The organism is Sporosarcina sp. Y1004 (assembly GCF_057669665.1).
The window spans coordinates 115343-173013 of record NZ_JBYHFQ010000003.1; the positions used below are offsets into that span (position 1 = coordinate 115343).

At 42.3% G+C, this 57671-nt stretch carries 61 protein-coding genes (2 of these 61 running past the window's edge); 2 read left to right on the forward strand and 59 right to left on the reverse strand.

All coding sequences use genetic code 11. The features are described 5' to 3' along the window. The 20 genes from fliL to trmFO all read right to left on the reverse strand — a co-directional run. On the reverse strand, window positions 1-289 hold the 5' portion of the coding sequence (fliL, locus tag AC25Y6_RS03410; RefSeq protein WP_488142065.1) for a flagellar basal body-associated protein FliL. It extends 137 nt beyond the left edge of the window; 289 of the gene's 426 nt are visible here — the first part of the coding sequence; it begins with the start codon at window positions 287-289; its stop codon lies off the left edge, out of view. Continuing rightward, entirely contained in the window at window positions 279-500 is a 222-nt protein-coding gene (locus tag AC25Y6_RS03415) for a flagellar FlbD family protein (RefSeq protein ID WP_488142066.1), read from the reverse strand. The genes fliL and AC25Y6_RS03415 overlap by 11 nt, the downstream gene beginning before the upstream one ends. Window positions 501-583: 83 nt before the next feature. Further along, window positions 584-1459 carry a flagellar basal body rod protein FlgG gene (flgG, locus tag AC25Y6_RS03420; RefSeq protein WP_482100443.1) on the reverse strand — a complete coding sequence of 292 codons (876 nt, stop codon included), beginning with the start codon at window positions 1457-1459 and terminating at the stop codon, window positions 584-586. Between the two features lie 86 nt (window positions 1460-1545). Further along, entirely contained in the window at window positions 1546-1926 is a 381-nt protein-coding gene (locus AC25Y6_RS03425) for a TIGR02530 family flagellar biosynthesis protein (protein ID WP_488139364.1), read from the reverse strand. Window positions 1927-1953: 27 nt separating this feature from the next. Further along, window positions 1954-2601: a flagellar hook assembly protein FlgD gene (gene flgD / locus AC25Y6_RS03430; RefSeq protein WP_488142067.1), complete on the reverse strand. Its 648-nt coding sequence runs from the start codon at window positions 2599-2601 to the stop codon at window positions 1954-1956. A 3-nt stretch (window positions 2602-2604) separates the two neighbouring features. Continuing rightward, on the reverse strand, window positions 2605-3795 hold the full coding sequence (locus AC25Y6_RS03435) for a flagellar hook-length control protein FliK (protein ID WP_488142068.1): 1191 nt from the start codon (window positions 3793-3795) through the stop codon (window positions 2605-2607). Between the two features lie 39 nt (window positions 3796-3834). Continuing rightward, a complete protein-coding gene (locus tag AC25Y6_RS03440; RefSeq protein WP_488142069.1) occupies window positions 3835-4440 on the reverse strand; it encodes a MotE family protein in 606 nt (201 codons plus the stop codon). Window positions 4441-4444: 4 nt separating this feature from the next. Further along, window positions 4445-4894, reverse strand: coding sequence for a flagellar export protein FliJ (gene fliJ / locus AC25Y6_RS03445; RefSeq protein WP_482100438.1), 450 nt, complete (start codon window positions 4892-4894; stop codon window positions 4445-4447). Beyond that, a complete protein-coding gene (gene fliI, locus AC25Y6_RS03450) occupies window positions 4891-6222 on the reverse strand; it encodes a flagellar protein export ATPase FliI (protein WP_488142070.1) in 1332 nt (443 codons plus the stop codon). Before fliI ends, fliJ begins: the two co-directional genes overlap by 4 nt. Before the next feature lie 2 nt (window positions 6223-6224). Next, window positions 6225-7004: a flagellar assembly protein FliH gene (gene fliH, locus AC25Y6_RS03455; RefSeq protein WP_488142071.1), complete on the reverse strand. Its 780-nt coding sequence runs from the start codon at window positions 7002-7004 to the stop codon at window positions 6225-6227. After that, window positions 6988-8001, reverse strand: a complete 1014-nt coding sequence (gene fliG / locus AC25Y6_RS03460) for a flagellar motor switch protein FliG (protein ID WP_482100436.1) — start codon at window positions 7999-8001, stop codon at window positions 6988-6990. The genes fliH and fliG overlap by 17 nt, the downstream gene beginning before the upstream one ends. A gap of 14 nt (window positions 8002-8015) precedes the next feature. Further along, entirely contained in the window at window positions 8016-9608 is a 1593-nt protein-coding gene (fliF, locus tag AC25Y6_RS03465) for a flagellar basal-body MS-ring/collar protein FliF (RefSeq protein ID WP_488142072.1), read from the reverse strand. A gap of 62 nt (window positions 9609-9670) precedes the next feature. Next, window positions 9671-9928, reverse strand: a complete 258-nt coding sequence (fliE, locus tag AC25Y6_RS03470) for a flagellar hook-basal body complex protein FliE (RefSeq protein WP_482100612.1) — start codon at window positions 9926-9928, stop codon at window positions 9671-9673. A 75-nt stretch (window positions 9929-10003) separates the two neighbouring features. After that, window positions 10004-10465 (reverse strand): flagellar basal body rod protein FlgC, encoded by a 462-nt coding sequence (gene flgC, locus AC25Y6_RS03475; RefSeq protein WP_488139372.1) that lies wholly within the window; start codon window positions 10463-10465, stop codon window positions 10004-10006. A 2-nt stretch (window positions 10466-10467) separates the two neighbouring features. Next, a complete protein-coding gene (gene flgB, locus AC25Y6_RS03480) occupies window positions 10468-10860 on the reverse strand; it encodes a flagellar basal body rod protein FlgB (RefSeq protein WP_488142073.1) in 393 nt (130 codons plus the stop codon). Between the two features lie 326 nt (window positions 10861-11186). Then, the gene (gene codY / locus AC25Y6_RS03485; RefSeq protein ID WP_482100432.1) at window positions 11187-11963 is read right to left on the reverse strand and encodes a GTP-sensing pleiotropic transcriptional regulator CodY; all 777 of its coding nucleotides are present in this window, start codon (window positions 11961-11963) and stop codon (window positions 11187-11189) included. 85 nt (window positions 11964-12048) lie between these two features. Beyond that, entirely contained in the window at window positions 12049-13446 is a 1398-nt protein-coding gene (hslU, locus tag AC25Y6_RS03490) for an ATP-dependent protease ATPase subunit HslU (RefSeq protein ID WP_482100611.1), read from the reverse strand. Beyond that, a complete protein-coding gene (gene hslV / locus AC25Y6_RS03495) occupies window positions 13446-13991 on the reverse strand; it encodes an ATP-dependent protease subunit HslV (protein WP_482100610.1) in 546 nt (181 codons plus the stop codon). The genes hslU and hslV overlap by 1 nt, the downstream gene beginning before the upstream one ends. A gap of 9 nt (window positions 13992-14000) precedes the next feature. After that, window positions 14001-14900 carry a tyrosine recombinase XerC gene (gene xerC, locus AC25Y6_RS03500; protein ID WP_482100431.1) on the reverse strand — a complete coding sequence of 300 codons (900 nt, stop codon included), beginning with the start codon at window positions 14898-14900 and terminating at the stop codon, window positions 14001-14003. Window positions 14901-15206: 306 nt separating this feature from the next. Continuing rightward, window positions 15207-16517, reverse strand: coding sequence for an FADH(2)-oxidizing methylenetetrahydrofolate--tRNA-(uracil(54)-C(5))-methyltransferase TrmFO (trmFO, locus tag AC25Y6_RS03505; RefSeq protein ID WP_488139374.1), 1311 nt, complete (start codon window positions 16515-16517; stop codon window positions 15207-15209). A gap of 136 nt (window positions 16518-16653) precedes the next feature. Here trmFO and AC25Y6_RS03510 point away from each other — a divergent pair, with 136 nt between their 5' ends. Continuing rightward, on the forward strand, window positions 16654-16890 hold the full coding sequence (locus AC25Y6_RS03510) for a hypothetical protein (RefSeq protein ID WP_488142074.1): 237 nt from the start codon (window positions 16654-16656) through the stop codon (window positions 16888-16890). A 114-nt stretch (window positions 16891-17004) separates the two neighbouring features. Here AC25Y6_RS03510 and topA read toward each other — a convergent pair whose 3' ends face one another. The 29 genes from topA to AC25Y6_RS03655 form a co-directional block, all read right to left on the reverse strand. Continuing rightward, window positions 17005-19077, reverse strand: coding sequence for a type I DNA topoisomerase (gene topA, locus AC25Y6_RS03515; RefSeq protein WP_488142075.1), 2073 nt, complete (start codon window positions 19075-19077; stop codon window positions 17005-17007). A 114-nt stretch (window positions 19078-19191) separates the two neighbouring features. Beyond that, window positions 19192-20079, reverse strand: coding sequence for a DNA-processing protein DprA (gene dprA, locus AC25Y6_RS03520; RefSeq protein WP_488142076.1), 888 nt, complete (start codon window positions 20077-20079; stop codon window positions 19192-19194). Between the two features lie 68 nt (window positions 20080-20147). Beyond that, window positions 20148-21050, reverse strand: coding sequence for a succinate--CoA ligase subunit alpha (gene sucD, locus AC25Y6_RS03525; protein WP_482100426.1), 903 nt, complete (start codon window positions 21048-21050; stop codon window positions 20148-20150). Between the two features lie 18 nt (window positions 21051-21068). Beyond that, window positions 21069-22229: an ADP-forming succinate--CoA ligase subunit beta gene (gene sucC / locus AC25Y6_RS03530; protein WP_482103940.1), complete on the reverse strand. Its 1161-nt coding sequence runs from the start codon at window positions 22227-22229 to the stop codon at window positions 21069-21071. Window positions 22230-22351: 122 nt separating this feature from the next. Next, the gene (locus AC25Y6_RS03535) at window positions 22352-22636 is read right to left on the reverse strand and encodes an EscU/YscU/HrcU family type III secretion system export apparatus switch protein (RefSeq protein WP_488142077.1); all 285 of its coding nucleotides are present in this window, start codon (window positions 22634-22636) and stop codon (window positions 22352-22354) included. Then, window positions 22633-24600: a hypothetical protein gene (locus AC25Y6_RS03540; protein ID WP_488142078.1), complete on the reverse strand. Its 1968-nt coding sequence runs from the start codon at window positions 24598-24600 to the stop codon at window positions 22633-22635. The genes AC25Y6_RS03535 and AC25Y6_RS03540 overlap by 4 nt, the downstream gene beginning before the upstream one ends. Further along, window positions 24597-25388 carry a ribonuclease HII gene (rnhB, locus tag AC25Y6_RS03545; RefSeq protein WP_488142079.1) on the reverse strand — a complete coding sequence of 264 codons (792 nt, stop codon included), beginning with the start codon at window positions 25386-25388 and terminating at the stop codon, window positions 24597-24599. The genes AC25Y6_RS03540 and rnhB overlap by 4 nt, the downstream gene beginning before the upstream one ends. Window positions 25389-25533: 145 nt before the next feature. After that, the gene (ylqF, locus tag AC25Y6_RS03550) at window positions 25534-26397 is read right to left on the reverse strand and encodes a ribosome biogenesis GTPase YlqF (protein ID WP_482100421.1); all 864 of its coding nucleotides are present in this window, start codon (window positions 26395-26397) and stop codon (window positions 25534-25536) included. A 17-nt stretch (window positions 26398-26414) separates the two neighbouring features. Continuing rightward, window positions 26415-26975, reverse strand: coding sequence for a signal peptidase I (gene lepB, locus AC25Y6_RS03555; RefSeq protein ID WP_482103937.1), 561 nt, complete (start codon window positions 26973-26975; stop codon window positions 26415-26417). A 103-nt stretch (window positions 26976-27078) separates the two neighbouring features. After that, window positions 27079-27423, reverse strand: a complete 345-nt coding sequence (gene rplS / locus AC25Y6_RS03560) for a 50S ribosomal protein L19 (protein ID WP_482103936.1) — start codon at window positions 27421-27423, stop codon at window positions 27079-27081. Window positions 27424-27548: 125 nt separating this feature from the next. Further along, window positions 27549-28292 (reverse strand): tRNA (guanosine(37)-N1)-methyltransferase TrmD, encoded by a 744-nt coding sequence (trmD, locus tag AC25Y6_RS03565; RefSeq protein ID WP_488142113.1) that lies wholly within the window; start codon window positions 28290-28292, stop codon window positions 27549-27551. Then, on the reverse strand, window positions 28292-28807 hold the full coding sequence (gene rimM, locus AC25Y6_RS03570; protein ID WP_482100418.1) for a ribosome maturation factor RimM: 516 nt from the start codon (window positions 28805-28807) through the stop codon (window positions 28292-28294). The genes trmD and rimM overlap by 1 nt, the downstream gene beginning before the upstream one ends. A 261-nt stretch (window positions 28808-29068) precedes the next feature. Continuing rightward, complete coding sequence (locus AC25Y6_RS03575; RefSeq protein ID WP_179391376.1) at window positions 29069-29302, reverse strand: KH domain-containing protein; 234 nt, start codon at window positions 29300-29302, stop codon at window positions 29069-29071. A gap of 15 nt (window positions 29303-29317) precedes the next feature. Further along, on the reverse strand, window positions 29318-29590 hold the full coding sequence (rpsP, locus tag AC25Y6_RS03580) for a 30S ribosomal protein S16 (RefSeq protein WP_482100417.1): 273 nt from the start codon (window positions 29588-29590) through the stop codon (window positions 29318-29320). A gap of 92 nt (window positions 29591-29682) precedes the next feature. Next, a complete protein-coding gene (gene ffh, locus AC25Y6_RS03585; RefSeq protein WP_488139383.1) occupies window positions 29683-31038 on the reverse strand; it encodes a signal recognition particle protein in 1356 nt (451 codons plus the stop codon). A gap of 12 nt (window positions 31039-31050) precedes the next feature. Further along, window positions 31051-31389 carry a putative DNA-binding protein gene (locus AC25Y6_RS03590; protein WP_482100415.1) on the reverse strand — a complete coding sequence of 113 codons (339 nt, stop codon included), beginning with the start codon at window positions 31387-31389 and terminating at the stop codon, window positions 31051-31053. A gap of 67 nt (window positions 31390-31456) precedes the next feature. After that, window positions 31457-32458, reverse strand: a complete 1002-nt coding sequence (gene ftsY, locus AC25Y6_RS03595; protein WP_482100414.1) for a signal recognition particle-docking protein FtsY — start codon at window positions 32456-32458, stop codon at window positions 31457-31459. 14 nt (window positions 32459-32472) lie between these two features. Next, on the reverse strand, window positions 32473-36030 hold the full coding sequence (gene smc, locus AC25Y6_RS03600) for a chromosome segregation protein SMC (protein WP_488142080.1): 3558 nt from the start codon (window positions 36028-36030) through the stop codon (window positions 32473-32475). A gap of 2 nt (window positions 36031-36032) precedes the next feature. Further along, entirely contained in the window at window positions 36033-36800 is a 768-nt protein-coding gene (rnc, locus tag AC25Y6_RS03605) for a ribonuclease III (protein ID WP_488142081.1), read from the reverse strand. Window positions 36801-36944: 144 nt separating this feature from the next. Beyond that, window positions 36945-37181: an acyl carrier protein gene (locus AC25Y6_RS03610; RefSeq protein ID WP_482100411.1), complete on the reverse strand. Its 237-nt coding sequence runs from the start codon at window positions 37179-37181 to the stop codon at window positions 36945-36947. Between the two features lie 358 nt (window positions 37182-37539). Then, complete coding sequence (gene fabG / locus AC25Y6_RS03615) at window positions 37540-38286, reverse strand: 3-oxoacyl-[acyl-carrier-protein] reductase (protein ID WP_482100410.1); 747 nt, start codon at window positions 38284-38286, stop codon at window positions 37540-37542. Beyond that, on the reverse strand, window positions 38286-39230 hold the full coding sequence (gene fabD / locus AC25Y6_RS03620) for an ACP S-malonyltransferase (protein ID WP_488142082.1): 945 nt from the start codon (window positions 39228-39230) through the stop codon (window positions 38286-38288). Before fabD ends, fabG begins: the two co-directional genes overlap by 1 nt. Next, window positions 39227-40219 (reverse strand): phosphate acyltransferase PlsX, encoded by a 993-nt coding sequence (gene plsX / locus AC25Y6_RS03625; protein WP_488142083.1) that lies wholly within the window; start codon window positions 40217-40219, stop codon window positions 39227-39229. The genes fabD and plsX overlap by 4 nt, the downstream gene beginning before the upstream one ends. Then, window positions 40216-40800, reverse strand: a complete 585-nt coding sequence (fapR, locus tag AC25Y6_RS03630) for a transcription factor FapR (RefSeq protein WP_482100407.1) — start codon at window positions 40798-40800, stop codon at window positions 40216-40218. Before fapR ends, plsX begins: the two co-directional genes overlap by 4 nt. 422 nt (window positions 40801-41222) lie before the next feature. Then, window positions 41223-43286: an ATP-dependent DNA helicase RecG gene (gene recG, locus AC25Y6_RS03635; protein ID WP_488142084.1), complete on the reverse strand. Its 2064-nt coding sequence runs from the start codon at window positions 43284-43286 to the stop codon at window positions 41223-41225. Next, a complete protein-coding gene (sdaAA, locus tag AC25Y6_RS03640; protein WP_482103930.1) occupies window positions 43252-44160 on the reverse strand; it encodes an L-serine ammonia-lyase, iron-sulfur-dependent, subunit alpha in 909 nt (302 codons plus the stop codon). The genes recG and sdaAA overlap by 35 nt, the downstream gene beginning before the upstream one ends. A gap of 27 nt (window positions 44161-44187) precedes the next feature. Then, window positions 44188-44850, reverse strand: a complete 663-nt coding sequence (gene sdaAB, locus AC25Y6_RS03645) for an L-serine ammonia-lyase, iron-sulfur-dependent subunit beta (RefSeq protein WP_482100405.1) — start codon at window positions 44848-44850, stop codon at window positions 44188-44190. A 138-nt stretch (window positions 44851-44988) separates the two neighbouring features. Beyond that, a complete protein-coding gene (locus tag AC25Y6_RS03650; RefSeq protein WP_488142085.1) occupies window positions 44989-46656 on the reverse strand; it encodes a DAK2 domain-containing protein in 1668 nt (555 codons plus the stop codon). A gap of 22 nt (window positions 46657-46678) precedes the next feature. Further along, window positions 46679-47041, reverse strand: coding sequence for an Asp23/Gls24 family envelope stress response protein (locus AC25Y6_RS03655; protein WP_482100403.1), 363 nt, complete (start codon window positions 47039-47041; stop codon window positions 46679-46681). A gap of 217 nt (window positions 47042-47258) precedes the next feature. Here AC25Y6_RS03655 and rpmB point away from each other — a divergent pair, with 217 nt between their 5' ends. Beyond that, window positions 47259-47447 (forward strand): 50S ribosomal protein L28, encoded by a 189-nt coding sequence (gene rpmB, locus AC25Y6_RS03660; protein ID WP_482100402.1) that lies wholly within the window; start codon window positions 47259-47261, stop codon window positions 47445-47447. A gap of 82 nt (window positions 47448-47529) precedes the next feature. On the opposite strand, the gene spoVM is transcribed toward rpmB, so the two are convergent. From spoVM to priA, 10 genes are all read right to left on the reverse strand, one after another. Further along, window positions 47530-47676 carry a stage V sporulation protein SpoVM gene (gene spoVM, locus AC25Y6_RS03665; protein WP_482103928.1) on the reverse strand — a complete coding sequence of 49 codons (147 nt, stop codon included), beginning with the start codon at window positions 47674-47676 and terminating at the stop codon, window positions 47530-47532. Window positions 47677-47689: 13 nt separating this feature from the next. After that, window positions 47690-48343, reverse strand: coding sequence for a thiamine diphosphokinase (locus tag AC25Y6_RS03670; RefSeq protein WP_488142086.1), 654 nt, complete (start codon window positions 48341-48343; stop codon window positions 47690-47692). Then, window positions 48340-49008 carry a ribulose-phosphate 3-epimerase gene (rpe, locus tag AC25Y6_RS03675; RefSeq protein ID WP_488142114.1) on the reverse strand — a complete coding sequence of 223 codons (669 nt, stop codon included), beginning with the start codon at window positions 49006-49008 and terminating at the stop codon, window positions 48340-48342. Before rpe ends, AC25Y6_RS03670 begins: the two co-directional genes overlap by 4 nt. Then, complete coding sequence (rsgA, locus tag AC25Y6_RS03680) at window positions 49001-49894, reverse strand: ribosome small subunit-dependent GTPase A (RefSeq protein ID WP_488142087.1); 894 nt, start codon at window positions 49892-49894, stop codon at window positions 49001-49003. The genes rpe and rsgA overlap by 8 nt, the downstream gene beginning before the upstream one ends. 13 nt (window positions 49895-49907) lie before the next feature. After that, window positions 49908-51935 carry a Stk1 family PASTA domain-containing Ser/Thr kinase gene (pknB, locus tag AC25Y6_RS03685; RefSeq protein ID WP_488142088.1) on the reverse strand — a complete coding sequence of 676 codons (2028 nt, stop codon included), beginning with the start codon at window positions 51933-51935 and terminating at the stop codon, window positions 49908-49910. Continuing rightward, the gene (locus tag AC25Y6_RS03690) at window positions 51932-52690 is read right to left on the reverse strand and encodes a Stp1/IreP family PP2C-type Ser/Thr phosphatase (RefSeq protein ID WP_488142089.1); all 759 of its coding nucleotides are present in this window, start codon (window positions 52688-52690) and stop codon (window positions 51932-51934) included. The genes pknB and AC25Y6_RS03690 overlap by 4 nt, the downstream gene beginning before the upstream one ends. 35 nt (window positions 52691-52725) lie before the next feature. Next, the gene (gene rsmB / locus AC25Y6_RS03695; RefSeq protein WP_488142090.1) at window positions 52726-54084 is read right to left on the reverse strand and encodes a 16S rRNA (cytosine(967)-C(5))-methyltransferase RsmB; all 1359 of its coding nucleotides are present in this window, start codon (window positions 54082-54084) and stop codon (window positions 52726-52728) included. Continuing rightward, window positions 54081-55022 (reverse strand): methionyl-tRNA formyltransferase, encoded by a 942-nt coding sequence (fmt, locus tag AC25Y6_RS03700; protein WP_488142091.1) that lies wholly within the window; start codon window positions 55020-55022, stop codon window positions 54081-54083. Before fmt ends, rsmB begins: the two co-directional genes overlap by 4 nt. Beyond that, on the reverse strand, window positions 55019-55540 hold the full coding sequence (def, locus tag AC25Y6_RS03705) for a peptide deformylase (protein ID WP_488142092.1): 522 nt from the start codon (window positions 55538-55540) through the stop codon (window positions 55019-55021). Before def ends, fmt begins: the two co-directional genes overlap by 4 nt. Window positions 55541-55945: 405 nt before the next feature. Further along, window positions 55946-57671 carry the 3' portion of a primosomal protein N' gene (gene priA / locus AC25Y6_RS03710; protein WP_488142115.1) on the reverse strand. The gene runs 686 nt beyond the window's last position, so the window shows 1726 of its 2412 coding nt (coding positions 687-2412); the start codon falls outside the window, past its right edge; it ends in the stop codon at window positions 55946-55948.

Sequence of the window (57671 nt, forward strand, 5' to 3'; positions counted from 1 at the left end):
AAAGTTCTTGGATGACAATGTTTTTTACTTGAAAATCCCTTTTAGAAAGCTCTTCTGCTGCATCTTTATTTTCCGTTTGAATTTTTAAAGTGAGACGGATAAATTGTCGGTCACCCAGATTTGTTGTAATTTCTTCAATATCGACCGATGATTCGATAACCTCATCAATGGTGGGCTCTTTCACTTCATCACCTTTATTTAGCTGCATAACTAGTATGAGAGCAACAACGCCGAGTAATGTAATACAAACTAATATGATTAAGGATACTGTCAGTATTTTATTCTTCATTTTCTACACCTCGTGTATGCGGATTTGATAACAACTGGACCGCCTTATAAAATTCGCCAATCCGGCTGTTTACTTCATCAGCCGCATCGAGTACCACATACTTTGCCCCTGTCGTTAGGGTAATTGTCGTGTCTGGAAACGACTCAATTCTTTCTATGTAAAGTGCGTTCAAAGTGAACGTACTCCCATTTAGTCGAGTAACTTGTATCATATGTAAGGGGCCGGGCTGCAAGAGCCGGCCCGACCCTCCTTTTCTAATAAAGCTATGTTAGGTTAAATGATTAATAACGTTGCTTATCGTTTCAAGTTAACGAGTTCCTGCAGAATTTCATCGGAAGTTGTTATGATACGCGTGTTTGCTTGGAAGCCACGTTGTGCGACAATCATTTCAGTGAATTCTTCGGCAAGATCGACGTTAGACATTTCTAGGAAACCTGAGTTGATTGTTCCAATACCTGAAGAACTGGCCGTATTTAAAATGGCTGTCCCAGAGTTAGGAGAATTATTGAAGTTATTCCCACCGTTTTTGTCCAATCCACCTGGGTTAGGGAATTTTGCTAATATCAAAGTTCCCGCATATTTCAGTGCACCAGTATCGTCTACATATGAGACTTTTCCATCTTGACCAACACTCATGCTCTTAGCCGTTGTGGGAATAGTAATCGTTCCTAAGGTAGTTTCTGCAACAGATGGTGGCGTTCCCGTAGTACTGATCACGGGGTCTTGGCCATTTACAGCAGGGATTCCAACAACGTATTGACCATCCGAGTTTACTAAAGCCCCTACCTCATCCATATAAAAGTTTCCTGCTCTTGTATATTGAATATTATCAATACCGTTTGAAGCATTTTTTTGGCCTACTTGGAAAAATCCGTCTCCAGACATCGCTAAATCCAATGTGTTTCCAGTAAACTGTGTCGAACCCGGTGTATGAAGTGTATCAATAGTAGCTATTTGCGATCCAAGTCCTACTTGTTTTGGGTTAACTCCCCCTCGTGTATCTCCAGGTCCTGAAGCCCCGGCAACTGTCTGTGAAATCAAATCCTTAAAAACCGTCCGTCCTTTTTTAAACCCATAAGTATTGACATTCGAAATATTATTACCAATTACATCAAGCTTCGTCTGAAAGTTTCGTAGACCTGAGATTCCTGAGTACATTGAACGTAACATTTATATTTTTCCCCTCTCGTTTGTAAAAAAGTGTAGCCGCATCTATCAGTCAGCGGCAATCGGCATCCATTAAGGTCCTGCCGGTATTAACTCAGTACGATTGTGCCGTCGATATTTGTAAATAGTTGATCTTTCGCTTCCATGCGATCCATCGCTGTTATGACTGTTGAATTTTTCGCACTGACAATAAGAGCTGCCTGATCCATCAATACAAGCGATTCTTTGATTCCCTTCATCTTCGCTTCGTTTACCTTTTCAGTGACATGTGCCCATTCAGCATCCGAAATATGAATATTTCGTTCCGCTAGACGATCTGATGCGTGTTTACTGATTTTAAGTTCAGCAGGTTGTACCGCTTTGTTCAGATGTTCTAAAAATGATTGTTTTGGGCTTTGCACAGTTGGTAGCGGTTGTCCTTGGCGTATGAGTGGCTGCGATGGAATGCGATGAATGTTCATATTGTCCATACAATCGCTCCGTTCTATCTAATTGGCTTATTGGCTTATCGACGTAAAACTATTTCCATCAATCCTGTTTCCGTCGTTTAAAATATATTGCAGTTTCCCTTCTTTATTGGAAACGGATACGACTGTCCCTGTCTTCTCTTCTTCACCAACCGAATAACCGACCGTTTTACCGATTAACATGCTAGCTTCGACTAAACTATTAGAATTTCCTGACCCTGCGAGCACTTCTGATATATTTCCTGGTGTCAGTTCTTTTCCATCCTGCATCGTAAAGACCGCCGAACCATTAACAAACTTCACGGAATTAATCAATCCTGTTCCTTCATTGACAATCGGCTTGCCATCTTCACCGACCTTCTCCGACATCTCATGCCATTTAATACTTTTACCGACAAAACTGTTGTATTGGATCAGTTGTGATTGATTTTGCGCTTCAGCAAATTTATCAAAGGACTTCGTTAAATTCATTGTCTGTTCAAGTGAAGAAAACTGGGCCATCTGTGCAATAAACTCATTATCCTTCATGGGATTCGTAGGGTCTTGATTTTGCAGTTGAGCGATTAATAATTTCATGAAGTCATCTTTACCCATGACACCTTCTCCTGTTTTTCGCTCATCCCGTTTCTTATTGACCAAATACATCGAACTTGAAATGGGTTGTTGTTCATCAATCATTCTTTACACCTCCAACTCAATCATATATTCCTGGAATGACATCACTTCGTCTCCGTTTTGTTCATGTTTGTCTTCATCTTTAGTTTCTTGCTGGTTGAATGCATGCTCTCGATCGTTCTTAGCTGTATCTTGCAGGGCCTGGGATATGTCGATACGTTCCACTTGCAAATTCTGCTGTAGGAATGCGCTTCTAAGCTGATGCAACTGACTGTCCAGCATTTCTTTACCGAGTGCCGTTGATGCAAGTATTCTTGCTGTCATGACACCGTTCGTCTGAAGTAACTCAATTCGGACTTGTCCAAGCTGCTCAGGATACAGTTTGATGAGTAAACGATTCGTTCCACCTGTCTGACCAAAGTTTGAACGTTTAAATATATTTTGCATTTCTCGTAATAAGGTCTCATTTTTCAAGTTATTGCGGCTTTCCTCAGTAGTTAAAAGTTCTCCTTTTTCTGCTTGAATGACAAATTGTCCGATATGCTTGGATTCCATCAACTGTGCTATGCCGTTTTTTGCATTTTTTGCAGAGTTTTCATTTTCTTCGAAATGCTTATTTGCTGTTCCCAAGTAGCCTTGAAACGAGAAAACAAGTTGTTCCTGCTTCATGAGCAAATCGGTTTTTGGTGCGGCGAGTTCTACTGTTTTTAACAACGTTAAAAGTTCAACCGCCTGTCTTTGCGGTATACCACCTTTTCCTTCAAGTGCGTCCGTCAATTGGTTGAAAAACTGTGGAGCCACAATGTCAACGGCATTTACTATTGCCCATAAATCAGTCGTACTGGACACTGCTGACAAATCAGCTTCGCTAAGTCCTGCTTTTTCTAATAGTAAAAGCATACTTTCCATCAGCTGTTTTGGGTCTAATTCGAGCAAGTTTGCAAGCTCCTCCAAATTACCCAAGTTGGTAATCGAGTCTAGTTTACTGGTCGAATCTGCATTTTCATCATCTATTAAACCCTTTGCAGCTGTATCGAGCTCTTTGAGTGATGTCGCGTCAAAAATCGCCATTATTGATTCGGTGGGTACGTTACTGTCATTTCCTTCAGAGTTTATAACTTCATCTGATGGAACTTTTCCAGCTATACTGCTAAAAATTGAACCAAATGAATTTGTAGCCGACTTCACTGGTTGTGCATTATTCGACACTGTTTGGAGCTTCATTCCGTTCATTGCTTGTAGTGTTGCGATGTTCACTTATTCACCTCCCTTCAATACTATCGGTGAAAACGTCTACTATTTAGTCATCATTGTGGTGTATTTTGCAGCATCATCAGGTGACATTTTTTCAAGGATTCCAGCAAGGGTATCCGGTTTTAAGCCAATTAAAATCCGAATAGCTTCTGCATCACTCATTTTTGTAATGACAGGGGCAGCAGATTTTGACGACATCTGTTCAAAAGTTGTCACAATCTCTTTGAAATTTCGTTTGGAGTCATCTTCTTCACGAACGAGTACGGCAATTTCATCAAGCAGTTTCTCCTGTTCAATCAGTAATTTCTCAATTTCATCAGATGATGTATCCAAGTCTGTCTGGACTTTGAATAGTTGTGCTTCTTTCTCTTGAATTTCAGCTTGCATTGTGACAAGCCGCTCTTCAAGGACTAAATTCCCTGTGTCTGGATTTTCATTTTTCTTTTCAGCAATAAAGGGAAGGTTTTCCGTCAATCCTTTTGCCTTATCAAAAACATTAACGTCAAAAACAGTTGCTATGATTAAACCCACTGCCGTAACAAACAGGAGCGGGATAAGCACCCATAACAAGAGTACTTGAAATATCCCGGCACTTTTTTCTTTTTCGACGTTAGATTGTTCTACTTTTCGTTTCGTTTTTTTCGCCATATAATCACCCGTTTTCTCTTCTCCGGAACTTCAGCGTCGACAATTCATCAAGCTGAATTGCTTCTAGCTGTTCCATTTCAGCGCGATGATGTTCACGATCTTTTTCTTTCATTTTTTCAAACTTTCGCACCTCAAGCGTTTTTTCCAAAAGTTTATTCTCATACCAGTTCATTTTCGAGCGGGCTTGCATGACTTGTTGTTGCATTTCTGCAGTCCTTTTCTCTAAACTGGAAATGAATCTTGCATAGTGATGAATTTCATTAATTGAAAATCCAGCTGCCATCTTTACCTGCTGCTCTACGAGAATATCTTCTTTCTTCTTCAGTAATTCGTATAATTTGGTAGCAACTGTTTCAAATGCCTCAACTGCACCTTTAAACTCTACTTCAGTTTCTGTTTTTTCTTGTTCACGGAACGTCAAGACCTTTTCGAAGCGGTAGAGATAAGGTTTCATACATTCCCACCTCCAGTGCCAAGAGAAACGAGTTCCGCTATGCTGTCTTCCATTGAGATATTATCTTTATACCCTTGTTTTAAAAAGTTCGTAATAAGTGGCTCAAATTCAATTGCACGATCGATTTCATTCGATGTTCCCCGTTTATAGGCACCGATATTGATCAAATCCTCGGATTTATCGTATGTATAATAAAGATCACGCAGTTTTTCTGCTGCTTTTACATGTTCTTCATCTGCAATATGGTTCATAAGCCGACTTACGCTTTTTAAGACATTGATAGCAGGATATTGCCCTTTGTTGGCGAGTGTTCGGTCAAGCACAATATGACCATCAAGAATTCCCCGTACCGCATCAGCAATAGGCTCATTCATATCATCGCCATCGACGAGAACTGTATAGAACGCTGTTATAGAACCGAACTCATTCGTACCCGTTCGCTCTAATAATTTAGGTAATATCGCAAAAACAGAAGGGGTGTAACCGCGCGTAGCGGGTGGTTCTCCGACAGCAAGCCCTATTTCCCTTTGTGCCATTGCAACCCGTGTTACGGAATCCATCATCAGCATGACGTTCATTCCTTTGTCACGGAAATACTCGGCGATTGCGGTAGCTGTGAACGCTCCTTTAATACGCATGAGTGCAGGCTGATCAGAAGTTGTCGCTACAACAATCGATCGGCTCATTCCTTCAGGTCCTAGGTCACGTTCGATGAATTCCCGAACTTCACGTCCCCGCTCACCGATGAGTGCGATGACGTTTAGGTCAGCTGTCGTATTGCGGGCAATCATGCCAAGCAGAGTACTTTTACCAACGCCGGAACCTGCAAAAATTCCGACACGCTGCCCTTTTCCAACGGTTAACATACCATCAATCGCTTTGACACCAACAGCAAGTTTTTCATTGATAGGTGGGCGAGTTAACGCATTCGGTGGATCCTGTTCTGTTCTGACAGTTGTCAGCCCTTTTGGAAGGATGCTATTGTCAATCGGATTCCCCATTGAATCGAGTACTTTTCCTACAAGGTTCATCCCAACCTTGATTTCGAGTGGTTTTCCGAAGCTTTCAACAAGGCAGCCGCTTGAAATATCGCGAATGTTTGTATAAGGCATCAGGATGACGATTTCCTCCTTGAATCCGACGACTTCCGCTTTAATAATCGAGGTACCTTTTCCAGAAGTGTTCAAATGAATATGGCAAACATCACCAATTGAGCTTTCAGGTCCTTGTGACTCAATCATTAAACCGACTACACGGACAACGCGACCAAGTTTCTTGAAGGTCTTCACATTTGGAATGAATTCAATTAGTTCCTCCGCTTTTCTCATCTTCAAACACCACTTTCTAGGATTTCGATGAGTTTTTCCCTAAGTTCATTCAATTGTTCATCAATGCTTACAACAATTCGTCCGTGGTTTGTTTCAATATAGCAATCTGCAGATTCAAAATCCTCATTTGAAAATATAAGAAAAGGCACATTGGGCGGAAATATAGATGCAAGTTCAGAACGATTCTCCGAAACAAGTTCAAAATAGTCGAGAGAAACGTATAATTTAATTTCTTTCATTTCCCGTGTCTCTTTCAAAGCTCTTTTAATAACGGATAAATACTTTTCTTTATCATCCTCAAGCGACTGGCCGATAATTCTTTCGGCGGACAGCATTGCTAAATCGAGAATGACACGTTCCTGGCTAACTAGATATTGGCGCGCGTTATCATCTGATAACTCCGTGACTCGATTTGCGGTCTCAATAGAGGCAGCTATATCTGATATAGATTTGTTGTGCCCTTCCTCATATCCAACTTGGAAACCTTCTTCATATGCTTGTTGCTGCAGCTCGGTTTTCTCGTTCTGCCATGCTTTTTGCATTGATGCTATATCTTCAGTGGCGGTTTGTCTTAATTGTTCAATCGACGCTTTTTCAACTTCATTCGCTTTACTTGCTTCTTTTAACAAGCGGTCACGTTCTGCTAGCACTTCATCTAATGATGGTTCTACTATCGTGCTGGCTTCCTGCGAAACAGTCAGACTACGAATGGAAATTTCTTTCATTTCTCCATCTTCCAGTATCGTATTAAACGATCGAAATACATTAGACAATGATGTCATCTCCTCCACCACGCGCGATAATGATTTCACCTGACTCCTCGAGCCTACGTATAATGCCAACAATACGTGATTGTGCTTCTTCCACATCTTTCAAACGGACAGGTCCCATGACTTCCATTTCTTCTTGGAATGATTCTGCCATCCGTTGTGACATATTCCTGTAGAGAATATCCTTCACTTCTTCACTTGAAACTTTCAATGATAGGATTAAATCTTCATTTTCACAATCACGTACGATACGCTGAATCGAACGGTTATCCAGTGTAACGATATCTTCAAAGACAAACATCCGTTTACGAATTTCTTCGGCTAATTCCGGATCTTGAATTTCAAGCGCATCCAGAATCGTTTTCTCCGTCGTTCTGTCAACACCATTCAGTACTTCAACAACGGCATCAATGCCACCCGTTTCCGTATAATCCTGCGTTACAGTTGAAGAGAGCTTACGTTCAAGCACTGCTTCGATTTCACTGATGACTTCTGGTGATGTGGAATCCATCGTCGCAATTCTCTTTGCTATATCTGCTTGCATTTCTTGCGGTAATGACGATAAAATCATTCCAGCTTGTTCTGCCTCCAAATAAGACAGAATGAGCGCGATTGTTTGTGGATGCTCGTTTTGGATGAAATTTAATATCTGTGAAGGATCGGCACGTCTGGCAAAATCAAAAGGTCGTACTTGCAAAGATGAAGTAAGACGATTAATAATCGCTTGTGCATGTTCCTTGCCGAGCGCTTTTTCAAGTACTGTCTTCGCATAACCAATACCGCCTTGTGAAATATAATCCTGTGCAAGCGCAATATTATGAAACTCTTCGATAATTTCTTCCTTCACCGATGATTCAACTTTTTTAACCCCTGAAATTTCTAGTGTCAGTCGTTCAATTTCATCTTCATTTAGATGCTTATAGATTGATGCTGAAACTTCTGGACCGAGGGAAATGAGTAGGAGTGCTGCTTTTTGCTTACCTGTCATCCCTTTGCCTTTTTTCACCACAATTTATCCCTCCGTCATTCCTCGGCTATCCATGTACGCAATAGTTTGGCAAACTCTTCCGGTTTTTCTTTTGCCATCTTCTCCAATTGTTTTCTACGGACAGTTCCTTCTGTTTCAAGCTCTGTGTTTATGTCATTTACATCAAATGATACAAGTTGTTCTTCGATAATTAGTTCATCTTCCAGTTCTTCGGCTCTTCTCCGTTTTTGGAAGAAGGCAAAGACAAGAATTGCGATGATAACTAGCAATGACACACCAATCACATATACCCACCAAGGGATTACAGTTTTCGGCTCTGAGAAGTCCGTAATCTTGCCATTGAAGGGTTGGACAGAAACAACGATTTTGTCATTCAACTCTGCATCAGTTAAATCACCAGACGCTTCTTTATCAATCGACGTTCTAATAATCGTTTCAAGAATCCGTTGGACATCTTCTTGCAAACCCGGTGGCATGGATGTTGCATCATCTGCTACTGGCGGTTCTACCATGACCTGAATTCCTATATCACGAATTTTATAAGGACTTTCAACAATTTCTTTACGGATTCGGTTCACTTCATTATTTACCGTTTCTTCTATCTTTTCATAATCTCCATTTGAAAATGTACCTTCCACAAACCCAGTACCGTTATCTGTTGGATCTTCTGCTTCAGGAGTGCCACCTGCAACTGGCCCATTCCCTGTAAATGACTCCGTGAGACGCTGGACGCTGAGCGCGATTCCTTCCATACTCTCCTCATCGACTGGTGTTACAAGATTCTCTTCCCTATTTTCAAGTTGAAAATCAATATCCGTTGTTACGGAGACCACAATTTTATCCTGTCCCATCATTGTTCCGAGCATCATCTGCACTTGTCGTTGTAAATCACGTTCTATTGTCTTTTTGACCGACATTTGATCTGCAATACTTGGTCCGGATGGATTATTAGTAGTCTTCAAGTCGAAGTATTCGAAATACTGGTTGGTTATGACAATATCGTCCGTTGACAGATTTGGGAGACTCTTCGATACGAGGTTATATAACGCAGTAATCTGCGGTTCGCTAAACTGATGACCAGCATCTGTATTTAGGACAATTGATGCACTAGCCTGTTGAGTGCTTTCATTTAAGAAAACACTTTCCGTTGGCAACGTAATCATGACTTTCGCATCTTTAACACCTGCTATTCCTTTAATCAGGTTAGCTAGTTCCGTTTGCATTGAAGCGAGTTTAATCATATTAAACTCATTGTCCGTTGTTCCAAATCCTGCATTTTCAGCAAAAAAGGAATAATCTATCATTCCTGAGTTTGGAAATCCTTCCGCGGCAAGCGATACCAGTAAATCATCTACCCGCTCTTTTGGTACGAGTATTGAAGTTCCACCTGGCGCAATTTCACTTGGCACGCCTTGGCTATCTAACTGTTCCTTGATCCGTCCAATTTCAGATTGGGATACTTCAGAATACAGAGGAACAAATTCTGTCCGTGATAGGAAGAAAGTCAGTATAGCAGCGATAATAATAACCGCAGCGGCAGAACCGAAATAGGTTATTTTTTGTTTTTTTGTACGACTTAACCAGAACGTCTGAATATCAGCTCTGATTTTCGCCAATCTTTCATTCATTGTAATCCTCCGGTCAGCTTACGGAATTCGAAAATCCAACTTAATTTGAATGAGTCACTCATTCATACAGGCATACGGATAATTTCCTGATATGCTTCCACTACTTTATTCCGCACTTCCATTGTTGCATTTAAGGCAATCGATGCTTTCTGCGATGCTATCATGACGTCATGAAGTTCAATATCTCCGCCACGCACAAGTTTTTCTGTCATCAAATCTGATTCATATTGTTTCGTATTTACTTCTTGGATTGCCTCTTTCAAGAAAGTCCCAAAGCTTTGTTGCGCCTCACTGGGTGTCGGCTTCATTTGGGTATCCATTTTTAAAAGTCCTGCTGACTGCACTGGATTGAAAACAGATTGTATCGCCATTCTTTTATCATCCTTCCTAAACTATCATTTACCGATTTCAAGTGCTTTCATGAGCATAGATTTATTTGCATTAATAACCGTTACATTCGCTTCATATGAACGTGTCGCAGACATTAGGTCAATCATTTCACGTAACGGGTCAACATTTGGCATCGAAACATACCCATCCTCATTCGCATCAGGGTGAGATGGATCAAAAACCAGCTTAAATGGCGTTTCCGTATCTTCTTTAATAGTGGAAACCGTAACACCGTACCCCGCTGATCCTTTTACCTGTTTTCCCATTGCCGCATTCAACATTGACGAAAACTGTCCTTCCCGGGGTTGAAACGAAACAGATTTACGGCGGTAGGGCTGCCATTCACCCTCAACCATTCTCCCGCGTGTTGTATCTACGTTCGCCATATTGGAGGATATAACATCCATCCTAAGACGTTGAGCAGTTAATGCAGATGCCGAGGTGTTTAAACTATGAAATATAGTCAATGTTAACGACCTCCTTTAATGACGTTTTGTAACGTACTAAACTTCCCATTAATCCGATCGACGACCGCGTTATAGTAAATTTGATTCGATGCTAAATTTGCTTGTTCTTTATCCATGTCTACACCGTTTCCATTTTGACGATAGCGGAGATTTGAGTAATTGAAAACTCCGGGGTGAGTCGTAGGTGTATTAAAAGCGATATGCCTTTTATCCGTTCTGTAGGCTTCTAGAGAATTACCCCTCGCTTCATCGAAAACTTCTTTAAAACTGACGTCATTCGCTTTGTAATTTGGCGTGTCAACATTTGCTATATTTTGCGAGATTACTTTTCCTTTTGTAGCAGAATATTCTAACCCCCGTTCCAATTGCGAAATCATCGTTCCAAATAAATTCAATCTTCTCACCTCTTAATCTATATATTCCCCAATAGTATGATGCTAATCTCTATAATTCTGATTATATTTTAGTATTAATATAGCTACTACTATTGTAGCGGATTTTGTAGATTCTTGTCTATCACTATATGATTAATAACCATTAGTTCATTTAGCACTATTTACAATATATAAGTCATTATGAGGATAATAATAGTTCAAAAATAATGGGTACTATGTATTTATTTATTTTCTGAATTCAATACTCACTTTATGCACGCTTGTTTAATGCAAATAAAAAAGCACTTCTCTTTTTTCAAAAGAAGTGCTTGAAAATTAATTGTTAATTATGATTTTTGCTTTTCGAGTTCTTCTAGGAATTTATTGTTAAGAACTTTAATATAAGTTCCTTTCATACCAAGTGAACGAGATTCGATGACGCCGGCACTTTCAAGTTTACGCAAAGCATTTACGATAACCGAGCGAGTGATTCCCACGCGATCTGCAATTTTAGATGCCACTAGCAAACCTTCGTTACCGTCAAGCTCATGGAAGATGTGTTCGATAGCTTCGTGTTCACTGTAAGAAAGTGAACTGATTGCCATTTGAACGACTGCTTTACTGCGTGCTTCAATTTCGATTTTCTCAGATTTTTCACGTAAAATTTCCATACCTACGACTGTTGCTCCATACTCTGCAAGAATCAAGTCGTCATCTTGGAAGTCATCTTTAAGTCTTGCGAGGATAAGCGTACCAAGGCGCTCACCACCACCGACGATAGGTACAATTGTCGTCAAACCGTCTTTGAATAATTCTCGGTTTTCATTTGGGAATACTGAATGAGTATTGTGGACATCAAGGTTAGAAGATGTCTCTCTCACGTCAAACAAGCGATTCGTATATTCTTCAGGAAATTTGCGATCGATGAACATTTGTTTCATGCGTTCGTTGTCAATTTTATGATGAATTTCTAGACCTAGCAATTTCCCTTTTCTACTAACGATAAAAGCGTTACATTCGATTACAAAGCTGAGTTTTTCAGCCATTTCTTTAAAGTTTACCGGTTTTCCTGCTGATTCTTGTAGCATTGCGTTAATTTCGCGTGTTTTTGATAACAAATTCATTTTTATATTTCCTCCTCAAAGTAATTGCTGTCGTTTAATGAATATTCTAAAGGTTTTCAATCATTAAATAAACTAATACGTTTCGTTATAGGATAAATTGTGACAAATCTTTGTTTTTTGCGATATCTTTCAACTTTTCGTCGACATATGCAGGTGTTATTTTTATTGTTGCAGGTCCAATATCAGATGCTTCAAACGATAATTCTTCAAGTAACTTCTCCAAAATCGTATGTAAGCGTCTAGCTCCGATATTTTCTGTCGAATCATTCACTTCAAATGCGATTTCAGCAAGCCTACTGATTGCTTCATCCGTAAAGTCTAAAACGACATCTTCTGTATTAAGCAGTTTTTCGTATTGCCGGATTAATGAAAAGTCTGGCTCTTTTAAAATACGGATAAAATCATCTTTAGTTAGTTTTTCAAGTTCAACCCGGATTGGAAATCGGCCTTGCAGCTCTGGAATGATATCAGAGGGCTTTGACATGTGGAAAGCTCCCGCAGCAATGAATAGGATAAAGTCTGTTTTAACAGTTCCGTACTTAGTAGTGACGGAAGAACCTTCAACGATTGGTAAAATATCTCGTTGTACACCTTCTCGTGAAACATCAGCTGAAGAACTACCTCCACCCCGACTTGCGATTTTGTCCATCTCATCAATGAAGATGATCCCTGACTGCTCTGTCAATTCAATAGCACGCCGGGCGATTTCATCAGTATCAATGAGTTTGTCAGCCTCTTCCGCTTCGAGTGCAATACGAGCGTCTTTTACTTTCAAATTCCGCTTCACTGTCTTTTTCGGCATAAGTGAAGAAAGAGCATCTTGCATATTTGCACCCATTTGTTCCATACCCGAGCCTTGCAAGCTGTCAAACATGGATGGCTGCTGAGCAGAAATTTCAATCGTAACCATTTGCTCTTCAAGTTCACCCGCTTTAAGGCTTGCGGCGATATCAGAACGTTTACGCTTCACATCGGCCATTTCTGCATAGTCCGGCTCTTCTTGTTCTGTTTTTTGCCCGAAGAGCATTTCAAAGGGATTTTGTATATTACCCATTTTCTTTTTTTCCGGAACGAGAAGTTCAATGAGACGCTCTTCGGCAAGGATAGATGCATTCTCTTTCACAGCTTCGCGTTGTTCTTCCCGAACAATCCGCACACCCGCTTCAGTTAAATCTCTTATCATCGATTCAACATCACGTCCGACATAGCCAACTTCTGTAAACTTTGTAGCTTCAACTTTTAGGAACGGCGCATTGACAAGTTTCGCAATGCGTCTAGCGATTTCAGTCTTCCCAACACCGGTCGGACCAATCATTAGTATGTTTTTTGGAATGATTTCATTTTTCTCTTCATCCAATAAAAGACTTCTTCTGTATCTGTTACGAATTGCAACAGCCACTGCCCTCTTCGCTTTATCCTGCCCAATAATGTATCTATCTAAATGCGCAGTTAGTTCTTTGGGTGTCAGCTCTACTTTATTTATCATTCAAGCACCTCCACAATAATATGGTCATTCGTAAAGACGCATATTTCTGCAGCCGTCTCCAGCGCCGCTTGTGCAATTTCAGCAGCGTTCAGTGATTGACCGCTATACTTTTTCAATGCTCTTCCGGCAGCAAGTGCATAATGACCACCAGAACCGATTGCTAAAATTCCATCATCCGGTTCAATCACTTCACCAGTACCCGACACTAGAAGTAATGTTTCGCTATCCATGACAAGCAACATCGCTTCAAGTTTACGAAGAATCCGGTCGCCCCGCCATTCTTTAGCAAGTTCTACTGAGGCCCGTTGAAGATTCCCATTGTACTCGGTTAGCTTTGCTTCGAATAATTCAAATAGTGTAAAAGCGTCTGCTACGGATCCCGCAAAGCCTGCCAACACTTTACCGCCAAATATTCTACGTACTTTTTTTGCCGTATGCTTCATAACGACTGCATTTCCTACTGTTACTTGCCCATCACCCGACATGGCACTTACACCATTATGACGAATTGCAAAAATTGTAGTTGCATGGAATTCCATCAGATCATCCTCCTATGCTCGCGGATGCGTATTCATATATGTTTTCCTTAAGTGCTCTTTTGTTATGTGTGTATACACTTGCGTTGAAGATAAGTGACTGTGTCCCAGAAGTTCCTGAACAGTCCTCATGTCAGCCCCTCCTGCCAAGAGATGAGTTGCAAAAGAGTGGCGAATCATATGTGGATAAATCTTTGAGTGGAGTGATGCGCGTTCCATCATCATGCTCAAGATATGACGCACACCTCGGTCAGTCAAAGGATCGCCCCGCAAATTGACGAACAACATGTCATGTTCTTTTTGTTTCATCAAATCCAGTCTGCTTTTCTCACGATAAGCATCGAGTGCGGATTGCGCAAAACTACCAAACGGAACATATCGTTCTTTGCGACCTTTTCCCATGACCAGAACGATGCCAAGATGGTCATCTATATCCTGTATCTTGATGGAAGTTAGCTCACTGACGCGTATGCCTGTTGCATAAAGTAATTCCAAGAGTGCATAGTCACGCAATGACTTCTTATCCTGCCCATCACAAGACGAAAATAACAGCTCCAGTTCTTCTTCATAAAAAAAAGCCGGAAGTCTATCTTCCTTCTTCGGATGGTGGAGTGAACGGAATGCAATATCATTAATCTCATATCTGGCATTCGCAAACTTGAAGAATGAACGGATTGAAGATACTTTTCTGGAAATCGATGCTCTCGATAAACCCTTGTCATAAAGTTCCGTCGCATAAAGCCTTGCTTCGGGATACGTGACATCATTTAAATCTGCTATCCCCTCAACTTCTAGAAAGGACAGAAATGCATCTACATCTTTTTCATACTCTAATACTGTATAAAAAGAATAGTTTTTTTCCAGGCGTACATATGAAATGTATTCATCACGAATGATAGAAGGTTGTACAGTCATACATTTCACTCCTCGAATGAAAAAGTCCTAAAGCTGATAAACTATTCTGAGTCATTTGAATAATAACACACTTCACACAAAACACTATAGCAAATTGATGAATAGACGTAAAATAATGACTTCTTAAGGAATTCAAAAGTCATCCACGATTCACTATACAATAAATATCGTTAATTCGGCAACTATCTATCACCAAGATGTCTGACCTCTTGCAATTTGTTCTACTTTTAGACACAATTTGTTCATATCCGCAAAAAAAGAAGCCCGGATCACATCCATGACTTCACTAATCTTAATAAATTAAAATCAACTTAGTGTGACTGTCTGAAATTCACTAATTGCATTCAGAGCGCGCTCTGCGTGCTTTTCTGCTCTTTCAACTTTGGTTTTAACGCGTTTATCAAGTTCTGGGAAGAGACCAAAGTTAATGTTCATCGGTTGGAAATTATTCGGGTTAGCTTCCGTGACGTATCGCGCCATGCTACCCAGTGCTGTTTCGTGTGGGAAAGTGATAGGTTCATTTCCAAGTGCCAAATTGGCGGCATTCATACCTGCTATGAGTCCCGAACCAGCCGATTCGACGTAACCTTCTACACCAGTCATTTGGCCTGCGAAAAACAGATTACGATTCGCTTTCAATTGATAAGTCGCATCCAACACACGGGGTGAGTTAATGAAAGTGTTCCGATGCATAACACCATAACGAACGATTTCAACATTCTCCAAGCCAGGAATAAGATTGATAACTTCCTTTTGTGCGCCCCATTTCATATGTGTTTGAAAGCCCACGATGTTATATAATGTACCCGCCGCATCATCCTGACGAAGCTGGACAACTGCTTTTGCAAGCTCTCCAGTTTCCGGATGTTCAAGCCCTACTGGTTTAAGTGCACCGAATAAAAGTGTTTTGGCACCTCTTTGAGCGATTACTTCAACGGGCATACACCCTTCGAAATAAATCTCTTTCTCAAATTCCTTAAGTGGTACGATTTCCGCTGCGACAAGCGCATTATAAAATCGTTCAAACTCTTCCTCATTCATCGGACAATTTAAATAAGCGGCTTCACCTTTATCATATCTAGATTTCAAATATACTTTATCCATATCAATTGAATCTTTTTCAATAATAGGTGCTGCTGCGTCGTAGAAATACAGATAGTCTTCGCCTGTTAGTTTACGTATCTCTTCAGCTAGTGCAGGTGACGTCAAAGGACCCGTTGCAATGATAGTAATGCCTTCTGGTAGTTCAGTCACTTCTTCATTAATAACCTCGATGAGCGGATGATTTCGAATCGTTTCTGTTACTTTTCCTGCAAATTCATGACGGTCAACCGCCAATGCTCCCCCTGCAGGAACCGAGCAAGCATCTGCCGCTCTAATAATCAGTGAATCAAGCATTCTCATCTCTTCTTTAATAATACCTACTGCATTCGTCAGATTGTTTGCGCGCAGTGAGTTACTGCACACCAGTTCAGCAAATTTGTCTGTATGGTGCGCTGGCGTCTGTTTTACCGGACGCATTTCATATAAACGAACATTTACACCACGACTGGCGATTTGCCATGCAGCCTCACTCCCAGCGAGGCCTGCGCCTATCACATTTACGATGGGTGTCATACCTTCACCTTCTCTTCTAAGTTGTTATTGTTGAGTTCCAGGCGTCAGATGCTCGGGCATAAGCATACCGGAAAGTTCACCGGTACGTCGTCGTTCTGGCTGTGCAGCAAAGAGCGCTGCTTCGCCAGCCCGTCTTATGTCTACCGCGGGCCTACAGGATGTAGGTCATGCAGCTGTTGCCACAGGAAGTGGCGCACTTAGGCTGCGTTCATTTGTAGACGACGCCTTCCACTTTTCTTTATTGTCCAGGCTACAGCGCCTAGAGGCTCGGGTCATAAGGCAGCCTGGCTATGCAGCAAAAAACGCTACTTCGCCAGCCCGTCTTATGCCTGTCGCCTCTGAGCAGGCGCTTCCACTTTTCCTTATTGTCTAGCTCCAGGCGTCAGATGCTCGGTCATAAGTCGTTCCAGCTGTGCAGCAAAGAACGCTGCTCCGCCAGACCGTCTTATGTCTGCCGCATCTAAACGACGCCTTCCACTTTTCGTTATTATTGCGTATCTTCTTTGTAGTCACATTCTGTACATTGAATCTGAACGCCTTTTTTCGATTTCTTTTCAACTAACGTGTTTTCACATTTTGGACAAGGTCTTGAAACAGGCTTATCCCATGAAACATATTCACATTCGGGATACTGATCGCATCCGTAAAATATACGTTTCGTTTTACTTTTTCGTTCGACGACCTGTCCTTCTTTACAAGTTGGGCAAGTGACGCCGATGGGTTTGATAATCGCTTTCGTATTACGGCATTCCGGAAAATTCGAACATGCCATGAATTTCCCATAACGGCCTAATTTGTATACCATAGCCGAACCGCATTTCTCACAATCTTCACCTGCAGGCTCGTCTTTGATTTCAATTTTTTCCATCTCAGCATCTGCAACTTGCACATGCTTTTCAAAATCCCCATAAAAATTATCAATTACTTCGACCCATTTTGTCTGGCCATGTTCAACGTTATCAAGTTCTTTTTCCATTTGCGCTGTAAATTCAAGGTCAATAATATTTGGGAAGTATTGATTTACTGCCTGATGGACTATCCCGCCAAGCTCTGTCGGAATAAATCTCTTCGCATCCAGTGTCACATATCCGCGTTTTTGAATTGTGTCGAGTGTCGGTGCGTACGTGGACGGACGACCTATTCCCTGCTCTTCAAGCGTTTTAACCAATCTTGCTTCCGAATACCTCGGAGGCGGTTGAGTAAAGTGCTGTTTGGGGTCAATTTCAGTAAACTTCACTTGTTCCCCTTCTTCGAGGGGCGGGAGGATACGGTCTTTCTCCTCTTCTTTATCGTCATTACCTTCAACATACACTTTCATAAATCCTTGGAATTTCACTTGTGATCCATTTGCCCTGAAGCGGACTTCACCGTTCACAAGGTCAACAGCGACTGTATCAAGTACCGCTGGAGCCATCTGACTAGCAACAAGTCGCTCCCAAATCAGTTTATAGAGACGCAGTTGATCGCGGGACAACACCGTTTTCATTGCAGCTGGTGGTCGCATGACTGACGTCGGGCGTATCGCCTCGTGTGCGTCCTGCGTTTTTGCAGTACTTTTTGCTGCTGGCTTAGATGTTGCAACAAACTCTTTTCCATACATTGTTTCGATGAATGATTTTGCTTCTTCTTTAGCACTATCGGCAATTCTAGTTGAGTCAGTTCTCATATAAGTTATAAGACCGACTTGTCCTTCTTTTCCGAGGTTGATACCTTCATATAGTTGCTGGGCAAGCATCATTGTCTTTTTCGCTCGGAAGTTTAGCTTTCTAGCCGCTTCCTGTTGCAAGGACGAAGTTGTGAACGGCAGTGCCGGATTTCGTTTGCGCTCTTTTTTCACGACTTTCCCAATATCGAATTTATCTCCTTCTAATTGACTTAGAATGGCATCGACTTGTTTCTTGTCTGTCAGTTTTACTTTTTTCTTTGAATCGCCAAAAAACTCCGCTTCAAATGAAGTATCATCTTTTTCAAATTGAGCCGAAATACTCCAATACTCTTCAGGTACGAACGCATTGATTTCATTTTCTCTATCGATAATCATACGAAGTGCTACAGATTGAACGCGTCCTGCGGAAAGACCTTTTTTAACTTTCTTCCAAAGGATCGGACTTATGTTATAGCCTACCAGGCGGTCCAATATACGACGTGCCTGTTGAGCATCTACGCGATCCATATCGATGGGACGTGGATTTTTAAAGGATTCTTTAATCGCTTCTTTTGTTATTTCATTGAATACAACACGGCAATCTGATTCAATATCTACGCCAAGTTGGTTTGCTAAGTGCCAAGCAATTGCTTCCCCTTCTCTATCTGGGTCAGCTGCGAGAAAGATTTTTTTAGCTTTTTTAGCTTCTTTTTTCAATTCTTGAAGAATCGGGCCTTTGCCGCGGATCGTAATGTACTTCGGTTCATAATTATTTTCGGTATCTACACCCATCTGGCTGCGCGGTAAATCGCGTAAGTGACCAAGTGATGCACGCACTTTATATTTCTTTCCGAGATAACGCTCGATCGTTTTCGCCTTTGCGGGTGACTCTACAATTACTAGGTAGTCTGCCATTAAGTGTCTGCCTCCTTAAAGAGGTTCCATATTTATTCCTCAAAAGAATATCTGTTGCAAAATGTATACCAGATTTCGAATTAATGCAAACTTTTTAGAGGAAAAGGTGTTTTTTCAATTCTTAAAAACTAGCGATCCGACGATTTGAAATCCATTCCAGACCGGTTTTGCGCCCTCATCTAGCAACTTATTCGGCCCTGCCGATAATGGTGATGTGATAGGACCGGGAACGGCATAGATATCTTTCCCATGATCAAGCGCATGCTCGACTGTGCTCATCGTTCCACTTTTATCTGCGGATTCTGTTACTACGACTGCATCGGCTAAACCGCTTATGATTCGATTCCGCATCGGAAATGTCCAACGTTCAGGACTTACGTAAGGTGGATACTCTGTGACTAGCAGATGTTCAGCCGCTATTTTCTCCGCAAGCAATCGATTTTCTTTCGGATACAGGTGTAATAACCCATGGCCCAGTACAGCTATGGTTTTTCCACCAAATTCAATTGCAGCTTCATGAGCCATCGTATCAGCACCCATCGCAAGTCCAGATACAATAACAGCGTTATTTTCTACGAGTGGTGGCACAATCAATGACATTGCTCTTTTTGAATAAATTGTTGCTTTTCGAGATCCAATAATTGCAACATTAAGGGCGTTGGCAAATAGCGTTGGATCACCTTTAATATACAGTACTGCCGGGGGATCGATAAGTATTCGCAACTGGTCAGGGTAAAGGGGGTGTGAGAATGGAATGGCGGTGATTGCATGCCTTTGATATAACTTTTCGTAGGGGGTCGACATATTTTGAAGCAAATTACCTTTTAATTGGCTCGCTTTTGACGTAGTGATATTCAAAATTTGAGCAAGTTCAATAGCCTTGTAAACATATAATCTATCGAGATTGGGGTCTATCTCGTAAAGGCTGTTTAATCTGTTCAAAGGTACCGGAAATACATAGTGAAGCCCTAGCAATCGCTTTTCAGCATCTGTCAGTTCCATTGAATTCCTCCCTTATTAAATAACAAAAAAAGATGCAGCGCATTAATCAGCACGCTGCATCTTTAATATTAGTGTGTTTTACAACTTTCGTACAGACCTTTTTCTTTAATAACTTTAATTAACGTTTCACCGATCACAGAAGGAGTGTCTGCAACTTCAACCCCAGCAGCATTTAGCGCTTTGATTTTGTCTGCAGCTGTCCCTTTACCGCCGGAAATAATGGCACCAGCATGGCCCATACGTTTTCCTTCAGGAGCTGTTTGACCACCGATAAAGCCAACAACAGGCTTCGTCATATTCGCTTTAATCCACTCAGCTGCTTCTTCTTCAGCAGTTCCGCCGATTTCACCGATCATAACAACCGCATATGTCTCAGGGTCTTCGTTGAATGCTTTTAATACATCGATGAAGTTTGTTCCATTGATAGGGTCTCCGCCGATACCAACAGATGTTGACTGTCCGATTCCAGCATTCGTCAATTGAAGTACTGCTTCATACGTAAGTGTACCAGAACGTGAAACAACGCCTACATGACCTTTTGTATTAATGTAGCCAGGCATGATACCGATTTTACATTCGTCTGCCGTAATAACACCCGGACAGTTTGGACCGACAAGACGTGTTTTCTTGCCTTCCATGTAGCGCTTCACTTTTGCCATATCGAGTACTGGGATATGCTCTGTAATACAGATTGTCATATCAAGTTCAGCTTCTACTGCTTCCAAAATTGCATCTGCAGCAAATGGAGCTGGTACATAAATAACAGAAACGTTTGCGCCTGTCGCTTTTACAGCTTCTTCAACTGTATTGAAAACAGGAACTCCCGCTACTTCTGTTCCGCCTTTACCAGGCGTTACTCCGCCAACAATTTTCGTTCCGTACTCAAGCATTTGTTCTGTATGGAAAAGTGCCGTAGCACCTGTAATTCCTTGTACGATAACCTTTGTATCTTTGTTAATAAAAATACTCATCGTTTGTCCCTGCCTTTCTTAACCTACTAGTTCTACAATCTTTTTAGCACCGTCTGCCATTGTATCAGCAGCGATGATGTTCAAACCTGATTCATTCAAAAGTGCTTTACCTAAGTCGACATTTGTACCTTCTAGACGAACGACAAGTGGTACTTGAAGACCAACTTCTTTTGACGCAACAATAACACCTTCAGCGATAACGTCACATTTCATGATACCACCGAAAATGTTGACGAAAATCCCTTTAACATTTTTATCAGAAAGGATGATTTTGAATGCTTCAGTAACTTTTTCAGCTGTCGCACTGCCACCAACGTCTAGGAAGTTAGCAGGTGATCCGCCGTAGTAGTTGATTGTATCCATTGTAGCCATCGCAAGGCCTGCGCCGTTAACCATGCAGCCAATACTACCATCTAGGGAAATATAGCTAAGGTCATACTTCGAAGCTTCGATTTCTTTTGGATCCTCTTCATCAAAGTCACGTAGTTCTTGAATGTCTTTGTGACGGTATAGTGCACTGTCGTCAAAGTTGAACTTCGCGTCAAGAGCAAGTACATCGTCACCAGCTGTTACAACTAGCGGGTTAATTTCAACGATGGATGCGTCTTTTTCTACGAATACTTGATAAAGTCCAAGCATAAATTTCGCAGCTTTGTTTACAAGGTGTGTAGGGATGTTCATGTTATATGCCATGCGGCGTGCTTGGAATCCAGTTAAACCGATAACTGGGTCAATGACTTCTTTGAATATCTTTTCAGGTGTCGCTTCCGCAACTTCCTCGATATCCACTCCGCCTTCTTCAGAACCCATAAGTGTTACGCGATCTGTAGCACTATCAAGGACTAGTCCAAGATAATATTCTTTCTTAATGTCGGAACCTTCCTCGATAAGTAGACGTTTAATCTCTTTACCTTCAGGACCTGTTTGGTGAGTAACAAGTGTCTTACCAATCAATTCTTTTGCGTAAGCACGAACTTCATCAAGATTTTTTGCAATCTTAACTCCGCCTGCTTTCCCGCGGCCACCTGCGTGGATTTGCGCTTTTACTACGATAATGTCTGTACCTAGTTCCTTCGCAGCTTTTACCGCTTCCTCAGGAGAGAAAGCAACAAGACCATTAGAAACAGCTACCCCGTATTCTCTTAGTAACTGTTTACCTTGATATTCATGGATATTCATCTTACATCCTCCATTCGAACTTCTAACTCTTTTAATTTACTGCCTCATCCATTGTAGTAAACTTGTCAAACATTGTCCATAGTTGTGTGTCGAATGTTTGATTTTGTCGAAACTTTCTCAAATCATTTACCAATTCCATGTTTACGGTCAATCTGATAAATATACGCAAAAACCTCAGATACCGCTTTATATAACTCTTCCGGAATGGATTCATTGACGTTCAACTGTCCTAGTATTTCGACTAAACTTGAATCCTCCTGTATTGGAATGTCATTGGCAAGTGCCCTTTCCAATATACTTTCAGCAATTTTACCCTTCCCTTTCGCAACCACTTTTGGTGCTCCCTCTGAGAATGGTTCATATGAAAGGGCAACAGCCTCTTTTCGTACATGCAATTCTTCAGTCATATGCGAAAGTCAACTCCTTTTCCATCAACTTTTGATGGACTTTTCTGTTTAGGTACAATTTTTTCTTCTTCCGTAAACTTTTTAAAGAAGACTCCTGATAGTTTATAACCCGCTGACTCGAGTCCTTCCTTCAACTTTAGCTGAAGAGGTGCTCCAATTGTCTTGAGCGCATCATCCGCATTAAAAATAGTTACCGATACAATCCGATTTTGAACTTGCATATCGATTACCGTCTTTTTTATTGATGCAAGATCAAGATAAAACAAGATCCTTGCAAATTCAGGGTCAATTTTCCCGTCCTCTTTCATGCGTCCGTTCCACTGTAATGTCGCCTCAATACGCTTACCAAAAAAATCGAGCGGTACTTGCATAACGAGCTGATGCTGGATTCCGTTTTCCCCGGATTGCAACAAAGGACCATTCATCCTCATTACGACAGTTTCTGCGGCCTCACGAAGAGCAACGGATGCAGAGGGATTATGCATAAGCGCAAGCAATTGTGGCTTCAAAGATTCAGCAAGACGTCCAAAGTCAGGTTCTTTTCCGAGCAACCCGGCTTCGTAGTTAAGTCCGAGTGAGCGCATCACTGTTTCCAAAGCGTCCTTCACGGCCTTCCCATCAATCAATGATGCAACATTAACTTCAGCTGTTTGTATCGCTTTTTGAATGTCTGGATTGACGGACTGTTCTGCCGCCCGTAAAAGTACAGATAGTTTTTCCGTTCCTTGCCGTCCCAGTAATGTTAGTAGTGCTTCTTTGGGGTCCTCTGCTGGAGTGCTAGATTGGAATGGATTAGCAATTGTATTTTCTGCATTTACACGTATAAACCCCTGACTGAATTCCTGAACGAATTTTGTCATCGACTCGACTGGTGGCTGTGCATTTACAGCCCGGTCGATAATTGCCGAAAGTAAGTTTTTTTGCTGTAAATTCATTCCTGTATCGGATAAAATCAATGCTTTCAAACTAGCTAACGGAACCTGTTGATTTTGTTGTTTTGCCTCCTCAACTTTTTTTAGCAGTGTCACTACTTGCTGCACGATGGGTATCGGCAACGAGGTAGGTTGAGGCGTGGTGGCAGCCTGCCCAGCCATATTTGTAGCATGAATACCCTGCGCTCCAACTTGGCCAACTCTTTCAGCTGATAGTAGTGAAATGAGGACTTGTGGTAAATTTGCAAGGGACGTCCGTTCTGGTAATATACCTGCACTTTTCATTAATTGCAGTGTAGCAAAACGGTTTTCAACAGGTGCGGCATGATCAAGTAGCGTCACAATGGATTGTCCTAGCAGTGAACCGCCTGTTGCCTGCGCAAAAGGCTTAGCCATCTTTTCAAGCGCTGTGAGTATGGCGTCTTTAACTTGTGGTGCTAATGCGTTATCTAGAACCAATGCATTTTTCAATGACTGCAATACGCTATGCAGGCCTTCTTTCGTCTCAACGCCTAAAAGTGATCTGAAGTTATTTTCTGTAAACGGTAATTTCAGTTCATGCATTTTCTGAATGGATGCTAGCGCCTCATTCCGAGCAGATGTCGGTACACCTTTCAGTAATTCTTCCGATTCTAGCAGATTCCCTCTGTTCATCGGAATTCTATTTTTCAAGACAAACGTTAATAGGGATTGCATTTCTTGCGTCTTTGGAACTTGCATTGCGTCCATGAGTGCACCAAGTTGACGAGCTTGCCCTTCTGTCGCTTGTAGGGGTCCTGTTATAATTTTAAGCTGTAACTCAGGCTTTACCGAATTTACTTGAAAGTAATAGGAGTCGCCCGCTTTCATTGGCACTTCAAGTTTTGCGAACAGCTTTTGTCCGCCTATTTGTACTTCTGCCATTTGTCCTGGGAAAAGTTGTTTTATTTGCCCATGAAACATCTGGCCTTCATTTAAGACGAATGGTCTATTCGGTGCATCTCCTACCATCGCTTGTCCCGACATTGATACTCCGGCAGTTGGAAAACTCATTCGTTCTTCCTCCCGTCTTTTAACATTGATTTCACAGGTTCAAAACTGGCACGATGGTGTTTGCTTGGGCCATGTATTTGAAGCGCCAAAACATGTTCTGATGTTCCATATCCGGCATTTTTATTAAATTTATAAACAGGAAATTCGTTATGTATTTCATCCATAATTGCATCTCTCGTCGTTTTTGCAATTATCGAAGCGGCCGCAATTGCCAAGCTCTTTGCATCGCCTTTTATAACAGACTCTGTCGGACAATTTACAGCGAGTGACATTGCATCCGCAATGACAAAATCAGGTTTGATTGACAACCCTTTTACAGCCCGTTCCATGGAGTCCCTTGTCGCAGCGTAAATATTTGTTTCATCGATGGTTTTAGCTGATTGAATATGTGCTGAATAGGAGATAGCGACACTTCGAATCTTTTCCGCAAGTCGTTCCCGTTCCGCCTTCGGAATGGCCTTTGAATCATCCAATCCGATGAGTTCAGGCGTTTCTCGAGGTAAAATGACCGCTGCAGTGACCACAGGACCCGCTAACGGTCCTCTTCCCGCTTCATCCACCCCAGCAACCATAGCACCCTCAAACGGCGCGTAAGACATGTCAAATGCTTTTTTCTCTGCATGCGCTTGCTCTATCACTTTTCTTTTTTCATAACGACGCTTCCAACGATTAAGTGCATTTTGCACACCCATTCTTGAATCCAGTTCCAGTTCTTCCATCCACGATTCCGGTTCACCAACCGTTTTTAGCAGTTCTGTAATATCTTTTATGGTTTTCAACGTGATCACCTTTCATTCATAAGCGGTTTATCGATTCATTCCTTTTGTATTATATCGGTTGCTATTGAGTGGTATCCACAGGTCAACTATATAAAGTACTCTAAACAAAGAAAAAACCGATTGCCGCGGAAGTAAATTCCGTGCCGGCATCGGCTTAATCCATTTGCGGTTGAAGTGATGTAAAGTCGAATGTCAGTTTTCCAAGGTATTCACTTCGGATATCGCGCACGATTAACTCCGCTACCTTATCAAGATCTATTTCTCCACCAGTTGTATAAACTTTACGAAGAGATCCGATCTGTTCAAAGACCGGAAGAATTTCTTCTCCTACCATTGTCAAACCATATCTAGCTGACAGCCGATCGGGGTAATTTGCTTCAAGAAAACGTAGGCCGTATACAGCCAAATCTTCCATATTGACGATTGTATCTTTAATAGCTCCTGTCAGCGCAAGTTTGTAGCCAACTTCTTTATCTTCAAATTTCGGCCAAAGAATACCAGGTGTGTCCAGAAGTTCCAGTTCTTTTTCGTATTTAATCCATTGCTGCGCTTTCGTAACGCCTGGTGTATTGCCCGTTTTGGCAATGTTTTTCTTTGCAAGTCGATTGATAAGGGTCGACTTTCCGACATTCGGAATCCCAACAATCATCGCTCGCATGGCGCCTGGACGAATGCCCCTAGAACGCAATCTTGCAAGTTTCGGTTCCAATATCTCTTTAGCAGCTTTAATAACAGTCTGAAGCCCTTTTCCTTCAAACGAATTGATGGCAACGGCACGTAATCCGCGCGTTTCGAAATAGTGAATCCAGCGTGCGGTCTCCTTTTCGTCTGCGAGGTCCATCTTATTCAAAATTAACAACCTCGGCTTTTGATGAATAACCTCGTCAATCATCGGATTTCTTGAAGAGAGCGGAAGCCTAGCGTCGATTAACTCAAAGACGATGTCGACTAGCTTCAATTTTTCAGTTACTTCGCGTCGTGCTTTTGCCATATGTCCGGGAAACCATTGAATTGTCATGCTGTAAGTTCCTCCTGTCAGTTGATAATTCCGAAATCTTTAACCGGCCAGAAGACGATTTTTGTACTACCGATAATTTCATCGATTGAAACAGCTCCAATATGTCTGGAGTCTTTACTTTTTCTTCTGTTGTCCCCCATGACAAATACATGGTCTGCAGGAACCGTTGTACTTTGAATTTTTTCTTCAAGAGTGAAATTTTCAGTTAGCGGACTGTCTATAATTTCTGACTTGTATTGATCGAGATACGGCTCCTCGAAAGGCTCTCCATTAATGTATAAAATGTCGTCCTGATATTCCACTTCATCACCAGGAAGTCCGATTACTCTTTTTATATAATCTTTTTCTTCAGGCGCATGGAACACCACGATATCAAAACGCTTCGGTTCACCAATTGTGTATCCAATCTTATTTACAATCATCCGATCACCATTTTCGAGCGTCGGCATCATCGATACCCCATCAACAACAATCGGCGTAAAGAGGAACACCCTGATAATTGCAGCAAGACCGAATGCGATTAAAAGCGCTTTCGCCCATTCCCACGTTTCATTTTTCTTCTTTTTCTCTTCATTCATCGGCTGAGCCTCCTGCGTATTTCTGTCCTTATTGTACAGTCTATTCAATTTTGAGGCAAAAAGAAAGGAGGCCGTTTGTTGGCCTCCTGGATTTTGCTTTTGTTTATCGAAGTTCTTTGATACGTGCAGCTTTTCCGCGCAGACTGCGAAGGTAGTACAACTTCGCACGGCGTACTTTACCACGACGTGTTACTTCAAGTAGAGTGATTTTTGGTGTATTTACAGGGAATGTACGCTCAACACCTACACCGTTGGAAATTTTACGGACTGTGAAAGATTCACTGATTCCGCCTCCACGACGTGAGATAACAATTCCTTCAAATAGCTGAATACGCTCACGCGTTCCCTCTACAATTTTCACGTGCAAACGAACTGTATCTCCTGCACGGAATGATGGATGATCAGTACGAAGCTGATCTTTAGTAATTTCTGAAATAATATGTTGCATAATTTAACCTCTCCCTATCCACAGAAGTTCTTGCACTAATTGCCTTTGCAGCGGAACATCAGTAATTATGTACTCACATAGAAGCACATAGTACATAATACCACAAAGGTCAAATCGATGCAAGGTCATCTGTCTACTTTTTCTCGATTAAGCTGGTTGAGTAACTTGCGCTGATTGTCCGTAAGCGGCGCGTCTTTGAGCAAATCTTTTCTCCGTTCAAACGTGCGAATAAGCGACTGCTGTTCACGCCATTTATCGATTTCTGCATGGTTGCCGGATAACAATACATCTGGTACTTCCATTCCTTTAAAATTAGAGGGTCTTGTATATTGGGGATGTTCAAGTAAGCCTGTTGAAAACGAATCCAGTACAGGAGAATCCACATTGCCAAGGACATTCGGTAACAGGCGCACTACACTATCAATCACAGCCATTGCAGCAATCTCGCCGCCTGTCAGAACGAAGTCTCCGATGGATAACTCGTCCGTCACAAGATGCTGGCGTATCCGCTCATCGTACCCCTCATAATGCCCGCATATGAACACAATATGCTCTTCAGCTGATAGTTCTTCCGCTTTCTTCTGTGTAAATCGTTCTCCCTGAGGACACATCAGAATAACACGGGGAGGCTTTTCAAGGCCTTCTGAAATCGCTTCGACTGCGGCAAAGAGCGGTTCCGGTTTAAGGACCATCCCCGCTCCTCCACCATATGGATAATCATCAACTTTATGGTGCTTGTTTGTAGAATAGTCCCGAAAATCGGTTACACCAAAGGTTACTGCATCATTTGACTGAGCCTTTTTCATGATTGAGGAATGGAGAACGCCTTCAAACATTTCTGGAAACAGTGAAAGGACATCTATTTTCATCATGAAAGAAGCCCTTCCATCGGATCAATGATGATTTTCTTATTGTCTATATCTATTTCTTTGACGATGTCTTCAATGTATGGAATATAGTGTGGCTTCCCTTTTTCAGGTATCACCGTCCATACATCATTCGCACCGGTTTCAAGAATCTCCGTCACTTTACCGATGTCAGTACCTTCAGTTGTGAACACTGAACAGCCGATAATTTCGTGATAGTAGAATTCGTTTTCATCTAAATCACCAAGCTCGTTTTCAGGTATTTTAAAAATACCGCTACGATACTTTTCTACATCATTAAGATTCGGATGATTTTCAAATGTTAACAGATCAAAGTTCTTATGTTGTCTGTGACTGGCAACAGTCAAATAGATAGGTGCTTTGCTGTCCGGCATGAACAAGGCCAGCTTGTTTCCGATCGTATAACGCTCCTCCGGAAAATGAGTACGCGAAACGACACGGACTTCTCCACGGATACCGTGTGTATTTACAATTGTACCAACATTAAACCATTGCATATATTGCACCATCCTTTATATAAGAAGAGAAAAGCGCCTGCTCAAACACGACAGGCATTAGATAGGTCAGGAGATAGAGTCCACGTACGCGGAACCGTATCGCAACAAAGTGAGATACGTTTGCTTACATATGAACTGCGCTTTTGACACCTAGCCTAAAACACTTTGTGTCTACAAACTACTATTTCCTAACAATTAATAATTATTCAATTAATAACTTAGACAAAAAAGGAAGGAACCTGAGCTCCCTCCCTTTCTATATCAATCTATAATATCGATATAAACCTTTTTGCCGTGGTGACTGCCTGCTGCTGAATAAACAATGGTGCGTATCGCTTTCGCAACACGTCCCTGCTTTCCGATAACTTTTCCCATATCTTCGGGGTTGACGGATAGTTTATAAATGACACGGTTATCATGTTCATCCATCGCTACCCGGACATCTCCAGGATAATCGACTAACGGTTTGACGATTGTTTCAATCAGCTGCTTCATGTGCACCCCTCCTGATTATTTACCGTGTTTAGCGTTATGGTATTTTTCCATGATGCCTTTATCGGAAAACAGGTTACGGACTGTATCAGAAGGTTTAGCACCATTCTGTAACCATTGAAGAGCTAGCTCTTCGTTGATTAGTACTTCAGCCGGTTTTGTAAGCGGGTTGTAAGTACCAACTGTTTCGATTTGACGACCATCACGTGGTGAACGTGAATCTGCTACAACAATACGATAGAAAGGAGTTTTCTTTGCTCCCATACGTTTAAGACGAATTTTTACTGACATTTTTACTTGCACCTCCGAATAGTTTCACACAAGATAGTATATTATCAAGCTTTCTGTTGTTTGTAAAGTGTTTTTTCTTAACACCTTGAATTTTATTTGAAAAACGAATCTAATCCAGGCATTTTCATCTTCTTTTTACCTTTTTGTTGCATGCCGGACATTTGTTTTACCATTTTTTTCATGTCTTCGAATTGCTTTAATAGCCGATTGACGTCTTGAATGCTTGTTCCTGAACCTTTTGCAATTCTCTTGCGGCGATTTGCATTAATGATTTCAGGTGTATTGCGCTCATTTTTCGTCATCGATTGAATGACCGCTTCAACGCGTCCCATTTGACCTTCATCTACTTTGGCATTTTCTAGACCTTTGATTTTATTGGCGCCAGGCATCATTTTCAATAGTTCGTCGAGTGGCCCCATCTTCTTCACTTGCTGAAGCTGATCAAGGAAGTCGTCCAGTGTAAATGACTGTGTCCTGAACTTTTCTTCAAGTTCCTTCGACTTCTCTTCGTCAACGTTCTCCTGAGCCTTTTCAATGAGAGACATGACGTCTCCCATACCGAGAATTCGCGACGCCATACGCTCTGGATGAAATGGTTCAAGCGCATCCATTTTCTCGCCCATTCCGACAAACTTAATCGGTTTTTCTGTAACAGCACGAATTGAAAGCGCAGCTCCGCCTCTGGTATCCCCATCTAGTTTTGTCAGAATAACACCTGTAATACCTACCGTATCATCAAAACTTTTGGCAACATTGACAGCATCTTGCCCCGTCATCGCATCGACAACTAAGAATACTTCGTCTGGAGTACTGAGTTCACGGATATCCTTAAGTTCCTGCATCAGAACTTCATCGACATGCAGCCTTCCTGCTGTATCGATGATAACGACATCATGGTGTTCTTTCTCCGCCTCTGCAAGCGCCTGGCGGACAATTTCAACAGGTGAAATGTCTGTTCCAAGTGCAAATACAGGCATAGTCAATTGTTTTCCGAGTGTTTCCAACTGCTGAATTGCAGCCGGTCTATAAACGTCTGCCGCAACAAGAAGTGGCTTTTTATTGTGACGTTTTCGAAGAACACTCGCCAATTTCCCAGTAGTGGTCGTTTTCCCAGCACCTTGCAAACCAACCATCATAATAACTGTCGGTGATTTTCTCGCAAATTGGATTGGGTTCTGTTCGCCACCCATCAGATTCGTCAATTCATCTTTAACGATTTTGACGACTTGCTGACCGGGTGTAAGACTCTTCATAACGTCTTGCCCGACAGCACGTTCGCTGACGGTTTTCACAAACTCTTTGACCACTTTTAAGTTGACGTCAGCTTCAATTAGCGCAAAACGTACTTCACGCATCATTTCCTTAACGTCAGTTTCATCAATCTTTCCTTTGCCCTTAATCTTCTGTAGCGTCCCTTGCAGGCGCTGGGCTAATCCTTCAAATGCCATGCACAGAGCCTCCTACTCATTATCTTTTATTGCGATTAATAATTCCCTGATTGTTTCCGATTTTTCATCATTATCATCGGTTACGAGCTCTTCAAGAGAATCCACAATTTCTGCTCGCTTCTGGAATTTCGAAAATAAGTTCAACTTCATTTCGTAGTCTTCGAGCATTGCTTCAGTCCGGCGGACGTTGTCATAAACAGCTTGACGTGATACGCCGTATTCCCCCGCAATCTCGCCAAGTGAAAGGTCTTCCAAATAATAAAGCTGCATATAAAGTCTCTGTTTATCAGTCAAAAGCGACTGATAAAAATCGAAGAGGAAGTTGATGCGTGTCGTTTTTGCAAGCGTCATAGGCTCTGCCTCCCCGCTTGTCTTCCTAAGCCATCATAATATGATGGCAGAGTACTGTCAAGCTATTTTACTTGTCTGTTGCAGTATCCTCTTGTTCAAGGCCGTCAGCAAAAAGACCATACACATACTTTTCTGGATCAAAGGGTTGTAAATCATCCACACCCTCGCCTAGACCAACAAATTTAACTGGGATATTCAATTTCTTTCGAATAGCAAGGACAATACCGCCTTTTGCAGTACCATCTAGCTTCGTCAAGACAATTCCAGTAACGTCTGTCGCTTCCTTGAATGTCTCGGCTTGTATTAATGCATTTTGCCCTGTAGTCGCATCCAGAGCCAACAGTACTTCGTGTGGAGCACCTTCAACCTCTTTGCTAATGACGCGGTGTACTTTCTGAAGTTCATTCATCAAATTGACTTTGTTTTGAAGTCTACCAGCAGTATCACAGATAAGGACATCCACTTTACGATTTTTAGCAGCTCGGATAGCGTCGTACATGACTGCAGCCGGGTCAGATCCTTCTGATTGGCGAATCACTTCAACCCCAGCACGTTCTCCCCAGACAACTAGCTGATCGATTGCACCTGCACGGAAAGTGTCACCAGCAGCAAGCATGACGGTCTTTCCTTCCGCCATTAGACGTGCCGCCAACTTGCCGATTGTGGTCGTTTTTCCGACCCCATTGACACCTACTAATAACACAACAGTCAAGCCTTCTTCCTGTATATTCAAGCGATTGTCGAGTTCTTCGCCGGCTTGATAAATCTCAACGAGTTTTTCAGAAATAACCGATTGAATTCCCGCAGTGTCTTTAATATTCTTACGTTTTACTTCCACTTTCAGTAAATCAATTAGTTCCATAACAGTTTCATATCCGACGTCAGCCTGTAATAGCAACTCTTCCAATTCTTCAAAGAACTCTTCATCAACCACCCGGAATCGGGCAACTAAGTCATTTACTTTAGATGTAAACTGATTACGTGTTTTAGATAATCCATCCTTAAACTTTTCTGTTACTGATTCGTTCGCACCTGTAATCTTTTCTTTAATTTTTTTTATAAAAGACAACTATAGCCTCTCCTTTACATTATCGCTTCTGCAGGCACATCGGAAAGTTTGACCGAAATGACTTTGGAAACTCCTGATTCTTGCATTGTAATACCGTAAAGCACATCGGCACCTTCCATTGTTCCTTTCCGATGTGTAATTACGATGAATTGTGTCTTCTCAGAAAACTTCTTCAAGTATTTACTGTAGCGTAAGACATTCGCTTCGTCGAGTGCCGCTTCGACTTCATCGAGAATACAAAATGGCACTGGCCGTACTTCAATGATTGAAAATAACAATGCAATCGCTGTTAACGCTCGTTCGCCACCCGATAACAGACTTAGATTTTGCAACTTCTTCCCTGGCGGTCTGGCTACAATTTCCACACCTGTTTCCAGTAAATTATCAGGTTGCGTAAGATGTAAATCAGCGTCCCCGCCGCCAAACATTTCCTTGAACACATGTCTGAATCGGTTCTGTACTGCATTGAATGTCATTGAGAACCGCGTCGTCATTTCTGCATCCATTTCAGACATCGCTTCGTGAAGAGTCGTTTTCGCTTCAAGTAGATCATTGCGTTGTTCGTTTAAAAAGATATGACGTCCCGATACTTCTTCAAATTCTAAGATGGCTCCTGGATTAACGGTACCTAGTAAGGACAATTCTTGTTTTAAAGATTCAACGTTAGACCTAGTTTGCAATTCATCAAAGTCATCTGATAAATCCATGTTAGGATATAAACCATATTCATCTAACAAACGCTGAGTGACCGCGTCGTATTTCACTTCCACGCGGGATAACGAAACAGAAACTGAATTCAATGTGGAGATAACGTCTCCGGCTTTGGCTCGAAGTTTTCGGAGTAATATACTTTTTTCCTCGAGCAAATCAGCAAGTTTTGCACGTTTTTTTCTGCCTGCAAAAACTGCTTTTTCAATTGTGTTTTTTTCTGCAGTCGTTCTATTAATCTCCAATGCAATTTGTTCAGCGGTTAATTCACCGCCACTGTCGCTTCCAGTGTAATACTGCATTTCATCTTGCAATAGAGACAGTTTCTGTTCAGCCTGTTCGGATGCGAGCACCGTTTCTTGTATAGATGTTAGCTGATGCGTCTTCTGTTCACGTAAAACCGCTACTTGCTCCCGAAGTGCGTTATAACGGACTGTCAAGGTAGCTTCTTCATTTCTACGGTCAGAAGCAAGTCGTTCAAGCGTTTGCACCTGCATTTGAATTGAAGTTAATTCTTTTTTCACGTGTGTATGTTTTTTTTCTAATTCTGCTTTCTTTTCCAACAGTGCCGAACCCGTACTTTCTGCACCTTGTCTCCCCATGTCGGTCAAAGTAAATTCTGCTTCAGCAGAATGGATTGCAATACCGGTCTCCCGAATACTCGATTCCATAGCCACAATTTCAGCTTGTAGACTAGCAGTTTTCTTACGATAATCATCCACTTCGTGCAGTTTCCTCGCAACTTCCATTTTCGTGTCGCCGATTTTCTTTGTAGCGGATCCGATTGATTCCGCCATCTGATTTAGTTGTTTCTGCAAGGTTTCAAGTTCCGCTTTTCTTGTGAAAACAGAAGCCTGCCCCTTGGCACCACCACCAGTAAGCGAACCTCCTGCATTTACGATATCTCCGTCGAGCGTCACTACACGGAAGCGATAGCCTAGTGCTTTCGCAATTGCTGAAGCCCCCGCAAGTGTTTTCGCAACAATTGTATTACCAAGCAAGTTTTCCTTGATGATTAAGTACTTAGCATCACTTTGCACGAGTCGATCTGCCGTCCCTATGTATTCCGGATGCTGTTCAACCGAGGCCAGTGCAGCTGATTGGAGCTTCCTGGATTTCATCACGTCTTTTGGTAGGAAAGTCGCCCTTCCCGCATTCTTCGCTTTTAAATAAGCAATTGCCTTTCTTGCCTCGGATTCGGTCGATGTCACAATATGTTGCATTGCTCCACCAAGCGCGGTTTCCACTGCTTTAATATACTCTTTTTCTACAGATATTATTTCTGCGACTGCACCATCTATCCCTGTCAATTTACCGGATTTTTTCGCAACAAGGATTTCTTTTACGCCCGAATAAAATCCTGAAAAGTCCGCTTCCATACTTTCAAGTGCACGCACCCTGCCATGCATCTCGTGCTGTCTGTTAAGTGCATTTTGCATCAGTTCCTGCTGTGAACTTAGTTCCCCTTCGGTCTTCCGCAAGGCTTTTGTCATTGCGTGAAAAGCCGTATTCACTTTGTCCATTTTCTGTTTTAACATGGACAACTTGTCCGATTTTACAGACCTCTCTTCGGTAAGGTTTTTAATACGTTCTTTCAGCACTGATGTCTGTTGAATAATCTTTTCAGAAGATGTTTTTTCACCTACGAGACGTTCCTCCGCATGCTTCAAATCGTTGCGAATGGTGGCTTCCTCGTTTAGCCTATCGATATAAGCTGATTTCAACTCATCGATTTCTTTTTCAGTCTCTTTGACTGAACGTTTGAGTATTTGGGAAATCCCATCCATCTCAACATTTGTTTTTGCGTATTCTGTTTCTGTGTGTTTCAGTTTTTCACGGGCTGTTTTAAGTTTTACCGAAAGGGCTATCACTTCTTTTTCCGTAGCAGCCAATTCAAATCGGGTTCTTTCGATCTGCTGGTCTGCATTGCGGCGTTTTTCAAGTGATAACAGCCGTCTACCTTCCCATTTCTCTGACTCTGCACTCGTCACTACAAGTTTTTTTTGTAAAGTATCTAATTGGTCATCCATGACCCCAAGTTCTATTTTCGCTAATTCAGATGCTTTTTCAGCTTTTTCAGAGTCTGCTTCTAACAACTCTTTCTTTTTCTGTATGCGCACAGCTTCTTCTGTTTTTTCACGAATAGCACTGTAAAGATTTCCCGCATCGAAAGTCAATAGAGATACGTCGGCTTCACGCATCTCTTCTGATAGGACTTTATGTCTTTTTGCCGCTTCTGCATTTATCCGTAGAGGCTCCATTCTGGAATCGAGTTCTTTCAGAATGTCAAGAACCCTGTCCAGATTATCTTCTGTTTCAAATAGTTTTTGTTCTGCCTTCTTTTTCCTCGTCCTATATTTCAGAACGCCAGCCGCTTCATCAAAAATACTCCGCCTGTCTTCAGGTCGGCTATTTAGAATTTCATCTACACGACCTTGTGAAATAATTGAAAATGCTTCTTTTCCAAGTCCAGAATCCATAAATACATCATTGATATCCTTTAGCCGGCATTGCTGTCCGTTTAATAGATAGGCGCTGTCTCCTGAACGAAAAACACGTCTGCTGACACTGATTTCCGTATAATCAAGTGGAAAGAGGCCTTTACTATTGTCTAGTATGAGTGTCACCTCTGCAAAGTTAAGTGATTTTCTTGAATCACTCCCTGCAAAGATGACATCCTCCATCTTCGATCCCCGTAGAGATTTCGCAGATTGTTCGCCAAGGACCCAGCGAATGGCATCCGTAATATTGCTTTTTCCACTTCCATTTGGACCAACTACCGCTGTAACTCCTGGGACAAAGTCGATTGCAATCCGTTCCGCAAACGATTTAAATCCTATAATTTCAAGTCTTTTCAGAAACACGATTAAATCTCTCCTTCAGCCTGCCGACTCTTCAAATCTTGAATTGCCTGACGGGCTGCTTCCTGCTCGGCCTCTTTTTTTGATTTGCCAAGTCCTGTGCCAAGTTGCGTATCGCCTAATTTGACGACAGTTACAAAGTTTTTAGCATGTGCCGGGCCTTTTTCTTCAATGATTTCATACTGAAGTTGACCGCTATTCGTTTGCTGCACAATTTCCTGCAAACGGCTCTTATAATCCATCACATGCGAAAAAGCACCGATACTGATTTTTGGGAAAACGACTTTTTCAAGGAAAGGTATAACTGCTTCCATTCCTTGGTCTATATACAATGCTCCAATATATGCCTCAAACACGTCAGCGAGTAGTGCGGGGCGCATTCTACCCCCTGTCTGCTCCTCGCCTTTTCCAAGGAGGATGTAACGTCCAAACCCAAGTTCATTTGAAAACTTCACAAGTGAAGGTTCACAAACAATAGCTGCTCTCAGTTTCGTAAGTTCTCCTTCGCTCATATTAGGCTCAGTCGAATAAAGGAATCGGGAAACACCCAATTCAAGCACTGCATCTCCCAAAAACTCAAGTCTTTCGTTATCCGTGAAGTTTTTTCTCCGATGCTCATTCACATAAGATGAATGTGTAAATGCGTTGTAAAGTAATAGATTATTTTTAAAGTAGATGTTTAATTCTTTTTGCAATTCATCGAACTTGATTCGAACTGCAGCCGGTAGGGATGAATTTGTATTTTTGCCTCTGTAATTGTTTGTATTAGTCATTATCGATTCTACCTTTCAGTGCATAGTGCATATAATTTTACCCTTTTCAAGGCTACAGTGCAAAAAAAATATGGGAAAACCGAAAAGAGACGCTTGCCATCCTCTTTTATAGAGAGGACGGAAGTGTCTCAACCGGAATGTACATTAGTTAACTTTCTTTTCGATATGCGAAACTGCGTCACCGACAGTTGCAATCTTTTCAGCTTCATCATCCGAAATTTCCATTTCGAATTCATCTTCTAATTCCATTACTAGTTCTACGACGTCCAATGAATCTGCGCCGAGATCATCACGGAAAGAAGCTTCCATTTTAATTTCACTTTCATCGACGCCAAGGCGGTCGACAATCACTTTTGTTACACGTTCAAGTACTGTTGACAAATTTGTCACCTCCTCTCAAGAAATGTGGAAGGCGTCGTTTAGATGCGGCAGACATAAGATGGATTGTCCGAACGGCGTACTTTGCCCGGGAAGGATGCATTTCAATCCTTCCTAGGACGAGCCAGCTTATGACCGAGCATCTGACGCCTGGAACTGGACAATCAAGAAATGCGTAAGCGGCCTGCTAGATGCGACAGGCATAAGACGGATATAGGAAGGCAGTCTAACTTCGCGACGTCCTGTCGCAACGACTGCATGACCTGCATCCTTCCTATCTGGACCGACTTATGTCCCGAGCCTCTAGGCGCTGGAACTCGCCAACAAAGAAATGTGTGGCTGGATGTTCGATTTACCTTTATTACATTACCATACCGCCATCGACATGAATCGTCTGGCCGGTAATATAGGCAGCATCTTCCGATAATAGGAAGAGAACAGTGCGTGCTACATCTTCCGGTTTGCCAAGCTTAGCAAGAGGGATAACTGATATCATTTGGTTTTTCACTTCTTCGCTTAGTGCATCTGTCATGTCGGTTGTAATGAAACCCGGTGCGACAGCATTGACATTGATATTGCGTGAAGCGAGTTCCTTAGCGGCAGTCTTTGTAAAACCAATGACACCAGCTTTTGCAGCGACATAGTTTGCTTGTCCGGGATTTCCAGAAACGCCTACAATCGATGCAACGTTGACGATTCTTCCCTCGCGTTGCCTCATCATCTGACGCGTGACACCTTTCGTACAAAGGAAGACACCTTTTAAGTTAATGTTGATAACATCATCCCACTCGTCTTCCTTCATGCGCATGAGCAAATTGTCTCTAGTTATTCCTGCATTATTAACCAGGATATCAATTCGACCAAAAGTATCTACTGTTTTATCAACCATATTTTTAACACTGTCCGCATCAGAGACATCCGCTTGGACAGCAAATGCTTCTCCTCCGAAATCAGTGATCAATTTAACAACTTCATCTGCCTTGTCTTTACTGCCGCTGTAGTTTACAACAACACGAGCACCTTCTTTGCCTAGAAGCAATGCAATTTCACGACCAATGCCACGTGACGCCCCTGTGACAATTGCCGATTTACCTTCAAATCTCCCCATTACGACCACCCTTTCGATGCTTCAATTACAGATTGTAACGTTTCTTCATCATAGACTGGTAATACCGTGGCGCTCCGATCGATTTTTCTCACGAGTCCACTCAACACCTTACCCGGACCACACTCTATAAAGTGTGTAACACCAAGGTCTAGCATTGTGCGTACAGAATCTTCCCAAAGGACCGGCGAATACAGTTGTTTGACAAGTAGGTCTTTTATTTCATCCTGTTTGTTTACAACAGAAGCGTTGACATTCGCAATGACTGGAATGGTCGCATCTTGCATCTCAACACCATCAAGCGTTGCACGCAATTTTTCCGCCGCAGGTTTCATGAGTGATGAATGGAATGGGCCACTCACATCCAGCGGAATTGCTCTTTTTGCTCCCGCTTCCTTCAATTGTACACACGCTTTATCGACGCCAGTTTTCGTTCCTGAAATAACAATTTGGCCTGGGCAATTCAAGTTAGCCGGTTGAACGGCAAATCCATCTGCTGTAATGGCATCTGTGACTTCCTTCAACTTCTGACCATCAAGACCGAGAATTGCCGCCATAGCACCTTCACCTGCCGGAACGGCTTCATTCATATATAATCCACGCTTATGCACAATTGACACACCATCTTCAAAAGACATTACGCCTGAAGCCACAAGTGCTGTGTACTCCCCAAGGCTATGACCCGCCGTATAGTCCGGCAAAACACCTTCTTCGACTAGACGCGCCGCAATCATAGAGCCAACCGTTAGAAGTGCCGGCTGCGCATTGTAAGTCAACGTTAGTTCATCTTGAGGTCCTTCTAGAATAACTTTACTAAGTTGAAAATCAAGCACACGGTCTGCATTGTATAAAAACAGTTTGCTTTTTTCAGCGGTTTCCACGAGTTCTTTTCCCATACCAACCGATTGTGAACCTTGTCCAGGAAAAATGAATGCTACTTTCGTCATTGCTTTTCCACCTCTCCAATCGTTTTACGTATTGTTCCGCAAACGTCATACTGCACCATCGTCCTCGCTTGGCGAATTGCATTTAATATGGCGTTCGCATTAGACGAACCATGTGCTTTTATGACGGGAGAATTCAAGCCAAAAAGGCCTGCTCCGCCGTATTCGGTATAATCCATTTTACTTTTCAATCCGCGTAAATCATCTTTTACTAGTCCAGCAGATAGTTTTGATTTCAAAGAGGCGTTAAAAACGCCTTTCAACATGGAGAAGAATGCGGATGCAGTCCCTTCTATTGTCTTAAGAACCATATTACCTGTGAAACCATCTGTAATAACAACGTCTGCCACGCCCGTTAATAAATCGCGAGACTCGACGTTTCCGATGAAGTTGATTGGCGCTTTCGAAAGCAAGTCAAAAGCCGCCTTCGTCAATTCATTCCCTTTTCCTGCTTCCGTTCCGATATTTAATAATCCAACACGTGGATTTTCGAGACCACGTACCTTTTCAGCGTATATGCTTCCCATCACTGCATATTGTTCTAGATGGGATGGTTTCGCGTCCGCATTTGCGCCAAGGTCCAGCATGACGAATCCTTTTCCATCAATAGTAGGTAGTGTCGGCGCTAAAGCAGGTCGCTCAATACCGTCAATCCTGCCTACGATGAATAATCCTGCCGCCATTAAGGCACCTGTATTTCCTGCTGAAACGCAAGCTGAAGCTTCGCCGTCTTTGACAGCTTGAGCCATCCTCACCATTGATGCATCTTTTTTCCGGCGAATGGCACGAACTGGCTCATCGTCTGGTTCCACTTTTTCTGTACAGTGAATGACTTTTAGACGGGCGTGTTCCTTCAGGAAAGGCGCCATCGCCTGTTCATCACCATAAATATGTATGTTTATATCATCAAATTCAGTTAGACTTTCGAGTGCCCCGGCAATAATTTCGCCTGGCGCATGATCTCCACCCATTCCATCTACAGCTATGATCATTTTAATTCCCCCTGCTTCCTATCAGTCGTCCGGTACATGTGAAATTCGCCTGTGAATACCGTTTCGTCATTGACCGTCGATGCGACCACGACTAATGTCCGCTTCTCTCCAAGACTTTCTTTTTTCACTTCTGCACGTGCAACTACTCTATCACCGGCTCTTACCGGCTTCAGAAAGTCAATGGTCGACTTCACAGTCAAAGCAAGATCATCATTCATAACAGCAACAGCAAGTGAGTTTGCTTGGGCGAAGAGGTGATGCCCTCGCGCAATACCGTTGCGCTGAAAGACATGATCCTCAGTCACATCGAATATCGACAATGCCCTCTTATCGAGCTCCATATCAATAATATCTCCAAATACTTCATCGGAATGAAGAGACTTCACTTCCTCTTTCATCGTTCGAGACGCCACAGTTTTCAAACGCTCCCGTAGCTCTGGAATACCGTTCTCAAGCCTGTCCAACCGGATTGTTTGAACGCTAACAGTAAAATGTTCTGACAGTTCTTCATCTGTCAGAAACGGATTTTCATCAAGCAACCTTCCAAGCAGTCGCTGCCTTTCCCTTTTAGGCACTCTCAATCGTTTCACCTTCCGGATTAGCACTTGGTACTAATAGCAGTATATAAAAATAAAAAAAAGAAAGCAAGTATAGAAATGCGAAAGTGGCCGTTTAGATGCAGCAGGCATAAGACGGATTGGCGAAGCGGCGCCTTTTGCCGCATAGCCGAAGTGGCTTATGACCCAAGCATTTGGGAGTCGGAGCTAGACAGCATTGAAATGCGAAAGTGGCCGTTTAGATGCGACAGGTAGAAGGGATGTAGTTCAATCCCTCCCCGCTGGAGGTCTTGAAGAGAATGGCGCTCTTTGCCTTTTATCCTGTAGCCTGAAGCGACTCGAAGGGCTGACGCCTGATGTTGGACACCACCGAAATGCGGAGACGACCGTTTAGATGCGACAAGTAAGAGGGATGTAGTTCAATCCCTCCATGCTGGAGTTAGACTTCAATCAATTCTATCGCCACTCAATGCACCCGACTGTTCCAAGTCTAATCGGAGGGAGCTGTATTCGGGGTTTTCCCAGAAATGACGTGACTCCAAAAGTCTCTCGGCATCTTTTCTTGCCGTTTCAAGCGCCCTGTAATCATGTACAGGATCAGCCACCTTGAACTCGGGTATACCACTTTGCTTTTTCCCGAAAAAATCGCCGGCACCTCTTAGCTCAAGATCTTTTTCCGCTAAGACAAATCCGTCATTCGTTTCCGTCATCGTCTGCATCCGTTCTTTTCCTTCTTCCGACTTCGGATCAGCTAGCAGAACGCAATAAGATTGTTCAGCCCCGCGCCCTACCCTTCCCCTCAACTGATGCAGCTGAGCAAGTCCGAACCGCGTCGCGTCGTAAATAAGCATGAAAGTAGCATTCGGCACGTTAACGCCAACCTCAACGACAGTTGTAGAGACAAGTACATTGATTTTGCAATCACTGAAATCTCGCATAATGGCATCTTTATCATCAGAATGGAGGCGACCATGCATAAGGCCGACTGTGTATTTACCGCTAAAATATGTAGATAATTGACTATGGACATCCACCGCATTCTGAACATCCAATTTATCGGATTCTTCGATAAGCGGACAAATGACATACGCCTGATATCCGGCATTCAACTCTTTTTCCATTTTCCGTAAAACAGGTTGCAAGGAGTCTTCTTTTAGCCAATGTGTTTCAATTTCTTTCCTGCCTGCTGGTAATTCATCTAAAATTGAGACATCCATTTCACCAAATGCAGTTATGGCAAGTGTCCGCGGAATTGGGGTTGCCGTCATGAACAAAACATCTGGATTCAATCCCTTATCCCGTAAAACACGCCGCTGTTCAACACCGAAACGATGCTGTTCATCCGTAATGACCAAGCCCGGATTTTTAAAAACTACATCAGGTTGAATCAGTGCATGCGTACCGATTAGTAGATTCACTTCACCCGACTCGAGTTTTTCAAGCAAATTTTTACGCGCTTTCGCTTTCGTTGAACCTGCAAGGAATGCCACAGTGACTCCGTGTGGTTCAAGCCATCCAGCAAGCGTCGTGGCATGTTGCTCTGCCAGGATTTCTGTCGGAGCCATTAGTGCACCTTGAAACCCGGCGGTAATAGCAGCATACAAAGCGATTGCTGCTACAACTGTCTTTCCGGAACCGACATCTCCTTGAAGTAGACGGTTCATCCGAGTTGGGCTTTTCAGTTCTATGCATAACTCATTGACAACTCTCTTTTGGGCTCCTGTCAATTCAAAAGGTAACGCCGCAATAAAGGTCTTAACCTTCTTTAAATCGTAATTGATGATTTGACCCTTCTCTGCTTCTTTCCGAGCTTTTTTCATGCCTAGCATTTTCAGCTGGAACATCAGTAATTCCTCGTAAACGAAACGTCTTCTTGCCTGTTTTACCTCTGCAGTGCTCTTTGGGAAATGAATCATCTCAAGAGCCTTCTCGATTCCTGGCAAGCGATAAAGTTCACGAATATCAGCGGGTAGTGTTTCCGTATGAATGCCTGAAGCTGCATCCATTGCACTGCGCATGATACGTCGAAACGTCTTCTGATGCAAAACGCCTTTTAAGCTGTATACAGGCTCAAAGTCAGCTTGTTCCGTTTTGGGACCATCTTTGAAATTACTCACATTAATCACTTGTCTGCCACGATCCCATTTCCCGGTAACTGTAACAATCATTCCAGGTGCCAAACGATCTTTTAAATAGTGCTGATTAAAAAAAACCGCCTTCACAAGATGCCTTCCGGCAAGAAGGCGGACTTGTAGACGGGATCTATTTTTACCTAAAAAAAGTACAGATGGTTCACTTTCGACTCGACCTTCAATAGTAACCCGCTCATTATGCGGAGTTTCGGTCAAATCTTTCAACTGGAAGTCTTCATGGCGATACGGGAATGTCATGAAAAGGTCTTGGAGCGTGGAAATCCCAAGCGCTTCAAGCTGTTCACGGGCTGCTTTCCCCACCCCTTTTATCGTCGTGACAGAATTATGATTTGACAGTGTCACGATCGGCCTGTTCATTACCAAAAATTTTCGCTTCCAGTGCTTTTCCAGTCGGCGTAGCGGCCAGTCCACCTTTTCCTGTTTCTCGAAGTGCTGAAGGCATCGATTTACCTATTTTGTGCATCGCTTCAATCACTTCATCAGTCGGAATACGGCTTACCACACCCGCTAGTGCCATATCCGCACCAACAAGTGCTTTAGCTGCACCCATTGCATTACGTTTTACACAAGGCACTTCAACAAGTCCAGCAACTGGATCACAAACTAAACCTAGCATGTTTTTCATGACGATTGAAAATGCCTCTGCACTTTGTTGAGGAGTTCCGCCCGCCATTTCGACGATTGCAGCTGCTGCCATTGAACCAGCAGAACCCGTTTCAGCTTGACAACCACCTGCAGCACCCGATATCGACGCATTATTTGCGACGACAAATCCGAAAGCACCCGACGTAAATAGATAATTAATCATTTGTTCCCGTGTAGGGTTCAACTTATTTTTCACCGCAAACAATGTTCCTGGAACGATTCCCGCTGCGCCTGCGGTAGGTGTCGCACAGATTGTACCCATAGCTGCGTTCACTTCATTTGTGGCTACCGCTTTACTAACAGCATCCATTACGAGGTCTCCGGTTAGTGATTTCCCAGTCGCCATGTATTTTTGAATAAGGACTGCATCGCCGCCAGTTAGCCCAGAAGCCGAATGAACACCTTCCAGACCTCTTTCTACAGCTTTTTCCATCACAGTCAGGTTGTTATCCATCTGGGCGATGATTTCTTCTCTAGAGCGCTTTGTCATAAGTACTTCCTGTTCAATCATAATTTCTGAAATAGGCTTATTTTGTGACTCGGCAAGTGCAACGAGCTCTTTTACATTACTGAATAAAATATCCATCTATGTGTTCCTCCTCGTTTACTGTTATTAGTTTGCCAACGTTGATACTTGCGTTACGTTAGGTAGTAATTCCAACTCATTAATCAGTTCAGCATTTATCATTTGGTCGACTTCAATAACCATAAGTGCCATTTCACCTTTTTCTTTCCTGTCCACTTCCATATGCGCAATATTAATATTCAAATTAGCAATTGCATTGGAAACGCTCGCAATAACACCTGATCGGTCATTATGAACGATTAGTAGCGCTGGATAATGACCAGATAATCTAAGTGGGAAACCGTTAAGCTCAACGACTTCCATGGTGCCGCCTCCTATGGATATCCCAGTCAGTTCCATCGTACCTTCACTATCCCCAATAATTAAACGGGCTGTGTTCGGGTGTACTGCCTCTTCCTCTTCTGGAATAAATTCATATGTCAATCCCAGTTTTTCTGCATCAGCAAATGCTGATTTTATACGTTCATCGAAAGTATCATAATCTAATAATCCACCAATAATCGCTATATCGGTCCCGTGCCCTTTATACGTTTCTGCAAACGATCCGTATAAGTGGACTTTAGCCCATTGCGGTTGTCTGCCGAAAAGAGTTCTTGCAACGCGACCGATTCTTGCAGCACCTGCAGTATGTGAAGATGATGGTCCAATCATTACTGGTCCTATAATATCAAAAACTGATCTGAATTTCATAAATGAAACCTCCTTATAGTCAAGAACATACTGTTATTCATTTTACACGATAAATCTTTAAAAGACAAAAAATGTTGTTCGCATTACATCCATAAAAAAAAGCAGTGCGGCATTGCAGGCGCACTGCTTTTTACTTGGTTATTCAACAGAGATAATATATGGATATAAAGCCTGTTTCCCATTGAAAAGTTCAACTTCTGTATGGTCAAAGTTATCCTCTGCAAAACTTGCTATAGCAGTTGCTTCTTCCTTACTGACATCTTCACCATAAATAATTGTAACGATTTCATCGTCTTCATCGATAAGCGTTTTTAGCAGTGTTTTTATAACGTTCTCTAGAGAAGGTTCCGATGTAATGATTTTACTTCCTGAGATTCCCATAAAGTCATCTTTTGTAATTTCAATGCCATCGATTGACGTATCTCTCACCGCATATGTCACTTGTCCCGTTTTTACAGATGATGCCGCTTCCAACATCAGGGTAGCATTAACACTCACTTCCGCTTCCGGATTAAATGCTAGAATGGCTGCAAGTCCTTCTGGCACCGTTTTTGTAGAAACAACGGCAGCTTCTATACCAGCGAGTTCGGCTGCTTGTTCAGCTGCCATAATGATGTTTTTATTATTCGGTAAGATAATGACCTTTTCAGCACCCACTTCACGAATCGCCTTTACGATATCCTCGGTAGATGGATTCATCGTCTGCCCACCCTCAATCACCACGGATGCACCTAAACTTTTAAATAATTCAGAAATCCCTGCTCCCATTGCAACTGTAACGACCGCATAAGGATGTTTTAAAGTCTCTTCTTTTATCATATTTTGCGCTGAATGATTTACTCCCACAATTTCAAGATGTTGCTGGCGCATATTTTCAATCTTGATGTTGATGAGAGAGCCAAACTTTTGTCCATAACTCAGTGCATCTCCAGGTTCTTCAGTATGAATATGTACTTTTGCAACTTCCTCATCGGAGATAACTAAGAGTGAGTCACCAAATTGGCTTAATTCATTTCGGAAGTCTGATTCATCATATGGATTTGTTTGCAATTTATCGTTTTCAAACTTCACCATAAATTCCGTGCAATATCCAAATTCAATGTCTTCCGTATTCATGAAACCTTGTACGCTTCGATGATGTTCTGCACTAACCAACTCATCCATCGATTCGACAATTGTTCTTTCAGGGAGCGCTTCACCTTTCAATACTGCAAGGAAACCTTCATATACATAAACTAAACCTTGTCCACCGCTATCTACAACGCCAACTTCCTTCAAAACAGGTAGCAAGTCAGGTGTACGTTCGAGTGAAGCAATAGATTCCATTACTATCGCTTCCATCACTTCAATGAAGTCATTTGTATGCGTAGCTTTTTCCACTCCGGCATTTGAAGCATCTTTAGCGACAGTTAAAATTGTTCCTTCAACAGGCTTCATAACTGCTTTATAAGCTGTTTCTACGCCATACTTCAAGGCAGCTGCGAATTGTGTGCCGTCGACATCAGATTCATTTTCAATTGCTTTTGCAAAGCCTCTGAATAACTGTGAAAGAATGACACCCGAATTACCACGTGCTCCCATCAGTAATCCTTTTGATAGCGCTTGTGAAGTTTGCCCAATGTGCGCAACCGCATTTTCTTCCGTCTCTTTTGCTCCTGATGTCATTGATAAATTCATGTTGGTGCCTGTATCTCCATCAGGTACTGGAAAGACGTTTAGTGAATCGACATAATCGGCATTTTGATAAAGATGATGAGAACCCATTTTTATCATTTCCGCAAATTTCAAACCATCTATGGATTTCATAGAACTTTTTTCCTCCTTCAACCTACAGGTTTGTCACTCGGACTCCCTGAACAAAAATATTAACAGACTTCACAGTCATGCCGACTGTCTTTTTCAATGTATACTTTACTTTTGATTGGACTTGGTATGCGACTTCTGTAATTTTTGTACCGTATCCAACAATTACATACATATCAATATGCGTATCTTCACCAACATTACGGACGATGACCCCACGCGCAAAGTTTTCTTTTCTGAGGATTTCGGTAAGGCCATCTCGAATCTGATGCCTTGAAGCCATACCAACAATCCCATAACATTCGATAGCCGCTTCCCCTACTACTTGGGTAATGACGTCATTTGTAATGTCAATTTTGCCGTATTCGTTCTTCACTTCGATTGACATGTCTAATCCCCCTTGAATCCTTTTTCACTTATCCCATTGTACTATACCTGAAATTATAATAAAAGAAAGCACATCTAAGAGTTTCAACGTGTAAAGGTATTTACCTTGAAAGATGTCGCAAAAAAGGGTTGCAACGTGCCTATTCATATGATACATTATTATGGTATGCGAATAAAGAAGTAAGTCATCTAATCATCATTCGCAAGGAGGTACTATTATGTCTAAAGAATGTGTTATTACAGGACGCAAAGCCCGTACAGGCAATGCACGCTCCCACGCATTGAACTCAACTCGTCGTTCATGGGGTGCGAACCTTCAAAAAGTCCGTATTCTCGTTAACGGTAAACCTAAACGTGTATGGGTCTCAGCTAGAGCCCTTAAATCAGGTAAAGTTCAACGTGTATAATGGACTGTAATTCTAATTTGGGTGCCATCCATAGCGATTGGCACCCAAGTTTAGAGGAAATAAAACGCCGAGCTGAATTTCTTCAGCCCGGCGTTTTTTCTTTTTTCCTTTTTTTACTTTTGTTGTTACTTGCAGTTGCTTTCGGTGATTCATCTTTTTGGAAAACAACCATGCACTTCCTCACTATTCCACTCACAAACTTCGGCATTGTAAAAGTATAAACCCGCAATTCCCCACTCCTTTCAGGAATCTGAACTCCTTACCATTAAGCATATGCCTTTGTAGAAGGAGATAGTACAGACTTCTGAAACTGGTTCATTGCTCGTGAATAAGGTCATGCCTGTTTCGAGGGTAGCATTAGTCGTTTCATATTTGAATCCGGTAAGCGTCAGACCTTCAACGGTTCCCCCAAATGGAAAAAAGGATATGTATGGATAGCGGATACCTGGCTTCACTTGATGCTCTCCCGGAATAAGTATCGAAAGCTCATTCGTCCTATTATGAATTGAAAATATTGTTTGCTTATTAGCCATCTGAAGCCGGTACATCAGATGAAGGGCGGATTCCATATGATCTAGCCTTCCACCTGTAACACCCGTCAAAACAATATGTTCAGGTTGATAGGATAGAGCGCGATTCACTGCGAGTTCCAAATCCGTCTCATCCTTCTCAGAACGAAATCGACCTATTATCTGGACCGATGTAGCTATCAAATCGTATTCAACTTCAGAAACCGAATCAAAATCACCGATCGCTTCAAGAGGAGTAATTCCACTTTTTAGTAAGTGAAGCGCTCCTCTATCCGCACCGATGAACACCGTATCTACATGGCGAAAACTTTCCAAATCGGCAATCTCAGAATCTGGCCCACCTGCACAAACGACTGCATATTTCATTTTTTCAGAGCTCTTTCACCTGCTGCTTTGATACGATGTAATGCTTCAGTCGGATTAGGAGCATTATAGATGGCTGATCCCGCAACAAAAATTGTAGCCCCAGCTTCGACGCAAGGAACAATTGTTTCTTCATTAATGCCTCCATCGATTTCTATTTCTATGGGAAGCTTATTTTCACGAATAATATCCGCCAACTGTTTCACTTTTGGAATAACGGAGTGAATGAACTTTTGGCCGCCAAATCCCGGATTAACCGTCATGAATAAAACCATGTCGATTTCATCAAGAACATGTAGAATTGTTTCAATCGGTGTGTGCGGATTTAAAACGACTCCGGATTTCACACCCATGGACCGAATCAGTTGGAGTGTACGATGTAGATGGGGACACGCTTCTACATGTACTGTGATGTAATCTGCCCCCGCTTTAGCAAATTGCTCAATATATGCATTCGGGTTTTCAATCATTAAATGAACGTCAAGCGGCAATTTCGTTATGGGTCTAAGCGCTTCTACAACAATTGCTCCCATTGTGATATTCGGAACGAAGTGACCATCCATCACATCTATATGAATGAGTTCGGCTCCAGCTGCTTCTACTTCTCTTACTTCCTCAGCAAGCTTTGAAAAATCTGCCGCTAATATTGAAGGTGCAATTTTAATCATGTTTTTCATACCTCGGCTTTCGGTCAAGTATTTCTTGCATGAACTGCAAGTAGTGATCGTAGCGGTGACGTGGAATTTCTCCAGTCTCCACCATTTCTTTTACTGCACACTTAGGCTCTTTCAAATGCAAGCATCCTCGAAATCTGCAGTTTGGTGAAACCTCCTCCATATCAACAAAATAACGGGATAGTTCCTCTTTCTCAATATGATCAAATTCGAGTGAACTAAAACCTGGAGTATCTGCAACAAGGCCACCTGACATCTCAAGCAATTCAACATGTCGTGTCGTATGTTTTCCACGTCCAAGTGCTTCGGAGATTACGCCCGTTTTTAAATCGAGTTCAGGCAATATTGTGTTTAACATAGTTGATTTACCTACACCTGATTGGCCAGCAAGAACAGTCGTTTTTTCGGCCAAGTATGGGTTCAACAAGTCCACCAGCTTCGGATCGTCAATATATGTCTCGATTACATCATAGCCAATCTTTTCATAATAAGCAGCATGCTGGGCTACTACTCTCAATTCTTCTTCATTCGCTAAATCTTTTTTCGTTAAGCAAATAATCGGCTTCACATCAAATGATTCGACGACAACGAGGAACCTATCTAGTAAATAAAGACTGAATGCTGGCTCCACAATTGAGAATACCAACAGCGCCTGGTGAACGTTCGAAATTGGCGGACGAACAAGCTCATTAAAGCGTTCATGCACCTCAGTTACAGTCGCATCGTTATCTTCAACCCGCACATAGGTAACAAAATCTCCGACTAACGGATGGACGCCACGGTTTCTAAAAACCCCACGCCCTCTACATTGTATAATTTCTCCGTTATTTTCAACATAGTAATAGCCGCTAATTGCTTTTCTGATTTGTCCTTCTGACATTCTTTCACCCCTTCTATTTTGCGTCGCTGTAATGAACCTCTTTCTCAATGATAATTTCCTTATCACGTGTAACTTTATACGCTCCGCTTTGTCCTTCTTCTAATTTAAGTGAAATGTCTTTTTGTATTGTTTCCGTAATGGGGAACTCTTCGATAGGGCTCGTCATCGTTTTATCTTTGTCTTGAACATAAATGCGAATCATCTGCTCAACCGGTTTAGGTTCGATTTCATTTTCAGGATCATTCTCTGCGTCGGAATCGTCTCCTTCACCAGGGTCGGGTTCAATTACTTCAGGTTCGGATTCAATTACTTCAGGTTTATATTCGATTGTCACATTTCGGATATATAACCTCGTGGATTTTTCCTTCTGTCCTTTTGATACGACTACTTCCACTTTTCCACCTTTTTCAATGCTACTTCCCGCAACTGGATTTTGAGAAATGACTTGCCCTGCAGGTAAGGTGTCGTGATACTCTTGTTTTCCAGCCTCAATATTGAATCCAGATGTTTTTGCATACTCCTTCAGTTGGTCGTTATCGAACCCTACTATATTACCAACCGTTCGCATATCTTTCCCTTTGCTAACAGTAAACACTAAATCTGTTTCACTCGGAACTACATCCGTACCCGGTTCATGACTTTGTTCTAAAATGGTTCCCTCAGGCTCATCAGAAAATTCTTCTTCCGATTTTACACTTTTAAAATCGAAGTTTTCCAGAAGTTCAGTAACTGACGAGTACTCTCGTTTCCTATAATCGAGAAGGGTCATCTCTTCTTTTCCCGTACTAATATAGAGGGTAACTGATGAACCTTCTTCCCTTTCTATTCCAGCCTCAGGCATTGTTCTAATCACATCTCCTGCATCGACATCATTGGATGGCTGCGCAGTTCTTTCATCGACCTTAAAACCCTTTTCAACGAGCAAGTCTTCCGCGGCTTTTTCTTCCATTCCAGCTACCTCCGGAATTTCGACCATTTTAGGTCCTAGCACGCCCGGAATCTGGGATAAAAGTAATAATAGAATTATCACGCCGAAGACGCCTCCCACGATGAATGGCCACTTTTTACGTTTTTTCTTAGGCAATGGAGGTTGTTCTGACTCAACCGGCTCGATTTTCTTCGTTATTTCAATATTATCAAATTTTGGTGCTTCATTTACAATCGGAATAGCCCGTGTATGATCGTCGTCAAATACAATTTCGAATTTCTTCTCATCAGCACGTTCTGGTAATAGTACGGTGCTTAAATCATCATACATTTCATCCGCTGAATCATAACGATATGTGGCATCTTTCATAGTAGCCTTTAAAATAACGTTTTCCACACTTTGTGGAATCGTTGGGAACAGCTTCTTTACAGATGGTGTTTCTTCCTGTAGATGTTTCAATGCAATCGCTACTGCTGTATCGGCCGAAAACGGTAATTCGCCTGAAAGTAATTCATAAAATACGATCCCCAACGAATAAATATCTGATTTCTTTGTTGCCATTCTGCCGCGTGCTTGTTCAGGTGACAAGTAGTGAACGGTTCCAATGACAGAGTTTGTTTTTGTATGGGCTGTTGCGCTCAGTGCCATCGCAATGCCGAAATCAGTAATTTTCACATCCCCATCTGAATCCATTAGAATGTTCTGGGGTTTAACATCTCGATGGATGATTCCATTATGATGGGCATTCGCCAAGGCAGACACAATCTGCTGCATAATTGGTAAAGCCTGTTCAGGCGTTAAAGGACCATTATCTTTAATAAACTGTTTCAAAGTCTGCCCTTCAATATACTCCATCACAAGGTAGTGAAGTTCGTCTTCTTCACCAACATCAAATATGTCGACAATATGAGGATGTGTAAGACTAGTTGCGGATAGTGCCTCACGTTTAAATCTTCTTTTTAAAGCCTCTTCATTGGCAAAATCATAATTGAGCACCTTGATTGCGACATCGCGATCTAAAATGACATCATGTGCAAGGTAGACTTTTGACATACCACCCTCACCGATGTTTCTAACAATTTCATATCGCCCGCCAATTCTTTTCCCGATCATGGATTAGTCGCCTCCACTCCGGTCGGATCAATCAAAATGACAGTTATATTATCTTCTCCGCCCATGTCGTTCGCGTAGTTAACAAGATCTTCCGCCTTCTTACATAACGTAGAATTTGATAGGACCATTTTTCGTATGGAATCATTGTCGATTTTATTACTAAGACCGTCCGTGCAAATGAGGACGAACATTCCATCGTCCAGCTCAAACGAATAAAGGTCCGGTGTTATTGTTTTTTCAGAACCGATTGCTTTCATAATCCAGTTCTTTCGTGGATGGGACGCTGCCTCCTCTTCGGTAATTTCACCGCTGTCAAGGAGTGCATTGACGTAGGAATGGTCCCTGGTCACTTGCCGTATTCCTTTATCTTCGATTGTGTATACACGACTGTCTCCGGTATGCGATACAAGACAAGTACGACCGCGAATTAAAGCCGCCTCAAGTGTAGTACCCATCCCTTTATACTCTTCATTTTCAGACGCCTGTTTGTAGATTATCTCGTTCACATGAATGATGGCCTTCTGAAGCCACTCCGCCCAGTTCTCTTCCGCATTAAAAGTTGAACTATCCAATTTCATGAATTGTTCTCCAATAACTTTGACCGCAGTCGAACTGGCATAGTCACCTCCACGATGGCCACCCATGCCATCTGCGGCTACAGCAAGAATAATCCCCCCAGGAAGTGTGTATACCGCTGCACTATCTTCATTGACCGTTCTTTTCTTACCAATGTCAGTCAAGACTTCAAATTGCAATGTCCATCTCCCCTTTTTCACTCGAGTCCCTCTGTTTATTTAACTTTCTTTCGGAAAGCTGCAACAAAAAATCCATCGCTACCAAAATGTTGCGGTAGCACTTGTAGTGTATTGTCTTCAATCGCTAATTTCTCATTACCAATCAATTGTGTCAACGGAATCTTTTCCATGTCTGGATGACGTGTAAGGAAACGTTCTGCCATCCCCTGGTTTTCGGAATATTCCACGGTACATGTACTGTAGACAATTACCCCATCCGGTTTTATCAATTCGCGAGCCGTGTCGAGAAGGTCCGATTGAATAACTGTTAACGCATCAAAGTCTGCTTTCGTTTTGTTGTATTTGATTTCAGGTTTTCTACGAATAACACCGAGACCACTGCAGGGAGCATCGACGAGAATACGATCGAACGAAGCCAAGTCATAAAGATCCGTCAATTTCCGACTGTCACCGCTTAATGCTTTGATGGATGATAAACCAAGTCTTGTTGCATTCGCTTCAATAAGCTTCAGTTTATGTTCATGAAGATCATGTGCGAATACTTCTCCTTCGTCATTCATCTTTTCAGCTATATGGGTCGTCTTACCTCCAGGCGCTGCACACATATCAAGTACTTTCATGCCAGGCGATAAATCTAGAGCCAGGATTGGAAGCATTGAACTTTCGTCTTGGATAGAGATAAGCCCTTTTTTATAGGTTTGTGTATTGGCGAGATTTCCACTCTCGGAAATGATGCACTCCGCAACTACTTCACCTCTTCTAACTTCGATTCCTTCCGATTCAAGTAAAGCAACTACTTCTTCCGTGGTTGCTTTTGCTGTGTTGACACGCACCGTCATCGCCGCCGGATGATTGTTTTCATGCGCCATCACAGCTGCTTCTTCCTCACCAAATTGCTCAATCCATCTCTTAATAAGCCATTCGGGATGACTCGTTTCTATCGATGTCTTCAGACTACTGTCTTCCATATCATCCAGTGAAAGGACACCTTTTCGTAACACTGAACGAAGAATACCATTCACTGTTGGTGCAATCCGTTTGTGACCACGTCTTTTTGCAATTTCCACTGCCTCATGGACAACCGCATGCGGAGGGATTTTCGTCAAATAGACAATTTGGTATAACGATAACCTAAGAAGTTCTCGTACCCAGCCGTCCAGTTTTCCGTGAACAAAAGGTTCAAGATAGTAATCGAGCGTCATCCGATGTTGGAGTGTGCCGTAAGTCAATTCTGTTAACAGACCACGATCTTTGGTCTCAATACCATACTTTTCAATTGTTCTGTGAAGCAACAGATTGCTATAAGCCTGATGGTCGTTTATTTCCATCAATATTGAAAGAGCCGCATCGCGGACATTGCCATTCCATATTTTCTTTTTAGGTCTAGTATTCACTCGAAACGATCCCCTTTACTCCATTTAGATCCGGTCCCTCGAATGAATTCATCCGCAGGCATCCGTTTTTTTCCGGCTGGCTGAAGATCCGTTAAAGCTACAGCTATATCATCGCCGGCTTTTACAATAATGCGATTGCTCTCAATGTCTATAATTGTACCAGGCAACGCATTGTCGTTCGATTGTACTTTCTCACTCCACCAAATTTTAACACTTTCCCCTTGGAAAGTAGTATAAGCAACCGGCCACGGATGAAGTCCACGAATTTTATCATAGATTGCTTTTCCATTTTGGGACCAGTCAATCCGTTCCTGCTCGCGGGAAATATTGCGTGCAAATGTTACAAGTGATTCATCTTGAACAGTTTGCTTATTTGTACCATTCAATATGGAGGGCAACGTTTCTTTAAGAAGCTCCGTTCCTGCCACCGATAATGCTTTGAACATACTCCCCGTGTTGTCCGTATCTGAAATGGGGACATTCACTTGAGATATAATATCGCCTGCATCGAGTTTTTCAACCATATACATAATTGTGACACCCGTTTCTGTTTCACCGTCCATGATGGCTTGGTGAATCGGTGCTCCACCGCGGTATTTTGGCAGTAATGAGGCATGTACGTTAATGGAGCCGAGTCGTGGAATTTCTAACAGTTCTTTAGGTAAAATCTGCCCAAATGCTGCAGTTACAATCAAATCCGGTTTGAGTGCGATTATTTCCTCGAGCTCGGCTGAACCTTTCAGTTTTTCAGGCTGAATGACTGATAGTCCGAGTCGAAGTGCCTCAGCTTTAACTGGAGGAGGTGTTAAAATCCTTTTTCGTCCAACAGCTCTATCCGGCTGAGTAACAACCGCTGCGATTGTATGTCCTTCTTCATAGAGCATTGTCAGAACTGCTACCGAAAATTCGGGTGTTCCCATAAAGACAATTTTGGTCATTGATTTCCACCTCCGCTATTTAGTGACTCATCTTCATCTTCTTCTTCAAGTACCAATTCTGATGGGTCAACAATACGAATAATTTTAGAGTTGAATAATACGCCATTTAAATGATCTATTTCATGTAGGATGGCACGTGCCTCATAATCTTCTGCCTCTAGCTCGTATAGATCGCCGTTTCGTTCTTGTGCCTCTACACGTACAAAAAATGGTCTTTCCACTTCGCCGAATAAGTCAGGGAAACTAAGACAGCCCTCTACCTCTATTTCAGAGCCTCCGATTGCAGTCACAACAGGATTTATCATTTCAATGACTTCCTGCCCTTCGCCCATATCGACAATTGCTACACGGACAGCTTCGCCAATTTGCGGTGCTGCAAGACCAATTCCATCTGCATCCACCATTGTGTCGTACATATCATCGAGTAGCTTGTAAAGCTTCTTATCAAATTTTTTTACTTCTTTACATTGTTGTAGAAGAACCGGAGCCGGATGCTTCACAATTTTACGTATAGCCAAAACTATTCCTCTTTTCTATCTATGGTGTCTGAATCAATTTCATAATAGAGGATTTTGTCTTAAAATCCGAACAAGGTTGATTGTAACGAGAGGCGGACGCTTTCCGTTACAATCAACGAAAATCCATGCAAATGAATATTTGATTAAGAAATTTCGTTTACGTTAGAGTTTTCAATTAAAATAAACAATTATGATATTGACTCATCTAAAAATTTTTATATTGGGGATAATTCAACTTAGAGATTCCTCGTTAAGCTTTTGATCCGTCCAGCTACGCTTTTGTTTAGTCCAGCTACGAGTGCCAGATGCTCGGGTCATAAGTTGGTCCGGCTGTGCGGCTAAAGAACGCCGCGTCGCCAGCCCACCTTATGCCTGTCGCATCTAGGCGGCACTCTACGCTTTTGTTTAGTAAATAGACGCGGGTTCTACGTCAACCGTCATTGTCAGACCTGATTTTATCCAATCCGTACGGTAGTATTTAATGAGCTGTTGGAGCGTTTCTGTTAACTTGGGCTCTTTTTTATATTTTATCAAACATTGGTAGCGATATCGATTGTTAACTCGACTAATGGCGGCTGCAGTCGGTCCAATGACGACAGTATCTGCAGACAAATTGGCTTTCAAATAGCGTGCACCTTTATCCGCAAAGTCAGCTACTTTCAATAAATCCTCATGTGTGAACTGAACGAGTGTGACGAAATAGAAAGGCGGATAGCCATATTGTCTTCTCGCGGCCATTTCCATATTGTAAAACGGTTCATAATGTTGGGCTTTGGCCAAATCAATTGCATAATGTTCAGGAGAATAGGTCTGAATGAACACCTCTCCAGGCAATTCATGACGTCCGGCACGTCCACTCACCTGCGTCATCAGTTGAAAGGTTTTTTCTGCGGCACGAAAATCGGCTAGATGCAGTGTTGTATCCGCCGCGAGGACTCCTACTAGTGTGATATTAGGGAAATCAAGCCCTTTAGCAATCATTTGCGTACCGAGCAGAATATCGGCATTCCCTTCACTGAACTGCCTGAGCAACCGTTCATGCGAACCTTTTTGTCTTGTTGTATCTACGTCCATTCGAAGGACTCGTGCTTCGGGAAACAGTTTTGCAATTTCTTCTTGGGCTTTTTGAGTCCCTGTTCCAAAAAATCGTATATGTTCACTTTTACACTCTGGACAAACTTGTGGGACGCGTTCTTCATGACCGCAATAATGACATTTCAGCTGTTCATGTGCACGGTGGTAGGTGAGCGAGATATCACAGTTTGGACATTCGACAACTGTACCGCAATCTCTACACAGAACGAATGATGAAAAGCCGCGCTTGTTAAGAAACAGAACGATTTGTTCTCTTTTCTCCAATCGTATGCGGATTGCCTCGGCAAGTGGCAATGAAAACATCGAGCGGTTACCTAACTTCAATTCTTCTCGCATATCAACTACATTTACTGTAGGCAGGGCTTGATCTCTCGGTCGTTTAGTCAGCGTCAGCAGTGTATATACACCTTTTGATGCCCTTGCATATGACTCCAATGAAGGCGTTGCACTGCCGAGAACGACTGGACAATTGTAATATTTCGCGCGTCTGATGGCTACATCCCTAGCATGGTAGCGTGGGGTATCATCTTGTTTATAGGTTGACTCATGCTCTTCGTCTAAAATAATGATGCCTAAATTTTCGAAGGGTGCAAATACCGCCGACCTTGCACCGACGACTACTTTTACTTCCCCTCGTTTTATCTTTCGCCACTCATCGTATTTTTCACCTGCAGACAACCCGCTGTGCATAACTGCGACTAACGCCCCGAAACGCGCAAGAAATCGGGATGTCATTTGCGGTGTTAACGCAATTTCCGGTACAAGGACGATTGCCTCTTTGCCTTTATCCAACACACGTTTAATAGCCTGTAGATACACTTCTGTTTTACCGCTACCCGTCACTCCATGAAGTAGGAATGTCTCAGCATGTTGTTCATCTGAAGCAGTTGAGATGTGATCAAGGGCAATTTGCTGCTCACTCGTCAACTGCTCCGGAATTGCCGTATCTTTTAATTGTGGTGCATCAGGTTCGCGATAGACTTCCGCTGATTCCTCAAAAGCTGCCCCTCTTTCAATAACCGCTTTTAAAATAGCT

What these genes read in the sequence shown, in the direction of transcription:
- ffh (WP_488139383.1), bottom strand. Translation starts at nt 31,038, where the DNA reads ATGGCATTTGAAGGATTAGCCCAGCGCCTGCAAGGGACGCTACAGAAG.
- fabG (WP_482100410.1), bottom strand. Translation starts at nt 38,286, where the DNA reads ATGGGGAGATTTGAAGGTAAATCGGCAATTGTCACAGGGGCGTCACGT.
- fliI (WP_488142070.1), bottom strand. Translation starts at nt 6,222, where the DNA reads ATGAGAAAAGCGGAGGAACTAATTGAATTCATTCCAAATGTGAAGACC.
- AC25Y6_RS03440 (WP_488142069.1), bottom strand. Translation starts at nt 4,440, where the DNA reads ATGGCGAAAAAAACGAAACGAAAAGTAGAACAATCTAACGTCGAAAAA.
- trmD (WP_488142113.1), bottom strand. Translation starts at nt 28,292, where the DNA reads ATGAAAATAGATGTCCTTTCACTGTTTCCAGAAATGTTTGAAGGCGTT.
- topA (WP_488142075.1), bottom strand. Translation starts at nt 19,077, where the DNA reads ATGGCAGACTACCTAGTAATTGTAGAGTCACCCGCAAAGGCGAAAACG.
- flgG (WP_482100443.1), bottom strand. Translation starts at nt 1,459, where the DNA reads ATGTTACGTTCAATGTACTCAGGAATCTCAGGTCTACGAAACTTTCAG.
- sdaAA (WP_482103930.1), bottom strand. Translation starts at nt 44,160, where the DNA reads ATGGATATTTTATTCAGTAATGTAAAAGAGCTCGTTGCACTTGCCGAG.
- recG (WP_488142084.1), bottom strand. Translation starts at nt 43,286, where the DNA reads ATGAACAGGCCGATCGTGACACTGTCAAATCATAATTCTGTCACGACG.
- flgD (WP_488142067.1), bottom strand. Translation starts at nt 2,601, where the DNA reads ATGATTGATGAACAACAACCCATTTCAAGTTCGATGTATTTGGTCAAT.
- AC25Y6_RS03425 (WP_488139364.1), bottom strand. Translation starts at nt 1,926, where the DNA reads ATGGACAATATGAACATTCATCGCATTCCATCGCAGCCACTCATACGC.
- AC25Y6_RS03540 (WP_488142078.1), bottom strand. Translation starts at nt 24,600, where the DNA reads ATGAGTTTTCCAACTGCCGGAGTATCAATGTCGGGACAAGCGATGGTA.
- fabD (WP_488142082.1), bottom strand. Translation starts at nt 39,230, where the DNA reads ATGACGAAAGTAGCATTCATTTTTCCTGGACAAGGTTCACAATCGGTT.
- rpsP (WP_482100417.1), bottom strand. Translation starts at nt 29,590, where the DNA reads ATGTCAGTAAAAATTCGTCTTAAACGTATGGGAGCAAAGAAAACTCCT.
- sdaAB (WP_482100405.1), bottom strand. Translation starts at nt 44,850, where the DNA reads ATGAAATTCAGATCAGTTTTTGATATTATAGGACCAGTAATGATTGGA.
- AC25Y6_RS03575 (WP_179391376.1), bottom strand. Translation starts at nt 29,302, where the DNA reads ATGAAGCAGCTGATTGAAACAATCGTCAAACCGTTAGTCGATTATCCT.
- dprA (WP_488142076.1), bottom strand. Translation starts at nt 20,079, where the DNA reads ATGGAACTGACAGATGCTGAAAAGCGATTGCTAGGGCTTCACTATGTA.
- sucC (WP_482103940.1), bottom strand. Translation starts at nt 22,229, where the DNA reads ATGAATATCCATGAATATCAAGGTAAACAGTTACTAAGAGAATACGGG.
- AC25Y6_RS03650 (WP_488142085.1), bottom strand. Translation starts at nt 46,656, where the DNA reads ATGAAATCCATAGATGGTTTGAAATTTGCGGAAATGATAAAAATGGGT.
- fliJ (WP_482100438.1), bottom strand. Translation starts at nt 4,894, where the DNA reads ATGAAACCTTATCTCTACCGCTTCGAAAAGGTCTTGACGTTCCGTGAA.
- pknB (WP_488142088.1), bottom strand. Translation starts at nt 51,935, where the DNA reads ATGATCGGGAAAAGAATTGGCGGGCGATATGAAATTGTTAGAAACATC.
- xerC (WP_482100431.1), bottom strand. Translation starts at nt 14,900, where the DNA reads ATGACTGTACAACCTTCTATCATTCGTGATGAATACATTTCATATGTA.
- rnc (WP_488142081.1), bottom strand. Translation starts at nt 36,800, where the DNA reads ATGACTAATACAAACAATTACAGAGGCAAAAATACAAATTCATCCCTA.
- fliE (WP_482100612.1), bottom strand. Translation starts at nt 9,928, where the DNA reads ATGGATACCCAAATGAAGCCGACACCCAGTGAGGCGCAACAAAGCTTT.
- codY (WP_482100432.1), bottom strand. Translation starts at nt 11,963, where the DNA reads ATGAATTTGTTATCAAAAACACGCGAAATTAACGCAATGCTACAAGAA.
- plsX (WP_488142083.1), bottom strand. Translation starts at nt 40,219, where the DNA reads ATGATCATAGCTGTAGATGGAATGGGTGGAGATCATGCGCCAGGCGAA.
- rsgA (WP_488142087.1), bottom strand. Translation starts at nt 49,894, where the DNA reads ATGTCAGAAGGACAAATCAGAAAAGCAATTAGCGGCTATTACTATGTT.
- AC25Y6_RS03655 (WP_482100403.1), bottom strand. Translation starts at nt 47,041, where the DNA reads ATGTCAATCGAAGTGAAGAACGAATACGGCAAAATTGACATTACAAAT.
- rimM (WP_482100418.1), bottom strand. Translation starts at nt 28,807, where the DNA reads ATGCAATGGTTTAATGTTGGTACAATTGTAAATACACACGGTATCCGT.
- fmt (WP_488142091.1), bottom strand. Translation starts at nt 55,022, where the DNA reads ATGACCAAAATTGTCTTTATGGGAACACCCGAATTTTCGGTAGCAGTT.
- fliH (WP_488142071.1), bottom strand. Translation starts at nt 7,004, where the DNA reads ATGACATCATTGTCTAATGTATTTCGATCGTTTAATACGATACTGGAA.
- rplS (WP_482103936.1), bottom strand. Translation starts at nt 27,423, where the DNA reads ATGCAACATATTATTTCAGAAATTACTAAAGATCAGCTTCGTACTGAT.
- lepB (WP_482103937.1), bottom strand. Translation starts at nt 26,975, where the DNA reads ATGAATGAAGAGAAAAAGAAGAAAAATGAAACGTGGGAATGGGCGAAA.
- rpmB (WP_482100402.1), top strand. Translation starts at nt 47,259, where the DNA reads ATGTCTAAAGAATGTGTTATTACAGGACGCAAAGCCCGTACAGGCAAT.
- sucD (WP_482100426.1), bottom strand. Translation starts at nt 21,050, where the DNA reads ATGAGTATTTTTATTAACAAAGATACAAAGGTTATCGTACAAGGAATT.
- rpe (WP_488142114.1), bottom strand. Translation starts at nt 49,008, where the DNA reads ATGATTAAAATTGCACCTTCAATATTAGCGGCAGATTTTTCAAAGCTT.
- AC25Y6_RS03535 (WP_488142077.1), bottom strand. Translation starts at nt 22,636, where the DNA reads ATGACTGAAGAATTGCATGTACGAAAAGAGGCTGTTGCCCTTTCATAT.
- trmFO (WP_488139374.1), bottom strand. Translation starts at nt 16,517, where the DNA reads ATGACACCCATCGTAAATGTGATAGGCGCAGGCCTCGCTGGGAGTGAG.
- AC25Y6_RS03590 (WP_482100415.1), bottom strand. Translation starts at nt 31,389, where the DNA reads ATGACGCTTGCAAAAACGACACGCATCAACTTCCTCTTCGATTTTTAT.
- AC25Y6_RS03415 (WP_488142066.1), bottom strand. Translation starts at nt 500, where the DNA reads ATGATACAAGTTACTCGACTAAATGGGAGTACGTTCACTTTGAACGCA.
- AC25Y6_RS03670 (WP_488142086.1), bottom strand. Translation starts at nt 48,343, where the DNA reads ATGAAATATGCAGTCGTTTGTGCAGGTGGGCCAGATTCTGAGATTGCC.
- AC25Y6_RS03510 (WP_488142074.1), top strand. Translation starts at nt 16,654, where the DNA reads ATGTCTACCGCGGGCCTACAGGATGTAGGTCATGCAGCTGTTGCCACA.
- fliF (WP_488142072.1), bottom strand. Translation starts at nt 9,608, where the DNA reads ATGAATGAAAGATTGGCGAAAATCAGAGCTGATATTCAGACGTTCTGG.
- ylqF (WP_482100421.1), bottom strand. Translation starts at nt 26,397, where the DNA reads ATGACAATTCAATGGTTTCCCGGACATATGGCAAAAGCACGACGCGAA.